General features: G+C 70.0%; 53 protein-coding genes and 4 pseudogenes. 42 read left to right on the forward strand and 15 right to left on the reverse strand.

All coding sequences use genetic code 11. The features are described from left to right. Positions 1 to 162 precede the first annotated feature (162 nt). The gene (locus ACSHXN_RS46465) at positions 163 to 1050 is read right to left on the reverse strand and encodes an NAD(P)H-binding protein (RefSeq protein ID WP_356114636.1); all 888 of its coding nucleotides are present in this window, start codon (positions 1048 to 1050) and stop codon (positions 163 to 165) included. 46 nt (positions 1051 to 1096) lie between these two features. Here ACSHXN_RS46465 and ACSHXN_RS46470 point away from each other — a divergent pair. The 7 genes and pseudogenes from ACSHXN_RS46470 to ACSHXN_RS46500 all read left to right on the forward strand — a co-directional run. Beyond that, positions 1097 to 1204, forward strand: a pseudogene (locus ACSHXN_RS46470) (dihydrofolate reductase family protein); the annotation flags it as partial. A gap of 433 nt (positions 1205 to 1637) precedes the next feature. Further along, positions 1638 to 3770 (forward strand): ATP-binding SpoIIE family protein phosphatase, encoded by a 2133-nt coding sequence (locus ACSHXN_RS46475; RefSeq protein WP_438306989.1) that lies wholly within the window; start codon positions 1638 to 1640, stop codon positions 3768 to 3770. A gap of 261 nt (positions 3771 to 4031) precedes the next feature. Next, on the forward strand, positions 4032 to 5561 hold the full coding sequence (locus ACSHXN_RS46480; protein ID WP_438306990.1) for a glycosyltransferase: 1530 nt from the start codon (positions 4032 to 4034) through the stop codon (positions 5559 to 5561). Positions 5562 to 5843: 282 nt separating this feature from the next. Next, the gene (locus ACSHXN_RS46485) at positions 5844 to 6833 is read left to right on the forward strand and encodes a S66 peptidase family protein (RefSeq protein ID WP_355141053.1); all 990 of its coding nucleotides are present in this window, start codon (positions 5844 to 5846) and stop codon (positions 6831 to 6833) included. Positions 6834 to 6863: 30 nt separating this feature from the next. Continuing rightward, positions 6864 to 7238, forward strand: coding sequence for a hypothetical protein (locus tag ACSHXN_RS46490; protein WP_438306991.1), 375 nt, complete (start codon positions 6864 to 6866; stop codon positions 7236 to 7238). Positions 7239 to 7467: 229 nt separating this feature from the next. Next, a complete protein-coding gene (locus ACSHXN_RS46495) occupies positions 7468 to 7899 on the forward strand; it encodes a hypothetical protein (protein WP_355141057.1) in 432 nt (143 codons plus the stop codon). Further along, entirely contained in the window at positions 7886 to 10000 is a 2115-nt protein-coding gene (locus ACSHXN_RS46500) for a SpoIIE family protein phosphatase (RefSeq protein ID WP_438306404.1), read from the forward strand. Before ACSHXN_RS46495 ends, ACSHXN_RS46500 begins: the two co-directional genes overlap by 14 nt. 361 nt (positions 10001 to 10361) lie before the next feature. Here the strand turns inward: ACSHXN_RS46500 and ACSHXN_RS46505 are convergent, their stop codons facing one another. Then, positions 10362 to 10796: an Rrf2 family transcriptional regulator gene (locus tag ACSHXN_RS46505; protein WP_383359723.1), complete on the reverse strand. Its 435-nt coding sequence runs from the start codon at positions 10794 to 10796 to the stop codon at positions 10362 to 10364. Between the two features lie 128 nt (positions 10797 to 10924). Between ACSHXN_RS46505 and ACSHXN_RS46510 the strand changes: the two genes are divergently transcribed. After that, a complete protein-coding gene (locus ACSHXN_RS46510) occupies positions 10925 to 11674 on the forward strand; it encodes an SDR family NAD(P)-dependent oxidoreductase (RefSeq protein ID WP_355141063.1) in 750 nt (249 codons plus the stop codon). Positions 11675 to 11900: 226 nt separating this feature from the next. Here ACSHXN_RS46510 and ACSHXN_RS46515 read toward each other — a convergent pair whose 3' ends face one another. From ACSHXN_RS46515 to ACSHXN_RS46525, 3 genes are all read right to left on the reverse strand, one after another. Continuing rightward, entirely contained in the window at positions 11901 to 13592 is a 1692-nt protein-coding gene (locus ACSHXN_RS46515; protein ID WP_438306403.1) for an ABC-F family ATP-binding cassette domain-containing protein, read from the reverse strand. Between the two features lie 80 nt (positions 13593 to 13672). After that, on the reverse strand, positions 13673 to 15307 hold the full coding sequence (locus ACSHXN_RS46520) for an ABC-F family ATP-binding cassette domain-containing protein (protein WP_438306402.1): 1635 nt from the start codon (positions 15305 to 15307) through the stop codon (positions 13673 to 13675). A gap of 420 nt (positions 15308 to 15727) precedes the next feature. Next, on the reverse strand, positions 15728 to 16675 hold the full coding sequence (locus ACSHXN_RS46525; RefSeq protein WP_438306401.1) for an oxidoreductase: 948 nt from the start codon (positions 16673 to 16675) through the stop codon (positions 15728 to 15730). Between the two features lie 104 nt (positions 16676 to 16779). On the opposite strand from ACSHXN_RS46525, the gene ACSHXN_RS46530 reads away from it, so the two are divergent. From ACSHXN_RS46530 to ACSHXN_RS46560, 7 genes are all read left to right on the forward strand, one after another. Further along, positions 16780 to 17391, forward strand: a complete 612-nt coding sequence (locus ACSHXN_RS46530) for a TetR/AcrR family transcriptional regulator (protein ID WP_356114646.1) — start codon at positions 16780 to 16782, stop codon at positions 17389 to 17391. Positions 17392 to 17416: 25 nt separating this feature from the next. Next, entirely contained in the window at positions 17417 to 17818 is a 402-nt protein-coding gene (locus tag ACSHXN_RS46535) for a PPOX class F420-dependent oxidoreductase (RefSeq protein ID WP_438306400.1), read from the forward strand. Between the two features lie 1012 nt (positions 17819 to 18830). Then, positions 18831 to 19541: a hypothetical protein gene (locus tag ACSHXN_RS46540; RefSeq protein WP_438306399.1), complete on the forward strand. Its 711-nt coding sequence runs from the start codon at positions 18831 to 18833 to the stop codon at positions 19539 to 19541. A 406-nt stretch (positions 19542 to 19947) separates the two neighbouring features. After that, positions 19948 to 20994, forward strand: coding sequence for an NAD-dependent epimerase/dehydratase family protein (locus ACSHXN_RS46545; protein WP_438306398.1), 1047 nt, complete (start codon positions 19948 to 19950; stop codon positions 20992 to 20994). 420 nt (positions 20995 to 21414) lie between these two features. Beyond that, the gene (locus ACSHXN_RS46550; RefSeq protein WP_355141079.1) at positions 21415 to 21711 is read left to right on the forward strand and encodes a type II toxin -antitoxin system TacA 1-like antitoxin; all 297 of its coding nucleotides are present in this window, start codon (positions 21415 to 21417) and stop codon (positions 21709 to 21711) included. Beyond that, positions 21708 to 22091, forward strand: a complete 384-nt coding sequence (locus ACSHXN_RS46555; RefSeq protein ID WP_356295255.1) for a fic family toxin-antitoxin system, toxin component — start codon at positions 21708 to 21710, stop codon at positions 22089 to 22091. The genes ACSHXN_RS46550 and ACSHXN_RS46555 overlap by 4 nt, the downstream gene beginning before the upstream one ends. Positions 22092 to 22402: 311 nt before the next feature. Next, complete coding sequence (locus tag ACSHXN_RS46560; protein ID WP_438306397.1) at positions 22403 to 23668, forward strand: MFS transporter; 1266 nt, start codon at positions 22403 to 22405, stop codon at positions 23666 to 23668. 374 nt (positions 23669 to 24042) lie between these two features. On the opposite strand, the gene ACSHXN_RS46565 is transcribed toward ACSHXN_RS46560, so the two are convergent. Beyond that, complete coding sequence (locus ACSHXN_RS46565; RefSeq protein ID WP_355141085.1) at positions 24043 to 24264, reverse strand: hypothetical protein; 222 nt, start codon at positions 24262 to 24264, stop codon at positions 24043 to 24045. Between the two features lie 204 nt (positions 24265 to 24468). Here ACSHXN_RS46565 and ACSHXN_RS46570 point away from each other — a divergent pair, with 204 nt between their 5' ends. From ACSHXN_RS46570 to ACSHXN_RS46615, 10 genes and pseudogenes are all read left to right on the forward strand, one after another. Continuing rightward, complete coding sequence (locus tag ACSHXN_RS46570; RefSeq protein ID WP_356114650.1) at positions 24469 to 25485, forward strand: DNA-directed RNA polymerase subunit alpha; 1017 nt, start codon at positions 24469 to 24471, stop codon at positions 25483 to 25485. Between the two features lie 491 nt (positions 25486 to 25976). After that, a complete protein-coding gene (locus tag ACSHXN_RS46575; protein ID WP_438302311.1) occupies positions 25977 to 26474 on the forward strand; it encodes a hypothetical protein in 498 nt (165 codons plus the stop codon). Between the two features lie 699 nt (positions 26475 to 27173). Next, a complete protein-coding gene (locus ACSHXN_RS46580) occupies positions 27174 to 27743 on the forward strand; it encodes a PH domain-containing protein (protein ID WP_438302312.1) in 570 nt (189 codons plus the stop codon). Between the two features lie 180 nt (positions 27744 to 27923). Continuing rightward, positions 27924 to 28172 (forward strand): hypothetical protein, encoded by a 249-nt coding sequence (locus tag ACSHXN_RS46585; protein ID WP_356114653.1) that lies wholly within the window; start codon positions 27924 to 27926, stop codon positions 28170 to 28172. A gap of 212 nt (positions 28173 to 28384) precedes the next feature. Beyond that, the gene (locus tag ACSHXN_RS46590) at positions 28385 to 28930 is read left to right on the forward strand and encodes a GNAT family N-acetyltransferase (RefSeq protein WP_356295266.1); all 546 of its coding nucleotides are present in this window, start codon (positions 28385 to 28387) and stop codon (positions 28928 to 28930) included. A 203-nt stretch (positions 28931 to 29133) separates the two neighbouring features. Then, on the forward strand, positions 29134 to 29730 hold the full coding sequence (locus ACSHXN_RS46595) for an SMI1/KNR4 family protein (protein WP_356295269.1): 597 nt from the start codon (positions 29134 to 29136) through the stop codon (positions 29728 to 29730). Between the two features lie 342 nt (positions 29731 to 30072). Beyond that, positions 30073 to 30426, forward strand: coding sequence for an STAS domain-containing protein (locus ACSHXN_RS46600; RefSeq protein ID WP_355136627.1), 354 nt, complete (start codon positions 30073 to 30075; stop codon positions 30424 to 30426). Positions 30427 to 30522: 96 nt separating this feature from the next. Next, on the forward strand, positions 30523 to 32199 hold the full coding sequence (locus ACSHXN_RS46605) for a SpoIIE family protein phosphatase (protein ID WP_438302313.1): 1677 nt from the start codon (positions 30523 to 30525) through the stop codon (positions 32197 to 32199). A 161-nt stretch (positions 32200 to 32360) separates the two neighbouring features. Then, a complete protein-coding gene (locus ACSHXN_RS46610; RefSeq protein ID WP_438302314.1) occupies positions 32361 to 33560 on the forward strand; it encodes a PP2C family protein-serine/threonine phosphatase in 1200 nt (399 codons plus the stop codon). Positions 33561 to 33703: 143 nt separating this feature from the next. Next, positions 33704 to 34390, forward strand: a pseudogene (locus ACSHXN_RS46615) (GAF and ANTAR domain-containing protein). Positions 34391 to 34663: 273 nt separating this feature from the next. Here the strand turns inward: ACSHXN_RS46615 and ACSHXN_RS46620 are convergent. Together ACSHXN_RS46620 and ACSHXN_RS46625 are read right to left on the reverse strand one after the other, a co-directional pair. Next, entirely contained in the window at positions 34664 to 34837 is a 174-nt protein-coding gene (locus tag ACSHXN_RS46620) for a hypothetical protein (RefSeq protein WP_438302315.1), read from the reverse strand. Positions 34838 to 35325: 488 nt separating this feature from the next. Then, positions 35326 to 35763, reverse strand: a complete 438-nt coding sequence (locus ACSHXN_RS46625) for a hypothetical protein (RefSeq protein WP_438302316.1) — start codon at positions 35761 to 35763, stop codon at positions 35326 to 35328. Between the two features lie 354 nt (positions 35764 to 36117). Here ACSHXN_RS46625 and ACSHXN_RS46630 point away from each other — a divergent pair, with 354 nt between their 5' ends. From ACSHXN_RS46630 to ACSHXN_RS46685, 12 genes and pseudogenes are all read left to right on the forward strand, one after another. Continuing rightward, positions 36118 to 38085 carry a SpoIIE family protein phosphatase gene (locus ACSHXN_RS46630; RefSeq protein WP_438302317.1) on the forward strand — a complete coding sequence of 656 codons (1968 nt, stop codon included), beginning with the start codon at positions 36118 to 36120 and terminating at the stop codon, positions 38083 to 38085. A 100-nt stretch (positions 38086 to 38185) separates the two neighbouring features. Beyond that, a pseudogene (locus ACSHXN_RS46635) lies at positions 38186 to 38380 on the forward strand (hypothetical protein); the annotation flags it as partial. A gap of 395 nt (positions 38381 to 38775) precedes the next feature. Beyond that, positions 38776 to 39297, forward strand: a complete 522-nt coding sequence (locus ACSHXN_RS46640) for a hypothetical protein (protein ID WP_438302318.1) — start codon at positions 38776 to 38778, stop codon at positions 39295 to 39297. A 94-nt stretch (positions 39298 to 39391) separates the two neighbouring features. Next, positions 39392 to 40570, forward strand: coding sequence for an FAD-dependent oxidoreductase (locus ACSHXN_RS46645; protein WP_438302319.1), 1179 nt, complete (start codon positions 39392 to 39394; stop codon positions 40568 to 40570). 331 nt (positions 40571 to 40901) lie between these two features. Further along, a complete protein-coding gene (locus ACSHXN_RS46650) occupies positions 40902 to 41207 on the forward strand; it encodes a DUF6896 domain-containing protein (protein WP_438306405.1) in 306 nt (101 codons plus the stop codon). 48 nt (positions 41208 to 41255) lie between these two features. Beyond that, the gene (locus ACSHXN_RS46655) at positions 41256 to 41918 is read left to right on the forward strand and encodes a hypothetical protein (protein WP_355136649.1); all 663 of its coding nucleotides are present in this window, start codon (positions 41256 to 41258) and stop codon (positions 41916 to 41918) included. A 179-nt stretch (positions 41919 to 42097) separates the two neighbouring features. Then, complete coding sequence (locus ACSHXN_RS46660; RefSeq protein WP_438302320.1) at positions 42098 to 42643, forward strand: hypothetical protein; 546 nt, start codon at positions 42098 to 42100, stop codon at positions 42641 to 42643. A gap of 395 nt (positions 42644 to 43038) precedes the next feature. Beyond that, on the forward strand, positions 43039 to 44145 hold the full coding sequence (locus tag ACSHXN_RS46665; protein WP_438302321.1) for a hypothetical protein: 1107 nt from the start codon (positions 43039 to 43041) through the stop codon (positions 44143 to 44145). A gap of 205 nt (positions 44146 to 44350) precedes the next feature. Further along, the gene (locus ACSHXN_RS46670; protein ID WP_356114958.1) at positions 44351 to 44968 is read left to right on the forward strand and encodes a hypothetical protein; all 618 of its coding nucleotides are present in this window, start codon (positions 44351 to 44353) and stop codon (positions 44966 to 44968) included. 137 nt (positions 44969 to 45105) lie between these two features. After that, positions 45106 to 45510 (forward strand): hypothetical protein, encoded by a 405-nt coding sequence (locus ACSHXN_RS46675; RefSeq protein WP_438302322.1) that lies wholly within the window; start codon positions 45106 to 45108, stop codon positions 45508 to 45510. A gap of 154 nt (positions 45511 to 45664) precedes the next feature. Next, on the forward strand, positions 45665 to 46426 hold the full coding sequence (locus ACSHXN_RS46680) for a hypothetical protein (RefSeq protein ID WP_438302323.1): 762 nt from the start codon (positions 45665 to 45667) through the stop codon (positions 46424 to 46426). 243 nt (positions 46427 to 46669) lie between these two features. Beyond that, a pseudogene (locus ACSHXN_RS46685) lies at positions 46670 to 47383 on the forward strand (ISL3 family transposase); the annotation flags it as partial. A gap of 8 nt (positions 47384 to 47391) precedes the next feature. Here the strand turns inward: ACSHXN_RS46685 and ACSHXN_RS46690 are convergent. Beyond that, positions 47392 to 47856, reverse strand: coding sequence for an SUKH-3 domain-containing protein (locus ACSHXN_RS46690; protein WP_438302325.1), 465 nt, complete (start codon positions 47854 to 47856; stop codon positions 47392 to 47394). A 271-nt stretch (positions 47857 to 48127) separates the two neighbouring features. Between ACSHXN_RS46690 and ACSHXN_RS46695 the strand changes: the two genes are divergently transcribed. From ACSHXN_RS46695 to ACSHXN_RS46710, 4 genes are all read left to right on the forward strand, one after another. Then, on the forward strand, positions 48128 to 48910 hold the full coding sequence (locus ACSHXN_RS46695; RefSeq protein WP_438302326.1) for a DUF1963 domain-containing protein: 783 nt from the start codon (positions 48128 to 48130) through the stop codon (positions 48908 to 48910). 394 nt (positions 48911 to 49304) lie between these two features. Beyond that, positions 49305 to 49700, forward strand: a complete 396-nt coding sequence (locus ACSHXN_RS46700) for an HIT family protein (protein ID WP_355136659.1) — start codon at positions 49305 to 49307, stop codon at positions 49698 to 49700. A 619-nt stretch (positions 49701 to 50319) separates the two neighbouring features. Then, positions 50320 to 50988 (forward strand): histidine phosphatase family protein, encoded by a 669-nt coding sequence (locus ACSHXN_RS46705; RefSeq protein ID WP_355136661.1) that lies wholly within the window; start codon positions 50320 to 50322, stop codon positions 50986 to 50988. Positions 50989 to 51172: 184 nt separating this feature from the next. Then, entirely contained in the window at positions 51173 to 51505 is a 333-nt protein-coding gene (locus ACSHXN_RS46710) for a YciI family protein (RefSeq protein ID WP_355136663.1), read from the forward strand. Between the two features lie 207 nt (positions 51506 to 51712). Here the strand turns inward: ACSHXN_RS46710 and ACSHXN_RS46715 are convergent, their stop codons facing one another. From ACSHXN_RS46715 to ACSHXN_RS46725, 3 genes are all read right to left on the reverse strand, one after another. Then, complete coding sequence (locus ACSHXN_RS46715) at positions 51713 to 52327, reverse strand: RraA family protein (protein ID WP_355136665.1); 615 nt, start codon at positions 52325 to 52327, stop codon at positions 51713 to 51715. Between the two features lie 220 nt (positions 52328 to 52547). Beyond that, on the reverse strand, positions 52548 to 53471 hold the full coding sequence (locus ACSHXN_RS46720; protein WP_438302327.1) for an RNA polymerase sigma-70 factor: 924 nt from the start codon (positions 53469 to 53471) through the stop codon (positions 52548 to 52550). Positions 53472 to 53644: 173 nt separating this feature from the next. Then, positions 53645 to 54118: a carboxymuconolactone decarboxylase family protein gene (locus ACSHXN_RS46725; RefSeq protein WP_438302328.1), complete on the reverse strand. Its 474-nt coding sequence runs from the start codon at positions 54116 to 54118 to the stop codon at positions 53645 to 53647. 270 nt (positions 54119 to 54388) lie between these two features. Here ACSHXN_RS46725 and ACSHXN_RS46730 point away from each other — a divergent pair, with 270 nt between their 5' ends. After that, the gene (locus ACSHXN_RS46730) at positions 54389 to 55015 is read left to right on the forward strand and encodes a DUF6518 family protein (protein WP_438302329.1); all 627 of its coding nucleotides are present in this window, start codon (positions 54389 to 54391) and stop codon (positions 55013 to 55015) included. Between the two features lie 83 nt (positions 55016 to 55098). Here the strand turns inward: ACSHXN_RS46730 and ACSHXN_RS46735 are convergent, their stop codons facing one another. The 3 genes from ACSHXN_RS46735 to ACSHXN_RS46745 all read right to left on the reverse strand — a co-directional run bounded on the left by ACSHXN_RS46735 (position 55099) and on the right by ACSHXN_RS46745 (position 57160). Further along, positions 55099 to 55464: a hypothetical protein gene (locus tag ACSHXN_RS46735; protein ID WP_355136673.1), complete on the reverse strand. Its 366-nt coding sequence runs from the start codon at positions 55462 to 55464 to the stop codon at positions 55099 to 55101. A 151-nt stretch (positions 55465 to 55615) separates the two neighbouring features. After that, positions 55616 to 56221: a hypothetical protein gene (locus ACSHXN_RS46740; RefSeq protein ID WP_438302330.1), complete on the reverse strand. Its 606-nt coding sequence runs from the start codon at positions 56219 to 56221 to the stop codon at positions 55616 to 55618. A gap of 189 nt (positions 56222 to 56410) precedes the next feature. After that, positions 56411 to 57160, reverse strand: a complete 750-nt coding sequence (locus ACSHXN_RS46745) for an alpha/beta fold hydrolase (RefSeq protein ID WP_438302331.1) — start codon at positions 57158 to 57160, stop codon at positions 56411 to 56413. Positions 57161 to 57408: the final 248 nt, after the last annotated feature.

A 57408-nucleotide genomic window follows, 5' to 3' on the forward strand; every position in this document is an offset into this window, starting at 1 on the left:
GGTCCCGGCTGCCGATCCGGGAACCGGTGGTCCCATGTCAAGCCGTGTTCATGGTCCTTTGCGCGGAGGTGCCCGCTCGGCTGTTTCTTGATCCAGGGGTCCTGCGACATGCCAGGACGACCGGTGCGACGACAAGGGGTCGGTCGTCGCGTCCGCCGGAGTTCAGGAGGTGCCACGCGCGGTGTTCGGTGAGGGCCACCAGGCCGCGTCGGAGATCGGGGTCGCCGGTGAGCCGGTGAGCCGGGTGACGACGTCGGTGACCGAGGAGATCTCGCCCTTCTCGATCGCTTGGTACCACGAGATCCAGGTCTCGATCTGTTCCCCGCTCATGCCCTGCCGCCATCGCCGCGCGAAGGCTTCCTCAAGGCTCTCCGGTTCGAAGCGGTAGGGCCGGCCGGTGGCCGCGGCAATCCGGGTGACCGCTTCGTGGAGGGTCAGGGCCTCGGGCCCGGTGATCTCCAGGGTCGCGCCGTCGTGCTCGGACCGGGGGCCCTCGTCGAGGCTGACGGCGGTGATCACGTCCGCGATGTCCTCGTGAGTGGTGAAGGCGGCCCGGCCGGTGCTCGCGGGGCCACTGACGACGAATTCCTCGTCGGCCAGGGCGGCCGGTGTCGATGCGTAAAAGCCCGCCCGGAGCACCGTGTGGCGGATACCGGCTCCGGCCAGGAACTGTTCGGTCAGCCACTGATCGCGGGCGTTCAGGTAGGTGGCGGTGGGCGAGGCGCCGACGAGGGACACATACAGGACCCGGTCCACACCGACCGCGATCGCGGCCTCGACCGCGGTGGCGTGTTCCTCCAGCCGGCGTCCCGTGCGATGTCCGGAGACCAGGATGAGCGTCGATGCACCCTCCAGCGCCTCACGCATCGCGGAAGCGTCGCCGTAGCCGGCGGGACCGCGCCGCTGAGCGCCCGGCAGGTCGGGCATCCGGTCAGGGCTGCGTCCGACGAGGAGTTGGGGGACGCCGTGGTCGGCGAGTCGAGCCGCGATCCGGCTGCCCAGTGCCCCGGTCACTCCGGTGACCGCCACCGTGAAATGCTTGTCAGACATGGATTTCCCTTGATCTGGGGCCGCTGTCGACCACGGCACCCGTGATTCCTGTCCTGTGGTCGCCGGCGCCGGGATCCCCGCCTTCGACGGCGCCTTCGACGCCACGGTCTTCGACATGGCCGAGCGCACCGCCTTTCCCGACGGCTCACCCTGAGCCGCCTGACTCGATGCTGACCTCCCACGATCACGGTCCATCGGCCAGCTGCCCGGCGGGCGGACGCATAGCCGTTCGCGGATCATGGTGGGATGCCGCAACCACTGTGGCGAACTCCCCCGCCCCGCGGGCTTGCCCCGCCGGGACACGCCCTTCGGGTGCCGGCCGGTGCTGCCCAGACGCGTGCCCCGCCCGCATCACGACCGGCTCTCCGCCCCGGCCCACAGTGCCCGACGCCCGCGCTGTGGAAGCGCTGCACCGAGACGGCGTAAATTTCCCGTATCAGCTGATAAACCAGAATCTTTGGCTGTATTCGGTTGCCGGTCGCCGACAAGCGCTTCGCCGGTCGCCGGTAGTAGCCCCGCGTGGATGCCACTGCCCCGCCCGTTTTCCGGTCGTCTCGCCGTACGGCAGGCGGCCCGAGGAGGACGTCATGCACCGCACCCCGCTGGCCCCTCACCGGGCCGGGACCGCCGCCCCGCCCGATCGTGCCGCCTTCATCACCCTGCTGCTCGCCGTGGTGGTGGTCGCGGGTGCGCGGCTGGTCCTGGCCGCCGCGGGCATGCAGGTCATGGGGATGGCCGAGTACTCCACGCTGATCCCGATCGTGGCCGCCGCTCTGCTGCCGCTGCGGGAGACCCTGACCGTGGGCCTGACCAACCTGGTCGTCGGCATCGTCGCCTACGGCATCCTGCTGCCGTCCATGTCCCACGCCAGCCGGATCACCGTCATCACCGCGCTGGTCGCCTCGATCCTGGTCAGCCTGGCCGTCTGCCGCACCCGTATCGCCGCGGAGGGGCGCCTGAAAGGCCTGATGATCGCCCGGGATCGGCTCACGCTGCTCAGCGAGGCCAGCACCCGGGTCGGCGGCACCCTGGACGTGGCCCGCACCGCGGAGGAGCTTGCCGAGGTCGCCGTGCGCCGCTTCGCGGACCATGCCGCGGTCGACCTCTTCGATCCCGTCCTCAAGGGCGAGGAGCCCGCCCCGGGGCCGCACGCGGGCCCGGTCACCCTGCGCCGCGCCGCCCGGCGGTCGGTGCCGGCCGCGCTCGCCGCAGCCGCACCGCCCGGCCACAGCGTCGTCACCTACTGCCAGGGTTCGGTGCCCGCCCTGAGCCTGCTGCGGGGCGTCCCCGTGCACGGACAGTTCACCGGCACCGCCGACGGCCAGGACTACTGGCCCGCCGATTTGGACGGCACCGACCCGCAGGCGCCGCACTCCGCGTTGGCGGTCCCGCTGCGCGCCCGCGGCGTGACCCTCGGTGCGGCCCTGTTCACCCGCTCCCGGCGCCGGGACCCCTTCGACGCCGCCGACGTGCTGCTCGCGCAGGAGATCGCGGCGCGCGCCGCGGTGTGCGTGGACAACGCCCGCCGCTACACCCACGAGCGCGCCACCTCGGTGGCACTGCAGCGCAGCCTGCTGCCCCAGGTGGTCCCGCCACAGCCGGCCGTGCAGGCGGTCGCCCGCTATCTGCCCGCCGATATCGGGGTGGGCGTGGGGGGCGACTGGTACGACGTGATCCCGCTGTCCGGGGCCCGGGCCGCCCTGGTCGTGGGCGACGTGGTCGGGCACGGCATCCGCGCCTCGGCGGCGATGGGGCGGCTGCGCGCCGCGGTGCGCACCCTCGCCGACATCGATCTGCCGCCCGACGAGCTGCTCACCCACCTCGACGACATCGTCATCCGGCTGCAGAGCGAGACCGCCCCCACCCCGGCGGGCGCGGACGAGGACGAGGCCGCCGATACGGATGTCGGCGAGTTCGTCGCGACCTGCCTGTACATGGTCTACGACCCGATCTCGCGGCGGTGCACCGCCGCCCGGGCCGGCCACCCCCCGCCGGTCGTGGTGCGCCCCGGCATGTGCGCCCGCTTCCTCGACGTCCCGGCCGGTCCCCCGCTGGGCGTGGGCGGCCTGCCCTTCGAGACCGCCGAGGTCCACCTGCCCGAGGGCAGCCTGCTCGCCCTGTACACCGACGGCCTCGTCGAATCCCCCCGCTTCTGTCTGGACGAACGCCTCGATTACCTGCTCGAAGTCCTGTCCGAGCCGAAGCCCACGTTGCAGGACACCTGCGACCACGTGCTGGACATGCTGGTCGTCGACCGCACCCGCGACGACATCGCCCTCGTCGTCGCCCGCACCCGGGCCCTGGACGACGGGCACACCGTCGCCTGGGAGCTGCTGGAGGACCTCGCCGAGGTCGCCCGCGCCCGCGACCTCGCCTCGCTGCAGTTGGCCCACTGGGGGCTGCCGGAGGCCGCGTTCCTCGCGGAACTCGTGGTCAGTGAACTGGTCACCAACGCCATCCGCTACGGCGGCAGCCCCGTGCAGCTGCGCCTGATCCGGCACGACACCCTGATCTGCGAAGTGTCCGACGGCGCCCACACCGCCCCTCACCTGCGCCGGGCCCGCACCTTCGACGAGGGCGGACGCGGACTGTTCATCGTGGCGCAGCTCGCCGAGCGCTGGGGCACCCGCCAGCAGCCGGAGGGGAAGACCATCTGGGCCGAACTCGCCCTCCCACCGGCCACCGTCCCCACCCCCGCACCCGCGCTCGCCACCCTGTAAACCGGGCCGAGCACCCTCACCCGCCGGGCGGGAGGTGAGGGCCGGACGGGCGCGGGCCGCCACCCTCACAAGGCGGAATGATGCGCCTTTTTCCATAGGTCGCCTATACCACCACTGTGGGTCATATCACCCCGCTATGCCCTATCTGTTGTTTCGTGTCGCGTATTTAACTGTCCGCGAATGCGTGGGGGGAAGCCGGGCGCATTCGGTGCGGCGGCACTGCCGCCACGCCCGCCCGACCGAGACGAAAGCCGTGCCTACGTGCCCAAGCTCTCCTTCCGGAAAACCCGCGGCCTGCACCGGGCCGACCGACCGACCTCCTGGACCTCCAGGCTGCCGCGCCTGTCCCTGCTCGCCTTCGTCGTCACCGGCTCGGCGGCCGCCTACGTCATCAGCGGCACCCTCCACCTGTACGGCATGGCCGCCATCGGGCTGCTCTCCGTGAAGCTGCTGCTGTCCCTGACCTACCGGCCCTACCAGGCCGGTAGGGCCGGCGCCCAGCAGGGCGCTTCCCCGGACCGGCTCGACCTGGTCGCGATCATCCCCACCTACAACGAGGACCCCAGCACCCTGCGGCGCAGCCTGCGCAGCATCCTGGCGCAGTCCCGCCCGGTGTCCCTGGTGCACGTGGTCGACGACGCGAGCGGCGACCTGTCCGCCGTCCGGGCCGCCGAGGAGATGGCCGAGCAGTTCGCCAGGGCCGGGATCGGCCTGCGCATCCACCGCCAGATAGAGAACAAGGGCAAGCGCGAAGCCCTCGCGGTCGGCTTCAGGGCCAGTCCCGACGCCGACGCCTACCTGTGCGTGGACAGCGACACCGTGCTGGACCCCCAGGCGGTCGCGGAACTGATCAAGCCGCTGTCCAACCAGCGCGTCAAGGCCGTCACCGGTCTCGTCCTCGCTCTCAACCAGCGCAAGAACCTGCTGACCCGGCTGATAGACCTGCGCTACGGCAACGCCTTCCTCTTCGAGCGCGCCGCCTATTCACGGCTCGGTTCGGTGCTGTGCTGCTGCGGCTCCCTGGTCGTCTACCGCGCGGACGTCGTCCACGCCAACCTGGACGACTTCCTCACCCAGAAGTTCCTGGGCCGCCCGGCCGTCTTCGGTGACGACCGCCGCCTGACGAACTACAGCCTGATGCGCGGGCAGGTCCTCTTCCAGTCCACCGCCGTCGCCTACACCGCCGTCCCCGAACGCCTCGGGCACTTCCTGCGCCAGCAGGTGCGGTGGAACAAGTCCTTCTTCCGCGAGTCCCAGTGGGCGCTGCGCAACCTGCCGCGCCTGCGCCCCGGCTGGTACCTGACGTTCCTGGAGGTCGCGACCTGGCTGGTGTTCACCGGCGCCGCGCTCACCTCACTGGCCGTCAAGCCCGCCACCGACCCCGGCAACATCCCCGCGCACCTGGCCGGCTACCTCGTCTTCACCGCGGTCATGGGATACGCGCGCAGCGTGCGCTACCTCGACGTGCCCCGGCCGGGCGTCACCTTCGTCGGCCGGCTGGGGATCTACTCCCTGGCCCCCCTGTACGGGCTGCTGCACCTGGTGCTGCTGCTGCCGATCCGCATCTACGCCATGCTCACCATGACCCGCGGCAAGTGGGGCACCCGCGAGACCGGTGTGGAAGTCGCGGACGACGCCGCCGCCACCGCCGGCCTCTACCGGGCCCTGCAGGACGCCTCCGCCCCGCAGCCGGCCCCGGTGCTCTCCTCGTTCCCACACCAGGCGGCCCTGGACACCCGGGCATCCGCCCCCTACGTGAGCGACTCCTCGGCCACCACGATCAGCGGCTGAGCGGTCGGCTTCGGAAATCCTCCGAGGGTGGCATCGGGGCCCGATTCCCCATCAGTCGGTTGGTGGTCCGGGGCGGCGAAGTGGGGTGGGCGAGCGCAGTCGAAGGAGTCCTCGGGGTGCCGACGAACCCGTCGGCACCCGCCCTTCCCGGGATGTCCGCGTGGAGGCGGCCGGTGGGCCCGACCGGGCTTCCGGGGCTTGACCTGATCACGTCGGTTTGTCGGAATATCGGCGGCATGGGCCCTGTTGTTCGCCACTGTTGATCAACAAGGAGGAGCCCCCATGCCTGAGATCCTTCGGCCCCGTGCCCTGAGTTCCGGCGACCTCGTGGTCGTTGCCGCGCCCTCGGGCCAGCTTGCGCCGGGTGAGGAACCACTGCTCGCTCGCGGTGTGGCGATACTCGAGCGGATGGGTTTCCGCGTGCGGGTCAGCCCGATGGTCGACCCGGCGCGCCAGCGCTGGTGGGCGTCGGGCACCCCGGCGGAGCAGGCCGAGGAACTCAATGGTTTGCTCCGGGACCCGGAGGTGCGGGCCGTCGTCGCGCATACCGGTGGACAGGCGACCATCGGCTATCTCGATCTGATCGATCTGGACGCGATCCGGGCCGACCCGAAACCGATCATCGGCTACAGCGACATCTCGCTGCTGCACATGGCGTTGCACGCCAAGACCGGCCTCGTCGGCTTCCACGCCGACATCGCCACCCACGGTTTCGGCAGCGATTGGTACACGCTGGGCGACGCCGCCCGTCGCTCCGAGCTCGTCGACCTCTACACCCGTGTGCTCACCAAGGCCGAGGCGCCCGGCGTGCTGCCGGCGGGAGGGGCTTGGGAAACCTGGCGGCCGGGCCGCGCCCAGGGGCCGCTGTTCGGCGGTTTGCTGAACCGCCTGGTCCTGCTGCAGGCGACACCGTTCGCACCGGCCGCCGAACGGTTCGAGGGCGCCGTGCTGTTCTGGGAGGAACTGCAGCGGCCGGTCTCGCGGATCTGGATGGACCTGCACACCTTGCGGCTGTCCGGTGTGCTGGACCGGATCGCGGGCATGGTGGTCGGCATCCCGACCGAGGTCACCCCCCACGATGACGGCGCAGACCCGGCAGGTCTACGCGACGTGGTGCTCGATGTCCTGGGGCAGCGCGACATCCCGGTCCTCGCCCAGGTCGACTTCGGCCACACCTCGCCGAACCTGCCGCTGCCTATCGGCGTCCGCGCAGACGTGGACGCGGACAACCGGACGCTGTCCCTGCTGGAGTCGGCGGTCGCGGAAAGCTGAGTTCTGCCGGGCAACGTGGTCGCGGCACCCGTGGTGGCAAGCAAGCCGCGGCCAGTACCCGCGGCGACCGGCACGGGTGTCGAAGTGGGGCCCGGCGTGCGGCTGTTCGCCACCCCCGGGCACACCCCGGGACAGGTCGCCGTCGAACTCTCCGGCACCGACCGGTCCGCCGTCATCACCGGCGACTGCCTCCACCACCCGGTCCAGGTCGCCCACCCCTACATCACCAGCAGCGTGGACACCGACGCCGACCATGCCGTACGCAGCCGCCGCGCCCTGCTGGCCGCGCTGTGCGGCACCGGCGTCCTCGTCCTGGGCACCCACTTCCCGACGCCGACCGTCGGCACCGTCGTGTCCGAGGGCGGCACCTACCGCCTCGTGCCCGCCCCCGGCCACACCACCTGACTTGCCAGGACACGTCACCGACGCCGCCGGGCAAGTGGCGGGATCCGTGAAGCCGCCCACCAAACAAGAAGGCGTACCGCTTCGGCGTACGCCGGCCTCCATGCGCTCACCCCGTGCGGCGGGGCGGGCCAACCAGGCCCCTGGAGCCGACTCGGTGCCGGAGAACGGGTGATGACGGTGTCCACCAGGTGCGGGTGCCGTCACCCCACGACGGGCGTATTGTCCGTTTATGGGTGACGTGCAGTGTGCCTGGTGCGGTGTATCGCTGCCCGGGGTGGCACGGCCCGGGCGCCGGTACTGCGGGCCGGCGCACCGGCAGGCGGCCTGGCGGGCGCGGCGCCGGTGGCAGAGCGGCGCACAGGCCCGGGAGGCGATGGCCGCGGCGGGTGCGGATCTGCTGCTGCAGGTGCAGCTCGCGGCGGAGCGGGCGGGCCAGGACGATCCGGCGGGCTGCTGCAGTGCCGCGGTGGCCCGGGTCCCGGAGCTGTCGGAGCAGTTGGTGCGGCTGGCCGTGGCGGCGGACCGGCGGGCCGGGGCGAGCTGGGCCCAGATCGGAGCGCATCTGGGCCTCAGTGCCGAGGCGGCCCGGGGACGTTTCGCGCGCCGGGCCCGCCCGTCCCCCTGGGTGCGGCAGGGGGGTGAGCGCGGTGCGCCGGCATGAGCAGGGGCGTGTGACGGCGCCGGGGCGGCTGGCCGGGCTGTTCCGCCGTCTGGTGCAGGACACCGACACGGCGGTCGGCATGCTGTATGTGCTGTCGCCGCAGGACCAACTCATGCATCTGGCGATCCTGTCCGGGCTTCCCCGCGGGCTTGCCGCTCCGTGGGTGCGGATGGAGGTGAGCGATGCGGTGCCGGTGGCCGAGGCCATACGCGAGCGGCGCCTCATCTGGCTGAGCAGCCCCAAGGAGATGGCCCGGCGCTATCCGCGGATCGGTCTCATCGCCCCCTACGAGGTCCTGGTGGTGGCCGCGCCACTGGAGTGGGACGACGCGGTGCACGGCGGGGTCTGCCTGCTGTGGCCGGCATGGCATCCCCCGCAGCTGAGCGACCGCGAGACAAAGGCGCTGGAGGTGTTTCGCCGGCGGGCGGGACACCTGCTGGGACAGGCCGCCGGGCGCGGCCGTCCACTGCTGCCCCAACCTGAGCCCCTGGTGCTGTCCGCGCGACGTCCCCGCCAGCCGGGCCGGGCCGAGGCCCTGGCCGCCTACGACTTCGCCGAGCGGCTGCCCGTGGGCTGCTGCTCCCTGGACCTGGAGGGAAGGGTCACTTTCCTCAACACCACCGCGGCCGAACTCCTCGGTGTCGGCGCCGCCGATCTGCTGGGCTCGCGCCCCTGGGAGCGGCTGCTGTGGCTGGAGGATCCCGCCCTGGAGGACCAGTACCGGGCGGCGGTGATGAGCAAGCAGTCCACCGCCTTCACCGTGCTCAAACCCCCGGACCAGTGGCTGTCGTTCCAGCTGTGCCCCGCGGCCGACGGCATCAGCGTCAACATCACCCCGCTCCCGCGCGAACAGGCCGCTGCCGAGGCCGAACCGTGCCGCACCGCTCCGGCAGGCCCGCTCGGGGCGTCGGCGCTGTATCACCTCATGTATCTGGCGGCGACGTTGACCCAGGCGGTGAGCGTCCAGGACGTGGTCGACCAGGTCGCCGACCAGCTCATCCCCGCTTTCGAAGCCCAAGGGCTCGTCCTCATGTCGGCCGGGGACGGACGGCTGTGCATCCTCGGCTCACGCGGCTACGACACCGCGTTCCTGGAACGCTTCGAGGGCGATCCCCTGGCCTCCGCCACCCCACCCGCACAGGCCATCCGCACCCAGTCCCCTGCCTTCTTCACCAGCTTCACCGACTTCCAGCGCGCCTACCCCGAGGCACCCCGCTACAAGGACCGCGACGCCTGGGCGTTTTTGCCGCTGATCACCTCCGGTCGCGCCGTCGGTCTTCTCGTCCTGTCCTACGACCGGCCCCGCCCCTTCCCCGTCGCGGAGCGCACCGTGCTCGCCTCCCTGGCCGGACTGATCGCCCAAGCCCTGGACCGGGCCCGCCTCTACGACGCCCAGCACCACCTCGCCCGCACCCTGCAGACCGGCCTGCTGCCGCAGGAACTGCCCGACATCCCCGGCCTCAAGGTCGCCGCCCGCTACCTGCCTGCCGGGCACGGCATGGACATCGGCGGCGACTTCTACGAACTCATCCGCTGCACCCCCACCACCGCGGCCGCCGTCATCGGCGACGTCCAGGGCCACAACGTGCAGGCCGCCGCCCTCATGGGCCAGGTCCGCACCGCCGTCCACGCCCACGCCGCCACCGGCATCTCCCCCAGCGACGTCCTGGCCCGCACCAACCGCCTGCTGACCGACCTCAATCCGGGGCTGTTCACCAGCTGCCTCTACGCCCACATCGACCTGGACCGCCGCCGGGCCCGCCTGGCCACCGCCGGACACCCCCCACCCTTGATCCGGCATCCCGACGGCCGCACCGAAACCCTCCCCATGGCCCCCGGCCTCCTGCTGGGCATCACCCCGGACACCGACTACCCCACCACCACCGTCCCCCTTCCCCCCGGCACCCTCCTCGTCCTCTACACCGACGGCCTGGTCGAAAACCCCGGCGCCGACATCGACGACACCACCACCGACCTCGCACACCACCTCACCCGAGCCGGCCACCACGACGTCGACACACTCGCCGACACACTCCTCGAGCACGGCACCCACGCCGTCCCCTGCACCGACGACATCGCCCTCCTGCTCATCCAGACCTAAAGGGCAGCAAACGGTTCGGCGCGGGCGTGTATCGAAAGTTGATCTTCGATGTGAGCAAAGTCCGTTGCGGGGGGCGCCCGGCGGACGCCTTTCCCACACTGGTGACGTACCGGCGACGGGGGGCACCGACATGGCGACGTGCACAGAACCGGCGCAGGCACCGCTACCGGAGCGGCGGCCGGAGCTGGGCGCGATCCGGATGCCGGTCGTGATCGGGCTGGTCTTGTTCCACTCGGCGCTCGTATGTTCCCGGGCCGCGAGTTCGGCCGACACCGCGCGGGTGCCGTGGGCTGGTCGCCAGGCTATTCACCGGCCTGGGCACGGATGGGGATCTTGATGATGTCAGGGCGTAACGGGAAGGCTAGTGGGGTGCCGCGAGTACGTCCCGGAGTACGTTCTCGAGCGTGACGCTGGCCAGCTCGTCCCTCAGGGTCCTCTCGATGCCCTCGTAGATGCCCTGCATCGCCGGCTGGATGCCGTAACCCACCACGCATCCCTGGTCCGGGGTGGTGCGGTGCATCGCGAACAGCGGGCCGGGTTCCACTGCCTCGTACACGTCGAGCAGGGTCATCGACCCCAGCTCGCGCGCCAGCGACCAGCCCGCGCCCACGCCCCGCCGGGACTCCACGAGCCCGGCCCTGCGCAGCTCGCCGAGCAGCCGCCTGATCACCACAGGATTGGTGTTCGCGCTGGACGCGATCTGCTCGGAGGTGGCGACCTCATGGCCCTGGCGCTGGTAGAGACCGATCCAGGCCAGCGCATGGGCGGCAATGGTCAACCTGCTGTTGGCACTCATGCACCCCTCCTCTCGGTCGCAACGCTCCATGTTACGACAGCTCAGTCGTAACAGCGAAGGTTGCAACATCCTGTCGTAACAATTAACGTTTCGACTATCGGGGAGAGTCAATCAACGAGGTGAGAAGAATGAGCAAGCCACTCACGGGCAAGGTCGCCCTGGTCACCGGGGGGTCGCGCGGACTGGGAGCCGCGACCGTACGACTGCTGGCCGAGCAGGGCGCCGACGTCGCCTTCACCTATGTCAGCTCCGAGAAGCAGGCGCAGGCTGTCGTCGACGAGGTGCACGGCAAGGGAGCGAAGGCCGTCGCCTTCAAGTCCGACCAGGCGGACACGAGTGGGGCGCCGGCGCTGATCGACGACGTGGTCGCGCACTTCGGCGGCCTGGACATCCTCGTCAACAACGCGGCGATCTCCGTGGCTGGCACGGTGGACGACCCGGACGCCGATACCGCCGCACTGGATCGGATGCACGCCACCAACTACCTCGGCGTGATCGCCGTCATCCGGGCCGCCTCCCGAGTGCTGCGCTCGGGCGGCCGCATCATCACGGTGAGTTCGGGACTGGGCTCCCGGGTCGGTGTCCCGGGAGTTGCCGACTACTCGGCGACCAAGTCAGGGATCGAGAGGTACACCATGGGGGTCGCACGGGACCTCGGGCCCCGGAACATCACGGCCAACGTCGTGGAGGCCGGACTGATGGAGGACGGCATGGAAGCGCCGGACCCCGAGACCCTCAAGGCCCTGGTCAGCTCGCTGTCGCTGCAACGCATGGGTCACCCCGAAGAAATCGCTGCGGCGATCGCCTTTCTGGCGAGCCCCGCCGCGTCGTACGTCACCGGCGCCGTGCTGGACGCCCACGGCGGTTACAACGCCTGAACCGGAACCCCTGCCGCACGCCCCGAGGGACATCGCGCCTTGGGAGCGCGCATCGCCAACGACCCGCGCGTGCGCGGACGGCTCCACGTGCGCGAAAGAGGGGGCGCGACCGGTCCTCCGCCAGTCGACCGGCGGAGGACAGGCAGCAAGCACCACCATCGGGCAGTCCAAAGGCCGATGACTGCGCCGTTTTCCAACGGCAGCCGTCTGCCCCTGCCTTCGGCAGTCACTGCGTGCGGGGGTCCGTGATCGGTGTCAGCGGGTTTTGATGTCGCCCGTGCGCCGGTCGGGCCCAGCGGGCAGGGTCCAGTCGGATCTCCCGGCCCTGCCACCGTCGGCGCAGCCAGCGGTCGTGGCTGGCGAGGACGATGGCGCCTGGTCCGGTGCCGAGCGCCTCCTGCAGTTCGTCACACAGGCGCGGCGAGAGGTGGTTCGTGGGCTCGTCGAGCAGCAGCAGGTGGGGCGGGCGGGCCACCAGGAGGGCCAGCGCCAGCCGGCGGCGCTGCCCCACCGACAGCTCCCCGACCTCTCTGTCCAGGTCGGCCCCGTGCATCAGGCCCAGTGAGCCCAGTGGCACTTTCGCCGCCCGTGCCGGACCCACTGCTGCTTCATAGGTGTCGCGGACGGTGCGTGCGGGCCGGTCGAAGACGGTGTCCTGGGTGAGCAGCCCCACCGTCACGTGGCGCCGCCTGCGCATCTCGCCCTGGGCGGGGAGCCGTCCGGCGAGGACGGCGAGCAGCGTCGACTTGCCGGCCCCGTTGTCGCCGGTGACCAGCAGCCGGTCGGTCGCCGCCACTTCCAGGCCGTCCAGTGTCAGCCGGCCCGGCACCCGTATGTCCCGCAGGACCACCAGCGGCCGTGTGCTGTCCTCGGCTCGCCTGGCCAGGTCCCCGGCGGTGAATCGCAAGGGGGGCGGGGGCTCGGTGACCTGGGTGCGCTGCAGTTCCTCCAGCCGTCGGGTGGCGTTGCGCACCCGGCGGGAGATGGAGTTCTGCACCCGGCCGGCCCGGTGGCCGTAGCCCATTTTCTCGTTGTCCACACGGCCCCGGTCCGGGGCGACGCGGTGCGCGGTCACGGCCGCCGACTGGCGCAGTTCTTCCAGTTCCTCCTGCTCCTGGGCGTACCGCCGCTCCCAGCGCCGGCGCTCTGCGTGCTTGGTGGACAGGTAGGCGCTGTAGTTGCCGCCGTAGCGGACGGGTCCGTCCGGTGCCGGGTCGAGGTCGATCAGGTCGGTGCTGACGGCGTCGAGGAACGCCCGGTCGTGGCTGGCGAATACAACGGTGCCGGGCAGGGACCGGATGTGTTCCTCGAGGAAGGCGGCGGCGGTGTCGTCGAGGTGGTTGGTCGGCTCGTCCAGGAGCAGCGCGGGGGGCCGCCGGACCAGCAGCGCGGCCAGGGCGAGTCGGCCGCGCTGCCCGCCGGAGAGCGAGCGAAGGCTCCGGTCGTGGCTCAGGGCGCCCAGGCCGAGGCCGTCCAGGACCAGTGCGGCGCGGCGGTCGGCGTCCCAGGACTGCCGGTCCTGGGCCCCTTCCAGACGTCTGCCGTAGGTGTCGAGGAGTTCCTGGTGGCCGGGGTGGTCCTCGGGGACGCGGGCCAACTCCTCACCGAGCCGGTCCAGTTCGGCGAGGTCCTCACGGGCCTCGCGCAACGCCTCCTCCAGTACGGCGGCAAGCGTCGAGTCCGCGTCGAACGGCATCTCCTGGTGGAGGAAGCCGAGGTCTCGGGGGCGGGTGACGCTGCCCGCGTCGGGTTCGTCGACGCCGGCGAGCAGCCGCAGCAGGGTGGACTTGCCGACGCCGTTCTCCCCGATCAGGCCGATGCGGTGGCCGGGTGAGGCGGTGAGGCAGACGCCGTCGAGGACGCGGCGCCCGCCCAGAGTGCGGACGAGGTCATGGGCGAGCAGAGCGGGTCGGGGCACGGGATACCGTCCTGGCGTGATCGGTGGTCGGCCCGCCGGGCGCATCGCCTCGGACGCGGGCCATGTCACACGTCGGCGGCTCACACCGCCGGTGCCCCCGTCTCCTTCAGCACCCCGTCGGCCAGCCGCAGCCGGCGGCTGATCCCGATCTCGGCGAGGAACCGCTCGTCGTGGCTGACCACCATGAAGGCGCCCCGGTAGGAGTTGAGCGCGCTCTCCAGCTGGCCCGCGCTGACCAGGTCGAGGTTGTTGGTGGGCTCATCAAGCAGCAGCAGATGCGGGGCCGGCTCCGCGCACAGCACACAGGCCAGGGTGGCGCGCAGCCGCTCTCCGCCGGAGAGCACACCGACGGGCAGGTGGGCCCGCGCGCCCCGGAAGAGGAACCGGGCGAGCAGGTTCATCCGCTCCGCCTCGGGCCGCTCGGGTGCGAACGCGGCGAAGTTCTGTGCCACGGTGCGGTCCAGGTCCAGCAGGTCCAGGCGCTGCGACAGGTAGGCGATCCGGCCGTCGTTGCGCGTGATCTGCCCGCCCTCGGGGGCGAGAGCGCCGGTGACCAGCCGCATCAACGTGGTCTTGCCGGCGCCGTTGGGCCCGGTCAGGGCGATGCGCTCGGGGCCCCGGATACTCAACTCGACGCCGCCCGCCGCGAACACGTCCTTGTCGCCGAGGCGGACCTGCATGCCCCGGCCGAGGAACAGGTTGCGGCCGGCGGGCACCTGGGTACCGGGCAGCTCCAGCGTGAGCCGCTGCTCCTCGCGCAGGGCCCGCCCGGCCTCCTCCAGGCGGGCCTTGGCATCGCTGACCCGCGCGGCGTGCATCGTGCCGGACCTGCCCGCGGCCTCCTGCGCGCCGCGCTTCATGGTGCCGGCGAAGATCTTCGGCAGACCGGCGTTCTTCAGGTTCTTCGCGGCATTGCTCGCCCGGCGCTCGGCGCGCTCACGGGCCTGCTGCAACTCCCGCTTCTCCCGCTTCAGTTCCTGCTCGGCGGTGCGGACGTTCTTCTCGGCGACCTCCTGCTCGGCGCGCACAGCCTCCTCGTACTCGGTGAAGTCGCCCCCGTACAGGCGTAGTTCGTCGCTGCCGAGTTCGGCGATGCGTTCCATGCGGTCCAGCAGCGCACGGTCGTGGCTGACCAGGAGCAGACAGCCGTTGAAATCCGACAGCACGTCGTAGAGCTTGTGCCGGGCCTTGAGGTCGAGGTTGTTGGTCGGCTCGTCGAGCAGAAGGACGTCCGGACGCGTGAGCAACTGGGCGGCGAGGCCGAGGGAGACCACCTGGCCGCCGCTGAGCGTGCTCAGGCTGCGGTCCAAGGTGAGTTCGGCCAGGCCCAGACGGTCGAGCTGGGCGCGGGTGCGCTCCTCGATGTCCCAGTCGTCACCGATGGCGGCGAAGTGCTTCTCGTCGACGTCCCCCGACTCCACGGCGTCCAGAGCACGGATCACCGCGGCGACGCCGAGGACTTCGGCCACGGTGAGGTCGCCGGTCAGGGGCAGGGCCTGCGGGAGGTAACCGAGCGCACCGTTCACCGACACCGAGCCGGCGGCGGGCTTCAACTCACCGGCGATCAGCTTGAGCAAGGTGCTTTTGCCGGAGCCGTTGGGCGCGACCAGGCCCGTACGGCCGGGGGGCAGGGAGAAGGACAGGTCGTGGAAGACGGGGGTGTCGTCGGGCCAGGCGAAGGAAACGTTCGAGCAGACGACGGCGGCGTCGGACATGAAAATGACCTCGAAGGTACTGAGGGCAGGGCTAGACCTCTGCCCTGGGCAGACGTGGAAGAAGGAGGTGCGACGAAACGGACCACCTCGGCAGCAGCGCTTCCGAGCGCCGGCCGGTGGCCGTCAGATCCGGATCTCACCCGGAGATGTCGTCTTCACCCACCACGTCTGTGACTCCTCGCTGTACGTCCAGGTCGCCCACCAGCATAGCGACCCGTTCTCCTCTCCCTTCTCCTCTCTCCCCGTCGCCCCTTTCCGTTCTCCCCGTCGCCCCTTTCGGTCGCCCCTTTCCGTGATCGCGACCGGCGGTCCTGCTGCCGGCGCACCTGAACCGCTGGTGACGGAATCGCTCACCGCTGCGGCGCAGCGGATGGAGAGTGCACGCCTGAGGCAAAGCCGGTCCGCGCACCGGGCGCACTCCTACACCGGGAAGCGCACCCCGGTCAGCTCCTGCGAGATCTGCCACAGCCGATGCTGCGCCGCCTCGTCACAGGACTGCGCGTTCGACGTCACCGCCTTCGGGTGCCCCTTGCTCTGAAGGAAGCCGCCGGGGCCGTAGTACTGCCCGCCTTCGACCGCCGGGTCACTCGCCGCACGCAGGATCGGCCACGCACCGCGGTCGGGGCTCTGGATCAGCAGCGGCCGTACCAGGCCGGCGAACAGGGCCCGCCCCAGACGGCTGCGGTCGGCGGTGGTGCGCCGGGACCCCCCGGTGTCGGCGCCGCCGGGATGGGCGGCCACCGCGATGGTGGCAGCGCGTTGCGCGAGCCGCCGCTGCAAGGCGTAGGTGAACATCACATTGGCCCGCTTGGAGTGCGCGTAGGCCGCGGTGGGGTTGTAGGGGCGCGTGGTCCAGTTGACGTCGCCCAGGTCCATGGGGCCGCCCTGGCGGTGGCCCATGCTGCTGACGGTCACGATCCGGGATCCCGGCACCTCGAGCATCCGCTCGAGCAGGAGCCCGGTGAGGGCGAAGTGCCCGAGATGGTTGGTGCCGAAGTGCAGCTCGAATCCGTCGGCCGTGCGCCGGAGCTGCTTGGCGTACATGATCCCGGCGTTGTTGATCAGCAAGTCGATGCGCAGGCCCGCGGCGCCGAGGGCCTCGGCCGCGGCGCGTACGGACCGCAGGGAAGACAGGTCAAGGCTCTGCACGGTGATCCGGGCCCCGGGAACGGCCGCGGCCAACCGCTCCTTGGCCTGTGCGCCCCTCGCGGTGTCCCGCACCGCCAGCACGACGTGTGCGCCCTGCCGGGCCAGCACCAGCGCGGTCTCGAAGCCGATGCCGGTGTTGGCCCCTGTGATCACAGCGGTCCGGCCGCTCTGGTCGGGGACCTGCTGGGCGGTCCATTGCTCATGGGCGGATCGGGACATGGCTCCTCCGGACGGGCCGATCGGACGCGGGACAGGGCAGGGCATCGCACCACCCCATGGTGAATGACATTCACCTCGTGGTGAATAGTGTTAACCTAAGGGGCGTGACAGTCAAACGACGCCCCAGCGGGCAGCATCACGGCGATCTGCGCAACGCCCTCGAGCAAGCCGCCCTCACGCTCGTGCAGGAGCGCGGGCCGCACGGTTTCACGCTCGCCGAGGCGTGCCGCCGGGCAGGGGTCAGCGTGTCGGCTCCGTACAAGCACTTCGCCGACCGCGAGGCCCTGCTGGCGTCGCTGGCCCTGAAGGGCTACGAGGAGCAGTACCGCCGCTACCGGGCCGCGGTCGCCGGCAGCGCGGACGTGGCCGAGCAGATGGCCGCCTTCGCCGCCGCGTATGTGACGTTCGCGGCCGAGGAACGCGCCCTGTTCGACATCACCTTCCTGGCGGGACTCGACAAGAGCCGCCATCCCGAACTCGCCGCAGCGGGCAAAAACCTCTTCGACATGCTGGTCCCCATCGCCGGACGGGTCACCCCCGACCAGGACACGGCACTCGATCTGCTCACGCGCATCGCGGCCGCGGCACACGGCCTGGCCCTCTTCCTGCAGCAGGGCATGCTCCCCGCCGGCCGCGACCACCTGACGCACGCCACGGACCAGGCGGCCCACTGCGCCCGCGCCCTCGTGGCCCAGCAGACACACACCGCCCACTGACCCCCGAGCCGCCAAGGAGACCGCCGTGCACGCCTCGTACGCCGGCTACGACCACACCGTCGAGCGCATCGCCCACGGCAGATACATGAGCCTGACCACGTTCCGCAGGGACGGACGCCCGGTCGCCACCCCGGTCGGCTGCCTCGTCTCGGGCGGGACGCTCTACGTCCTGACACCGCCGGACACCGGCAAGGTCAAGCGGATCCGCAACAACAGCCGGGTCACCATCGCCCCGTGCACCATGCACGGGACCGTCCCGCCCCATGCGCCGGTCGCGCAGGCGAGTGCCCGGCTGCTCGACGAGGAACAGACCCGACACGTTCAGGATCTGATGGCGCGCCGATTCGCCGTCTTCCGCCTCATACGCCTGGCCGACCGGCTCCTGCGCCGGCGACGCCCGCTCCTGGCCATCGCCGTGACCGCATGACGGTCAGCGCGATGAGGGGGCGCCGGGCCGGATCCGCAGCGCCGTCTCCGCGCCGACATCCGCGCCGGGGCTTCACACCCACACGCCACCTTCCCTGACCACGCCGCCCACACCGTCCCGTCCCCTGTACCGACGGCATCGCATTCCTGCTTGTCCGCACCTGGGCAGTTTCATTTGGGTCAGCCGGTCGTTGTGCGGGTGTGCCGTTGACTCACGCGCCATGGGCGCGGATCGAGCCGCTCCTTTCGAACCGGACACCCGAGCGCGTGGCCGCCGGTGAGTTCAGCGGGAGGCGTTCAACGCGGTCAGCCTTCACGCTCCCACCTGCAAGGCAACGGATTCAACCTGCCGCAGGAGGACGGCTACGGGCGGGAGCGACCCCCACCGGTTGCGAATCCGCCCGGCCCGGCCGCGACCCCCGCTTGCGCCCGCACCGGACAGAGCCCCTGCCGCACACTCCCCCTGCCGGGCGCGGCCGTGGACCACACACCGCCGCACACCCGCCGGGCATGCCAACTCCCGCCGAACGCTGTTGTCATATGCCGTGCCGTGGACTGCCGTACCACTCAAGGGGCACATGTGCGCCCCGATTCACTCCCGTGCCAACAGGGACGCCCGCGCCCGTCCGTGCGGGCATCTCCCCGCCGCGGGCGCCGGGTCAACGGGCCGCCCGGCGGCCACTGATGTTCCGCACATATGGCACCACCAGCGACAACACCGGCTAAAGTGCGGTGGCAGCACCCTGACGCATGCGTGCCTATCCGACTCTCACCAACGCACCGGACGCCGGTCGCGTGCCCGGCCCTGAAGCTCAACTCGAGCCACAGGTGTCACTCAAGTGAAACAACAGGCTCTACTCACCCGTACTATCTCTCATCCGGGCTGTTCGCAGCAGTTACTATCGCTGACCTTTGGGCAGCAGCCCCGAAACGCACAAGCGCAGGGCTCACGTTTGCGCCCGCGCTCCACAGGACCGGCTCATGTGGCCGGCACAACGGAAAGGCCCGACACCATGTCGCAGAGCACCACTGCCGCCGCCGGACTGTCATCGCAGTACGCCGCACAGGTCACCAGCGACCTCGAGCGCAACGTCAAGGAGCAGGAGCGCATCAGCACGGACATCGCCGCGCTGCAGCAGGAGTTGGCCTCCCTGCAGACCGACCACTCCGTGCTGGTCAACGTGCAGCAGGCGCTGGGCATCACGTCGGCCCCCGTCCAGCCCGCGGTTACGCCGGAGGCCACCACCGTGCCCGCCCCCCGTGAGAAGGCCTCCGCCGAGCCCGGCACCGGCAAGCGGGCACGGGCGAAGAAGACCGACGCCCCGGACACCGACAAGAAGCCGGCCGCCCAGAAGCCCGCGGCCAAGGCTGCACCCAAGGCTGCGGCCAAGTCCGCTGCCAAGGCTGCGACCAAGACCGGGTCCAAGACTGCGGGCAAGGTGGAGACCGCGAAGGCGGCCCTGCCCACCCTGGTCGAGCTCATCCGCCGGCACCTGACCGAGCAGAGCGAACCGCGCTCCGCCGCCGAGGTGACCACCGCACTCGACCAGGCCCACCCCGAGCGCGGCATCAAGACCACCGTCGTGCGCACCACCCTGGAGAACCTCGTGGCCCGCACCCAGGCCCACCGCACCAAGCAGGGCAGCTCCGTCTACTACACCGCCCCCACCGAGCAGGACACCGCACCCAAGGCGGACGAGGCGCAGGCCGAAGCGTCGAAGTAACCCTCGCACCGGGCGGCATGCTGCCGCTTCGGCGGCAGCCTGCCCGACCGCACCCACCACTGGGACGCTGCGTATCGGACGTCGTGGACGCTGTGCATCGCACGCCGGCCGGCAGGTGTCCGGGCGTGAGCGTCGTGGAGCGTCCGGTGCCCGGCAGCCTGCACAAACCGTTTCGGGCGGATGGTCCCGGCGCCGCCGATGCACCCGCACGGCGGCGGCCTGCGCCGGCATGAAGACCGTCAGATGCCGACCTCCCGCTGCACCGTCCAAGACACCGACACCGGCCGACGACATCGCTCCCAGCACGGGCCGGCGGACCACAAGCGCTTACGCGGCACGCGCAATCCGTTCGCCGGCCGCGCACGGCCGTTCCACCGGTACGGCGGCAGAGCCGAGACTCGTGGCCATGAAGCTTCTCGTGATCGGTGGATCGGTGTTCGTCGTGCGGGCCTTCGCAGCGGAGGGACTGCGCCGCGGCTGGGAGGTGACCGTCTTCAACCGGGGCCAAACCCAGGCCGACCTGCCCGGCGTCCGCGCCCTGCGCGGGGACCGGACCGACGAGGCGGATCTCGCCGCGCTGGCCGCGGCCGGGCCCTACGACGCAGTGGTCGACGTCTGCGGGTATGTGCCTCGCGAGGTGGCGAAGTCGGCTGCCGCGCTGGCCGAGCACGCCGGCGCCTACCTGTTCGTCTCCACCATCAACGTCTATCCCGGCTTCCCCGCCCTGCCGACCGACGAGTCCTCCCCCCGCCACGGTGGCACCGCCGATGCCGGGCCGGAGGGCGGCGACTACGGCTGGCTGAAGGACGGCTGCGAGAAGGCGGTCCGGCGGGCCTTCCCCGGAAGGGTCGTGGTGCTCCAACCAGGCCTGATCGTCGGGCCGCATGACCGTGCCCGGCGCACCACGGCCTGGCTGCGCCGCGCGGCACGCGGCGGGCCGATGGCCGTCCCTGGTACGCCGGACCGGCCGCTGCGGGTCATCGACGTGCGCGACCTCGCCGCCTTCGGCCTCGGCCTGCTGACCGGCGCACCGAAGGACGATGCCGAGGACTACCTGGTGCCCGGTGCACCGGACAACGGAAACTGGGGCGACTACCTGGATGCCTGCGTCGCCGCCACCGCAGGCCGGGCCGAGCTCGTCTACATCGATGACCAGCTCTTCGTCGACCACGAGGTCGAGCCGTGGACGGAGCTTCCGCTCTGGTTGCCGCCGGACCCGCAATTCGCGGCCGCCTGGACGACTTCGTGCGCGAAGGCTCTGGCCGCCGGCCTGCACTGCCGCCCGATCGCGGACTCGATACGCGACACGGCCGCCTGGCTGTTCGCGCCCGGCGGTGAACAGGAAGCCTTCGAGGATTACCGGCACTTCGGCGCGTGGACGCCGTTCCTGTCGGCCGAGAAGGAGCAGGCGATTCTCGCCGCCCACGCAGCCAAGCAGCCTCAGACCGAATAAGCGCCCCTACGGCTGCGCTTGTTCGGGCCCGCGGTGCCGCACCGGGAACGCCCATCGAGACAAGGCGCAAGCGCCGCCGTGCTGCCCCACCGCCTCCGACCCCGCGTGGCCAGATGCCGCCACATCACCACCCGAGCGACACCGCGACGATCAAGACCACCCTCGTGCGCACCACCTCGCAGAACCTCGTGGCCCGCACCCAGGCCCACCGCACCGAGCAGGGCAGCTCCGTCCACTACACCGCCCCACCGAGCAGGACACCACACGCCAGACGGACGAGGCACAGACCGAAGAGTCGCAGGAACCAGCGCGCCGGTCGGACGCTCGCGCTCACCGCGATCTTGTTCGTGGCCACCTCCGGGTGCACAGGGCGGCTGAACCTTACGAGACAGTCGCGGTACCACTGGTACCATTAGTGCCATGTCGGATGCCAAGGCCATGAACCTGCGCTTCCCCGACCCTGAGAAGCGGGCGACTATTGCCGCGGCCGCGAAGCAGGAGGGGGTCAGCATGCAGGAGTACATCCTCTCCGCCGCCTACGCGCGGGCGACCGCCGTCGAGCAGCGGTTCCTGGAAGGGTTCAAGGAGTCGAAGGCCCGCAGCGGCGCGGCCTTCGCCGCTGAACCCAGCAGCATGGATCCCAGCGAGGAACAGCGGGCAGCCGAACAGCAGGCACGGCAGGAGATCGAGAGCCACGGGCAAGGGCACGCCGCGTGACCGACCCCGGCCCCCACCCGCTCGACGTCGCGTTCCTGCTGCACGCCGCCGAACTCCTGGACGGTGACCCCCAGGTCGACGACTACGGCCCGCTCTACGCCGCGGTCGCCCGGGTCAACGCACGGGCCATGGAACGCGACATCTACGGGTCCCCGTACCTCAAGGCAGCCGCGCTGCTGCAGACCCTGGCGAAGCTGCCGTGTCTGGAGCACTCGGGCGAGGCCTTCGCCTGGCACGCCACAGAGGCCTATCTGATCCTCAACGAGCACCGGATCGCGTATCCGCCCAAGGCAGCCGTCGTACTCGTACGGGACGCCGCTTCCGGGGCCCTCGGAGTGGCACGGATCGCCCAGCAGTTGCGCGCCTGGGCCGCCAACTGACCGCCCTCGAAGGGGCACGATCACCGGGAAACACACTTCCGGATTGCTGTCGCCCGCCCGGGCCACCGGCCTGCTGCTCCTCGACATCATCGAAGGACCCGGCCCATGCCGTGATGGACACCGCCCGCTCCGGCGGCGAGAATAACCGTCCACCACACATCAAGACTTCTGCCCGGTGATGGAGTCGGTGCGGGGCGCGTGTCCCCTCTCCGCACCAGCACTGGACGGTTCCAGGCGGCGACACGGGTCGGTACATTCGGGCACCGACGACCCGGGCGGGCCGTCCCGCCGGGCAGCGAAAGGGACTCGCCGTGCCCACGGCGAACTACCGCCCGCTGCTGCGGACCCCGGGCGCCGCAGCCTTCTTCCTGCCCGCATCGCTCGGACGCGTCGGCGTCGCGATGACCGGCCTCAGCCTCGTCTGGCTCGTGCACAGCCGCACCGGCAGCTTCCTCGCGGCCGGCCTGGTCAGCGCGGCGTTCGCGGTCGCCGAAGCGCTCGGGGCGCCGCAACTGGCCCGGCTCGCGGACCGGTTCGGGCAGAGCCGCATCCTGCCGCCCGCACTGCTCGCCCACGCCCTTGCAGTCGCTGTCCTCGCCTGTCTGGTCGCCGCCGGTGCCTGCGACGTGCTGCTGGCCCTGGGCGGTGCACTGGCCGGGGCCGGCGTCCCCCAGCTCGGCGCGATGTCCGCCACGCGCTGGGCGGCACTGCTGCGTCCCGGCCGGGCGGCGGAACTGCCCACCGCGTTCGCGCTGGAGTCCGTCAGCAACGCGGTCGCCTACCTCGTGGGCCCTGCGCTGGTCAGCGCACTGGCCGCGGCCGGACATCCCATGGCCGGCACGGTGCTGGCCGTCTCCTTGTCGGTGGCCGGCGGCCTGCTCCTCGCCGCCCAGCGCGGCAGCGCGCCCGCACCGGCCGCCCGCAGCGCCCCGCACAGCAGGAGCCGGTCGCTGCTGCGCGGCGACGTCTTCGTACTGATGGGCCTCAATCTCGCCATCGGGGTCTACTTCGGTGCCCTGCAGGTGTCGGTGACCGCGTTCGTGGTGGAGCACCGCGCACCGGGCGCCGCCGCCCCGATCTTCGCCGTCTCCAATTGCAGCGGCCTGCTGGCCGGATGGCTGTACGGGCTGCGCCGGTGGCGTGCCGCGCCGCCGGTGCAACTGCTGCTCACCACCGGCGCCTTGATGCTCGGCACCTGTCTGCTGCTCACGGCCGGCTCACCGTTCGGGCTCGGATGGGTCGCGGTGCTGACCGGCGCCACGATCCCGCCCCTTCTGGCGCTCTTGTCCCAGCTCACCGAGTCGACCGTCCATCCGTCGGTCCTGACCCAGGCGTTCTCCTGGCTCGGCTCCGCCAGTGCGGCGGGCTCGGCCGCCGCGGCGGCCGTCTCCGGCTGGGCGATCGACGCCCTCGGGTCACGCGGCGGCTTCGCGGTCACCGCCGCGGCGGCCACCGCGATGACCCTCCAAAGCCTCGCCGGCCTGCGCCTGCTGCACCCGCCGACGGGCCGGTCGACACGAACGCAGCCGACACCGCAGGCCCGATGGCGGTCACGAACACGGAACTCGAGCCGGTGACCGGCCTTAACGCCCCGCCCGGTCAAGACGCCCGACGGCTTCTGAGCCTGAAGAGGCCGCGCCCTCACCGCAGTACCGCGGAAACGGCCCGCGACCAGCCGCCGCGCCCACAGGGCAGCTCAAGCCGCCTCGGGCCGCCCGGCGTGCAGGCCCGCGGCGGGCCCGTGCACGTCCTCGAACAAGAAGGTCTCGTCCTCTTCGTAGTCCGGGGCCTGGAAGGGGTTCGTTGCCGCGGGCGGCGGCGCCGCGGTGGAGCAGCGCGGTTGCTCTTCCAGGGCGGAAAACAGCGACGTCAGGTCGATGAGCGGTCTCTCTTTCGGTACAGGCCCGCCAAAACAGGGGGGCCTGGCGTGCCGTGACCGGGCACAGCGGTCCTACAGCTTGGTCATCTTGGCGTACGGGCTCACGATCCGCACATGCTCCGAACCGAAATTCACGAGCACCGCGGTTCCGTCCTCGATGCCGATCACCCGGCCGAGACCGTACACGTCGTGGGTGACCTGGTCGCCCACGGCGAAGTACTTCGGAGCCGGTGCGACCGGGGCCTTGAAGGGGCTGGTAGGCAAATGACGCTTAGGGGCAGCAGGCTTTGTCATCGCCCCTAGTATGCACCCGTGCGAAGTACCCGTGTTGACGCCGGAGGCGGCAACAGCCGCTGATCGGGCCCCACTGCGGCAGAAGCCGGGGCCGACGGACGGGCGAGTCGGGCGGTTCAGCCGCACCAAAGGCCGAACCCCCCGTACCCTTCATGGTGTCTACGGCGTCACATAGCGGGCGCCAAACCCTGGAGGCAATACCCCGTGCTGATTGCTCAGCGTCCCTCGTTGACCGAAGAAGTCGTCGACGAATTCCGCTCCCGGTTCGTGATCGAGCCGCTGGAGCCGGGCTTCGGCTACACCCTCGGCAACTCCCTGCGCCGTACCCTGCTGTCGTCGATCCCCGGTGCCGCTGTCACCAGCGTCCGCATCGACGGCGTCCTGCACGAGTTCACCACCGTGCCCGGCGTCAAGCAGGACGTCACCGATCTGATCCTCAACATCAAGCAGCTGGTCGTCTCCTCGGAGCACGACGAGCCGGTCGTGATGTACCTGCGCAAGCAGGGCCCGGGTCTGGTCACCGCCGCCGACATCGCGCCCCCGGCCGGTGTCGAGGTGCACAACCCCGACCTCGTCCTCGCCACGCTCAACGGCAAGGGCAAGCTGGAGATGGAGCTGACCGTGGAGCGCGGTCGCGGCTATGTCTCCGCCGTGCAGAACAAGCAGGTGGGCCAGGAGATCGGCCGTATCCCGGTCGACTCCATCTACAGCCCCGTGCTGAAGGTCACCTACAAGGTCGAGGCGACCCGTGTCGAGCAGCGCACCGACTTCGACAAGCTGATCGTCGACGTCGAGACCAAGCAGGCCATGCGGCCGCGCGACGCGATGGCGTCGGCCGGCAAGACCCTGGTCGAGCTGTTCGGTCTGGCGCGTGAGCTGAACATCGAGGCCGAGGGCATCGACATGGGTCCGTCCCCGACGGACGCCGCGCTCGCCGCCGATCTGGCGCTTCCGATCGAGGAGCTGGAGCTCACGGTCCGCTCCTACAACTGCCTCAAGCGCGAGGGCGTCCACTCCGTGGGTGAGCTCGTGGCGCGTTCCGAGGCGGACCTGCTGGACATCCGCAACTTCGGTGCGAAGTCCATCGACGAGGTCAAGGCGAAGCTGGTCGGCCTGGGCCTGGCCCTGAAGGACAGCCCGCCCGGATTCGACCCGATCGCCGCCGCCTTCGACGCGGACCAGGACGCGAGCACAGGGTTCGTGGAGACCGAGCAGTACTGACCTACGGGCGTCGGGTCGCGGAAAGCCGGCAGCACCGGCCGACCGCACCCGGCCCCCCAAGGGCCGACCGGCAAAAGGGCAGACGCCCGAGTCCTTGGAGCCTGATCAGGACGGCGAGGGCGTCCGCCCTCCCTCTCCCCCACCGGGCGGCTGATAACGCGTCGTGATCCGCTGTGCCCATGTGCGCCTCAAAGTACGTAGCGATGCATATGGGCCGATCATGCAACTGGGCCCGCGCGGAGGATCGGCTCGCTACCTCGCGCGGTGAGCAGAGTGAGACTTGTCCATCGGCTCCAAGTGCGAGTATGTCTTCCCCCGTGACTCAGCGCAGACTTCGCCAACTCCGGTTACCCGCACGCCTGACAGCAGCAATAGTGCTGGCGCCACTTGCTCTGACAGCGTGCGGGAGCCATGGCGGCACACAAGCCGATACCCCCGCCGCACGCCGGTCGACGGCCCTGCCACCGTCGACGGCTGCGGACCCGTCGGCGGTGGCCGCACCCCACCGGACAGGGCAAGTCGACGAGCCCTCACCCCGATCGACGGACGCCGACGACGCGTTCGCCGCTGCAGGGCGTGAGGCCGACGAACAACGCGCCGCCGCAGCCGCCGACGGAGACCCGGTCGCCCCCAAGGACACCCACATCCCGGCCCCCGACGAGTACGGCTTCGGGAAGCCGGCCGCCACCGCGCAACACGGTGAAGTCGTCGCCTACACGCCGCGCCGGGAGTCCGGCGGCCTGATCGTCCCCCTCACCATCCACAACGCAAGTGACGACCGCGTCACCTACCGCGTCAAGATCACGGCAGTCGGGGGAAACCAGGACTCCCCTGTCACGGTCACGAGCCGAGCAGACAACGTCTTCCCCAAAACCACGTGGCCGACCGAGGTCGATATCACGGCAGCAGGCGCCGACACCAGCCCCGCCGACCTGCGGATCAGTCTGGAAGTGGTACGGGACGCCTACCCCTTCGGCGACTCCCACTGACTTCCCCGCCCGGTCCACCCCGCCCCGTCCTGTTCACCGGCCCGGTGCCGCAAGCAACGTTCGCCTCCCGGAACGCCGACTGATGGTCGGCCAGAGGCGTACACCCGTCGCCGGCAAGGACCTGTGACGGGCCGTACCCGCACAGGGTGCCGGGGTGTTCAATCGGCTTGAGGTCACTGCGTTGCCGCCGGGCCCCCGATGGGCTGCCCGGTTGCAGGTCCGGATCGACGGCGAGGAAGGGTGGCACAGGCGGTCGGAGAGGGCGGCCGCGGCCCGTTTGCGCAGGAGGTGCTGCCCGCCGACGGCCGCGGTCCCCTCTGGGCGACCGGCGAGGGGCGACGTGTGGTGCTGGGCGAGCCGGAGTGCACGGGTGGATGCTGTGGCTACCTGTCCGTGTTCGTACAGCGTCGTGGCCAGATCGTGGAGTGGTCCGACTGGGAAGGGCCCTTCGACCAGGTGCGGCCCCCGCGTTCCATTTCGGCGCTGATCAGTACGACGCCGAACGGACCCGCGTACTGGCAGATCGGCGGCGGCAGGTCTGGAGGGAGCGATCGAAGCGCGTCGCACGGCCCCCCCTGCGCGCCGCCGAGGTTCCCCGAACAGGGGGCACGGCGGCCCGGCGGGATCATGTAACGGATTCGCTGCAGCCCAAAGACCGCTGGGGTTTCGGGTCGGATCCGAGGCGTAGCGTGCGCGCTCGTGGATGAATTGATCTTCAGAGTGAAGGACCGGCACCGCCCGCCCTGGCGGCAACTTGTGCCCCTGTACCTCATGTGCGTCCTTCCAGGGGTCTTCTTCTTCCGCGTCGTCGACACGGTGACCGCCTCCTGCGTGTGCGGCGCGTTCCTCGTGCTCTGGGGTGTGAGCTTCTTCCTCGTGCGCCGCAGTGGGACCGCGGTCGGGGCCGAGGGCATCACCATCAGCTGGGGTGTGGGACGTGGTCGTACCCACCCCTGGGATCAGATCCGGTGGGTCGACGTACGCGAGACCCGGACCAATTCGGGGACGGTACGCACGGCCCGGATCACCCTCGCAGGCGGGCGGCGCCGCTCACTGCCGGCCCTCAGCCACGGCAATCTGTATCCCCTCCCCGACTTCGACACCGATGTCCGGCGAGTCATCAACTGGTGGGAGCTGAGCACCGATCCGGCGATGCGGATCCAGCCGCCGAGGCGGACGCGGGACCGGCTGACGCCGCACGCGCTCGGCGTCATCCTCGGGCTCGTCATCACGGCCGTCATCGTGATCGTCGTCCTGGCGCAGAACTAGGCGGTTTCGTTCGGATCGTGAAGAATTGGCTGTCTGTAGGCCAGGCCGATCGGGGCGAGGTGTGAACGAGCAGGGGGTCGGATGGCGCTGGTCATCGAGCTTCGGCGCGGGGTCTCGGCTTCGCGGACTAAACGAAAGGCAGGGCCGCACCTCACGACGGGCACGCTGGAACGGATAGTCGTGGATGACGAGTTCTGGACGGCCCTCGAGAGACTGGGACGGCACCGGCTCCCCACCCTGGCCGACGTCGATCCCTACGGGGACACCACGCTGCACGGTGAGGCAGTGGAGCGGATGGTGCGGGAGTTGGAAGGTTCACATCGTGCTCGGCTGAGGGGTGCCGAGCACGAGGCCATCGCGACGCTGCTGGCCTGGGCCTTGCGCTGCCGCGCGGACAGAGACCTGCGGATTGCGTTCTCGGGCGATTAGCCCGCCACTCTCTGATCCTCTGATCGCTGGTCCGGGTGGGTTGTTGACTGACGGGCAGTGGGCGCGGATTGAGCCGCTGCTCCAGGACTGCACCTGGAAACGGGGTGGCCGCTGAGTGATTGTCAATCCTGTGGATCATTGTCTGCGCCAGCGATGTTCGGGTGGGTGCCCCGCGTGTCGACGAGCGCGGTTCGTTTGTGACACTCGTCCTCATGACCAGCAGCAACGCCCTTGGCTTCATACAGATCGTCGACCCGGACGAGATCACTGACGAGCTGAAGCAGACCCTCGTGGACTGCTGGATCGAGGTGAGCAATGCGGGCGGGGCGGCCGGGTTCCCCTTTCCGCCGGTGGATGCCGCCGAGGTCACCGCCGCCCTTGACCGCATCATCGAGAACCTGGCTCCACCGACCAGCCGCCTTCTGATCGCCCTGGCCGATGGCACCGTCGCGGGCTGGCTGAACATCCGCCGCGATCCCCACCCGCCCGTCGCGCACTGGGGCACGATTCACCACGTGCAGACCCGGCTCGGCGTGCGGGGCCAGGGGATCGGCACGGCATTGATGCGCCGGGTCCGTGAGGTCGCCCGCGATGAGATGGGCCTGGAGCAACTGCACCTTGCCGCACGCGGTGGTGTCGGTCTCGAAGAGTTCTATGGCCGGCTCGGCTGGAAGGAGATCGGCCGGTGGCCCGGCGCTCTGCGGCTGGCCGCCGATGGCGATCGCGACGAGGTCCTCATGATGTTGTCGCCTTTGTGACACCAGCACCCTCGGGTGACATCGTGCTGCACGTCTTTCGGTCAGGCCGGCAGTCGAAGACAGCGGCAGCCAAACGGGAGCGATGATCGCTGCTCGCGCCGCTGGAGGAGGTCGAACGCAGGGGCCAGGAGCAGTAGAAGCGCAGCGGCTCCGTTCGTGACCTCCAGGACGTCGATCGGAGCGTGTTGTGACAGTCTGCTCGCGTGGACGACTTTGCTGGTACCCAGGCCCCGGGCTGTCGTTTGATCGACCCGGCCGAGTCGGTCGCGGAACTCGAACGGGTGCTGCCCGGCCTGGTGGCCCACCGTCTGCCGACACCGGTGCGTGTCGATTGGCCTCGTCTGGAGGGCCTGTTGGGGACGGCCCTGCCCGCCGACTACAAGCTCCTCTGCGAGCTGTACCCGACGTTCGAGCTGAGTGACTTCATGCGCGTTGGCGGCCCGGCGCCAGGCGCCGAGGCAGGATGGGTCCAAGACACCCACGAAGAGTTGGAAATCGTCGCCGAGTGGTGCGAGGACGCCGACTTGGCCGCCCCGATGCATCCTTACCCCGCGCCGGGCGGGCTGCTTCCCTGGGCCACCTCCAACCAGGGGGACTTCTTCTTGTGGACCACCCTCCCCGCCGGGCCGCAGGAATGGATGGTCACCGTCGCCTCGCGCAACGGTGCGTGGTGGCACTACACCGGTGGAGCGGTTCAGTTCCTGGCTGATCTGGTGAGCGGTGTCCTGGAGCACTGGGCACTGCCGGCAGTGCGACCTGAGATCACCTGGGTCCATCGACCGGGCGGCGGTGGCAGATGAGGACCGCAGCAATGCCGGAAGGAAATCAGGCGTAGCACCGCCGCAGTCGGCATCTCCCCCCCCCGACCGCACTGCCCTGATCCGCCTGATCGGCGTGGTGTAAACGGCCCCCGGGACGGCTCAGGAGAGCGCTCGGCTCGCCATCGTGCCTGCGCGGCGCGGCAGCCTCGATGAGGGCTTGGGTGCTGTCTTCGTGCCCACTCGGCACCGGTCGGCTGTGGTCGGTATTCCGCGGCAGTTGCACGGGACTGTTTATGACGGCGGGCTCTGGTTACAGGCTCGGACGGGGCTGCGGCCACCAGGGGCGAGATGCGGAATTTCCCCAGTGCGGAAGGAGCTCCCATGACTGCAGTGCCCAGCGTGCGACGCGCCGACGACTGCGGGGCGTGGGCAGTGGTGATCCTTACCGGTGAGGTGGACCTGGCCCTGGTACCGGCGCTACGGGAAATCGTCGACGCACTCATAGCCGACCGTCGCGCGCGCATGGTGCTGGACCTGCAACGCGTGTCGTTCATGGATTCGTCCGCTCTGGGCGTGCTGGTGTACGCCATGCGGCGGGCCGATGCGCTGGGCGGCGCGCTGCGGCTGGCGGGCCCGTGCGAGAAGGTGCGGCGCATGTTGGAGCTGACGGGGCTGGACACCGTGGTCGGGGTTTTCGCCGGCGTCCCGGCGGCGTGTGATCGCCCGGGTCTGTGAAGGCGGATGAGAGGGCTTGCTGGAACACAGCAGGATGCGGGCACAATGCACAGAGTGAAGAGCGGGCCGAGAGAAGACGACGCTATGGGCGTCGGCGTGGACGAAGCGTTGATGTCGGTGTTGTTCGCCGCGGCGGACGCCGGTCTGTATGCCGTCGACGACGAGGGCACGGTGATCGCCTGCAACCCGGGGGCCGAACGGCTGCTGGGCTACGAGCCGGGCACCCTGATCGGGGTCAACGCCCACCGCACTCTGCACCCCTCGAACGCAGAGTCGGCGGCCGTGCCCGTCCAGCGCCCGATCCTGCAGGACGTGGCGCTGGGCAAACGGATCAGTGGCGAGCGCGCCGTGCTGCTGCGCGCCGACGGCACGCCGCTTGCGGTGTGGTGGACCGCGGCTCCGCTGCCCACGGCGGAGGGAGGCGATCACGGTGCGGTGGTCGTGTTCCAGGACGCGACCGCCCAGCGTGCGCGGGAAGGACGCCGGGCCGAGCGGTACGCGCTCAGCGAGACGATGCGCGAGCAGGCCGAATACGATCTGGCGGAGACCACCTGGCTCGGTGAGCTGACGCTGGCCATGACCACCACCCTGGACGCGGACGAGGCGCTGCACCGCCTGGTGCGCCAGCTGGTGCCCCGCCTTGCCGACACCGCTCTGGTCAGCTTGGCCGACGGGCACACGCATCGCCTCGCGGCTGCCGCCCACCACACGCCCGACGTACTGCCCAGCAGTCCCTGCGACGAGCCGGCGCCGCAGCACCCCGCCCATCATGCGGCCGTCACCCGCGTCATCGAGGGAGCCGGTACCCAGCACCTGAGCGACCTCGCACCCGCAGCCGGCGGCGAACCCGATCTGCTCACGCTCGTGGAAGCTGAAGAGGCGCTCGTCCTTGCGCTGCGGCTGCACGCCACGACCTTCGGCGCGCTGACCCTGGCCCGCTCATCCGCCAGCCCTCCCTTCAACGAAGCCGACCGCGTCCTGGCGGACGAGGTGGCCCGCCGCATCAGCCTGGGCCTGGACAACGCCCGCCTGCACGCCGCCCAGGCCAACATCGCCGCAGCCCTGCAACGCGCCCTGCTCACCGACCTGCCCGACGTCGCGGGGATCGAACTGGCCGCCCACTACGAGCCGGCCCAGCACGCAGCCGAGGTCGGCGGCGACTGGTACGACGCCTTCCTCCTCGACGACGGCGATCTCGCCATGGTCATCGGCGACGTCACGGGCCACGACATCCAGGCCGCCTCCCGCATGAGCGAACTGCGCAACATGCTCCGCGCCTTGGCCGTCGACCGCCCCCACGACCTCCCCGGCCAGATCCTGCGCCGCCTGGACACCGCCCAGGCCCGCCTGACCCTCGCCGACTCCGCCACGGCGGTCTTCACCCGCCTGCACCGGACCACCAGCGGGGCCTGGCTGGCGTCGTGGTCCGTGGCAGGCCACCCCCCACCCCTGCTGGTCACCGCCGACGGAAACGCCCACTACCTCGCCGGGGCACACAGCATGCTCCTGGGCCTGCGCCCCACCATCGAGCGCCCCACCACCCACACGCGTCTGCCCGCCGGCGCCACACTCCTGCTCTACACCGACGGCCTGGTCGAATCCCGCACCCGTTCCCTCGACGACGGCATGACGCGCCTTCGCCAGCACGCCACCACCCACCGCCACCTGCCGCTGCGCCAACTGTGCACCACACTGGCCCGTACCCTGGGCGACCCCCGCGACGACATCACCCTCATCGCCGCCCGCACCCCCACCCGGCCACAGAACAGCTGACCTGCGCCGGAGCGCACTGAAACGCGCGCGGTTCAGCCGATACAGCAGCGAACGGGCACGGTTTGCTCGGTCCCTCACCGCCCACCTGCGCGCTGAGAAGGTGGGCGTGGTGATGCCTGCGGTGACTGCGGGAAGGAGACCGTAGAGCCCAGGGAGATGTCATGGCACGGGATCGGATGTGGCTGGCCGACGTTCTGGGCGCGGCAGAGAATGCCGCGCCGGTGGAGTCCCTCGACGTGGTGGCGCGCAGTCTGCGCGACCGGTTCGGTGCGCGGTACGCGTCGTTTCTGTTCGTCGACATCGCCGGCCGGAAGATGATCAGGTTCAGCAAGGACACCGACTCCCAGCGAGGACGCCGCGCTGATCAGGTTCCTCTGGCAGGCAGCGTCTACGACGAAGCCCTGCGCACCCAGAAACTCGTGCAGGCGCACGATGACGGACGCGGCCACCGGGTGCTCGCCCCGGTCACCAACCGCGGCGACGCCATCGGCGTGCTGGAACTGTTCCTGCCCCAGATCACGCAAGAGGTGCTGGACCAGATCGGGGAAGCGGCGCACGCGCTGGCGTACATCCTGGTCACCGACCGTCGCTTCACCGACCTCTACCACTGGGGCCAGCGCACCAGCCCGGTCACCCTGGCGGGCGAGATCCAGCGCCAACTCCTGCCTGCGGCCCCCTCCTGCGAAGCCTCGGAGTTCGCCCTCGCCGCCACCCTGGTCCCCGCCGACAACTGCGCCGGCGACACCTACGACTACACCCTCGACCACGACACCCTGCACCTGTCCATCACCGATGCCATGGGCCACGACATCGAGGCCGCCCTCATGGCCACCCTCCTGATCAGCGCCTCCCGCGGCGCCCGCCGCGCCGGAGCCGATCTGGCCGAGCAGGCCCGCCGGACCCACCAGGCCCTCCTCGACCACGGCCGCAGCACCTTCGCCACCGGCCAACTGCTGCGGATCGCCCTGGACGGGACCAGCGCACAACTCGTCAACGCCGGCCACCCCTGGCCGCTGCGCCTGCGCGACGGCAGGGTCGACGAACTGCACATCGCCGTCAGCCTGCCCTTCGGGATCGCATCGGCCGCCCCCTACCGCGTACAAGAACTCGATCTGCAGCCCGGCGACCGATTGGTGCTCTACACAGACGGCATGCAAGAACGAGGGGCAGAATCCCTCAACCTGCCCGAACTCATCCACGACACAGCCACCGACCATCCACGCGAGGTTGTACGCACCCTGACCTCCGCGGTCACCGATGCCTCGGACGGGCACCTCGCCGACGACGCGACCGTCCTCTGCCTGGACTGGCACGGCCCCCAGGCCAAGGGCCGCCACGCATGGGCCGGCGCCGGCATCTGATGGGGGCCCCGCCCGAGCCCAGCGTCACCTATCGCTTGCGCGCACTCGCCAGAGCGTGCAGGAGACCAAGGGCAGATAAGAAGGGCATGAGGCGGGCAGGCGTGCACAGACACCATGCCGGCACTGGCGAGAGGGAGGACGGTATGGACTGGCGAACGTTCGCGCAGCAGATGGCCTCCATGGCACGGGACCTGCTCTCCCAGAAGACGGTCGACGAGACCCTGGAGCGGATCACCCGCTCGGCCACCGAACTGGTGGAAGGCTGTGACGCGGCCGGCATCCTCGTCCTGCACGGAAAGCACGTACAGACCCTCGCTCCCACGGACGAACTCGCCCGCGCCAGCGACGAGCTCCAGGAGCGTCTCAGCCAGGGCCCCTGCTTCGACGCCGCCCGCACCCGCGAAAGCGAACGGATCTTCCGTATCTCCGACGTCACCCACAAACAGCAACGCTAGCCCGACTACGCTCCCGCGGCCCGTGAACTGGGCATCGGCAGCATGATGGGATTCCTGCTGTTCACCGATGACGAAGATTTCGGTGCGCTCAACCTCTACTCCCGTCGTCCGGGCGCATTCACCGAGGCCAGCGAGACGGCCGGCTGGCTGCTGGCCTCGCACGCCGCGGTCGCCTTCTCCAGCGCCCGAACCGCTGCCCAAATGCACCAGGCCGTTGCCACCCGCCACGTCATCGGCGAAGCCATGGGCATCCTCATGGGCGGCCACCAGCTCACCGAAGAGCAGGCCTTCGACGTGCTGCGCCGGTACTCCCAGGAAAAGAACATCAAACTCCGTGAGGTCGCGCGCCGCGTCTGCGAACAGGGCAGCCTGTAGATCCAGCGGCGGCGCGGCTGACGACCGCCTGCCAGGCCGGGTCCTGACGGCATGCGGATCACGCAGGTCGCGGCACGCCGGGGTCGGCTATGGATGTGCGCTGCTGTGGGCGTACGCCAACGAAACCTCCACGTGCCGTTCGTCGGTCCCATCTGATCGCGCAGCACGGACTGGCGCAGCGTGGCGAGCAGGCTTCCCGGCGGGTGCTGCGGCGCCTCATCTCAACATCATCTAGAGGGTTTCTCCCCATACGCTGCGCAGCGGGCGCGGCGCTCACCGGGCGAGGTGCCGGTGCGATCGCCGGGACCAACCCGCGCCCAGGAGTACGAAGTTAGCCACGAAGACCACAACCCCGATGATCAAAAGATAAAAGAGCCCATGCATCAGCGCGCCGACGAGCCCCAGGGCGACAGCCACGAGTACGAAAAACAGGAAGAGCGCCAACATCGCTGCTCACTTCCCTCGATACGGTCAACGCCGCGCGGAGCGGTGTCCGCGCTCGGCAACGGACTCGCAGTGAGCCTGTCGTAGCTCCGTGCAGCCTCCGGAGAACTACGTGACTTTCACTCTACTCCGAATGGGCTTGACCTGGTTTTTTGCTCGGTTGCCGCCCCCTCGGCCTGTGTTGATCAGCGGGAAAGCCGTTGCCGTGGCCATCGAGTATGAGCTTGCAGTCGCGGACAGCTCAAAGCGTCAGTCACTGGGCGGCCTGGCCGCCCAGTGGTACCGCGATCAATCCTCGCAGTCGTTCGTACAGTGGCACGTACTCAGGAGCATCGCCCTTGATGCTCGCACTGGTTGTTACCTTCAAACTGGCGCTCCTCGGCGGTCGCGCCGCTGTTGAGGTGAGGGTCAACCGGAGGGTCGGCCCGGTCCCGAAGACCGTGCGGAGCTTCGCCGGGTTCGGAGCTGATGTCGGACTGCCGACGTGTGCCTCAGGTGCGGGTGAATCGGCAGCCGACGCCGTCGTCGGGATCCCCGATCGTTTCGGCGAGCACCAGAGTGCCACCATGGCCGGCGGCGAAGTCGAGGCTGTGGTCCGTGGCGCCGATAGTGAGGTCGAGGGTCGGGGGGTCGCCCTTGTCGACTCCCGGGGAAATCATCCAGGTTCCGATGCCGGAGACGCGGCGGATGACCTCCGAGTGACGGGCGTCGTCATCGTCGGTCGGAAAGCCGGTAGCGCTCAGGCCGTGGTCGGAGCGGAGCATGAGCGTCGCGTGACAGATGTTCCTCCAGCCGCCCTTCCACATGCCGACGAGCTGCGCCTGCGTGACCGGCTTTCCGTAAGAGGGAAGGCCGCCCGACAGCCCTGCGCAGCCCGAGAGCAACAGGGCGCAGCCGAGGGCTGTGGCGAGCAGGAACGGCGGTCTCAAGCTTGCTTCCTTTTCTAAAGAGCAGGGCGGCCCTTCGCGTTCCAGGCCGCAGTCGCACGAAGTACGCCCTGCGGCTGGATCTTCGGCGGCCAACCATAGTGTTGTCGGGGTCGTACGTGATCTCGGCCCGCTCGGCACCGCCTTCCGCGCCTGTGCGCTCATGCCGTGCGCCGTGGCTGTCGAGCTTGACCTAGTCGGACCAGTGGGACCTCTGCAGCCGCCCCTCCACGGTGATCCCCCGGGTACGCAGCACCCGGCCGGCCCGGAACACCCGCCATCCTTCACCGAGACAGCGCCGCAAAATGCGCGAACATGAGTGAAGGGGCTGTTTTGGCATGTACCAGGGAGCCACAGATGGACGCCTCGGACGAACTTCTTCGAGGGGCTGCCCCGGCGGCTCTTTTGACGTTGGACGGTGCCATCCGCCGTCTCAACGCTGCGATGGCCATAGCGCTGGGCAGGCCCGCAAAGGACTGCCTGGGCCGTGACTTCGGCGGTCTGTGGCCCGCAGAGCAGCGGATATCGGCCGGAAGCCTCGTGGTGACCGCCACAAGGACGAAGACGGTCGCGATGCGCGTACTGGAGTTCCCCGGGCGGGGCGGAGCACCCGTTGCCTGCCTGCTCCAGGCGCAGCCGGTGAAGGATCCCTCCGGTGACGGACAGCTGGTCTGGGTGCACTCCCTGGATGCGCGAAACGACCTGGCCAGCCTGCTGATCCCGTTCCGGCTGGCCGCCGAGGCCGCCGATGTCGGCCTGTGGATGTATTCACCCCTGGAACGCCGGCTGGAGTGGCTCAGTGGCCTGGCCGCTCTGGTCGCGTTCTACCCGGACCCCACCGCGCCGCTCTCCAAAGTGATCGCGGCAGTGCACCCGGACGACCGGGAGTCCTTCCGGCAGCTCCTGCGCGCGACCCCCGCCCAGTCCCCGTGGGTGAAGCTGCGGTACCTCACCGCGCACGACGGCTGGCATCATCTGGCCGTTCAGACCCGTCGCATCCAGCTGGGCTATGACGGACCCGAACGGATCTTCGGGCTGGTCCGGGACGACACCAAGCAGGAGAAGCGCAGGAAGAAGGCGCAGACGGCACTGGCTGCCGAGCGACAGCGCGCCATGGAGGTCGCCGACTTCTCCTCTGCCCTGATCACCGCGGCCACCGAGCAGGAACTGCGGCAGGTCGTTCTGACCCGGCTGGCCGCGGCCTTCGGGGCCAGTGGTGCCCTGCTCGCTCTCGTCGTCGACGGCCGCCTGCACGTGTCCACCGACGCCGGGATATCCATGCGGGAAGCCCAGGCCCGGCACAGCCTGCCGCTGGACCATCCCAGCGCGATACCCGAGGCGATCCGCACCGGCGAGCCGCTGTTCATCGCAAACCGGCAGGACTACATCCGCCGCTGGCCGCACGGAGTCGGTTTCCCGTGTCTGGGCCCGCTCGGCTTCAACTACACCGTGTCCATCACCCCCCTCAGCGAGAGCGGCGATCAGCCACTGGGGGCGTGGATGCTGACCTACGCCAGCGGGCACCGGCCCTCGCTGGAGGAGCGGACCCTCATGGGCACGCTGGCCGACCTGGCAGGCCAGGCGCTGCGGCGCATCAGGTTGCAGCAGACACGGGTGGAACTGGCCGCGGCACTGCAGCAGACCATGCTGCCCACGCTGCCCGAGCACCTCCCGGGCCTGGACGTCGCCGCCCGCTACCGGCCGAGCCGGGACGGACTGGACATCGGCGGAGACTGGTACGACGCCTTCGTCCTGCCCGACGGCACGATCGCCCTGGAGATCGGCGACGTCCAGGGGCACGACGTGGACGCCGCCGCCTTCATGGGACAGGTCCGCCTGTCCATGCGCGCGATCGCCGCCCAGGAACCGGATCCGACAGCGGTGCTGCAGCGCACCAACGAGCTGCTCCTCACGCTGGCCCCCGCACGGTTCGCCAGCTGCACCATCCTGCACGTCGATCCGCACGACGGACGCGTCACCGGCACCAGCGCCGGTCATGTGCCGGTGCTCTGCGCGCACAAAGACGGCAGTTTCGAGGTCCATGAGCTGCCCGGCGGGCCGGTCCTGGGCGTGGTGACCGGCACCGAGTACCGCGAGGACACCTTCACCCTGGACAGGGACAGTGCGCTGGTCATGGTCACCGACGGCGTGGTCGAAGGACCGGACCTGACGCTGGAGGCCGGACTGGAACAAGCCGGAGCCATGGCCGGGAAGGCCGTCCACGACGGGCTGAACGCCGAGGAGACCGCCGACCGCATCCTCACCGCGGCGGCCGCGGTCGACCACCTCGACGACGTGGCCGTGCTGGTCATCCGACGCACGTGACGGCGCCCGCGCCCGTCCCGGCTCCGACGCCGGCCGCTGGCTGCTGGCACGAGACGCTGCGGTAAGGGTGGAAAGCGCCGCAGCCCTCACTGACCCGGGCGTCGCCCGACTCAAGCAGTGGCGTGGCATCGCCATGCGGGCGGACGAGCTCGCTGCCGCCTGCCCGGCAGCCTTGCACCTCGCAGCCGTCCTGATCTCCTCCCGGAGACAGGACGTAGGCGTGCGCCGGTCTACTGCAGGTCTGTGCTCGGTTGACGACGCCAGTCCCACCCGGGACAACGCTCCACCAGCGTGAGGAACTCGCTCGCCTGCAGGCTCTCGTCGTGGTGGGTGTCGACAAGACCGTCGAGACCCACGAAGAACCTCACAAAGGAGGGCCCGAGCCGCGTCCATGGACTGGCTCGGCAGCTCAAAGTACATCGTCGTCGACACCCCGGACCCACGTCGCCGCGGCAAAGAGGCCCTCTCCAGCCAGGAGATCGCCGCCCCGTGGCGCGTGGGATTGCCTGATCGGTGCACCGCGTTGTGGGTGAATGAGTGACAAATAGACGTAGGGTGCTCCATCATGGGCATGTTATGGCGGGCCTGGGGGGTATGCCTTATCTGCGTCGGCGTGGCCACACCGTTGCCGCGCTAGTCGCGGCTGCCGTCAGGGCGGGGGCGTTCTCGACCGCGTGCACCCTGCTGGCCATGCAGACTGACCATCTCCTCTTCGGCGGTATGCCGTCGTGGCCGATGCGCCTTCTTGTCGTGGCCGGGCTCTTCGCTTTCGCGCTGCCGCGTGCCACGGGTGCGGCGTCCGCGGGGCGCTGGCTGGCTGTCCTCGTGGCAGGTCAGGTGGTTGCCTGCTGCTGCTTCGAACTGCTGCGCGTCCTTGAGCCCGCCGGCGAGGGGCCGTGGGGTGCAGAGGTGCGCCGCCGCCCGTCGCTGGTGCTGCTGCAGATCCTGCTGACCCTCCTGGTGTCCTTCATGCTGCACCGCGCGGATGCCGGGTGCCGCCGGGTCCTGCGGGACCTGGAGGGCACTTTGCGCCGCCTGCCGCTGCCTCTCTGGCGCGAGCTGTACCTGCTCTTCACCTACGCCGTGCCCGAGGCACGGCAGCCCCGGGCGCCCGCCACCAGCACTCTGACGCGGACATCTCCACGCCTGCTCATCCTGTCCCGAGCAGTGGCCCGGCGTGGGCCTCCCTCCCCCACGCCGCTTTCCGCCTGATCGCTGCACCTGCGGTGAGCGGTTCCGGCACGCCGTCACACACCACCATTTGCGGCACCGCGCGCGACGCAGCCGGTGCCAGGGGGGATCCCTCGTGTCCAAAACCGTCGTTGTCATCGGGGCCGGCCCGTATGGCCTGTCCACCGCCGCACACCTACGCGCCAGGAGGCTGTCCGTGCGCGTCTTCGGCACGCCCATGGCGAGCTGGAGCCAGAACATGCCGCAGGGCATGCTCCTGAAGTCACCGCCCAGCGCCTCGCTGCTGTCCGCACCCGGGCCGGGCTTCACGCTGGAGGACTACTGCCGTCAGTCGAACGAAGCACACTTGTCCGGACACGACCGCGTGCCCATCGAGCTGTTCGTGCGCTACGGGCGCTGGTTCACCGAGCAGTTGGTGCCCGACGTGGAGGACGTGCGGGTGCTGGGGGTCGACCGGCAAGGCGACAACACTTTCCGCCTCAAGCTCGCCTCGGGTGAGGAGGTGCAGGCAGCTGCGGTTGTCATCGCGAGCGGCATGGACGGTATCGCTCACGTGCCCAGGCCCCTGGCTCCTCTGGTCGCCGAGGGCCTGGTCTCACATACCGCGCAGCATGCCGACCTTTCGGCGTTCACGGGCCGGCACGTGCTCGTGGTCGGCGCTGGGCAATCTGCCCAGGAAAGCGCTGCGCTCCTGCACGAAGCCGGGGCTCACGTGCAACTCATGGCGCGCACTGAACGGTTGGCCTTCGGGGCGGCCCCAACGCCGGGGCCGCACTGGCAGCCGGACACCCCGCTGGGCCGTTCCTGGGCCCTGTATGCCGTCGTGCACCAAGCGGCCCTCTTCCGCTACCTGCCCGCCACGACCCGGCTGGGCCTGGTGAAGAAAGTCCTGGGTCCGTTCGGCTCCTGGTGGCTCAAACCCCGCCTGGAGGCGGTGCCGCACCTGCTGGGGCAGCACATCACCGCCGCCCACAAGGAAGCCGGGCGCATCACCGTAACCACCCAGGACCTTCAGGGACGCACCCACACGCTGCGCACCGGGCACGTCCTGGCGGCGACCGGCTACCGCGTCCACCTCGACAAGCTGGACTTCCTGGCCCCCGAACTGCGCGCCGCGCTCGATCGCACCGGCGGGTTCCCTCGCCTGGACAAGGGACTCGGCTCGTCCGTGCCGGGCTTGTACTTCACCGGCATCCATGCAGCAGCGACATTCGGACCTTTGCTGCGCTTCACCTGCGGCACCGCGTTCGCCGCCCCACGGCTGTCCGACGCCCTCGCCCGGTCCCTCATGTAGGGGGCCACGACCGACCCTTCGGTGACGACACACGGGCCGGACCGGCCGCGGCACAGCGACCGGTCCGAGTCGTGCACCTACGGCCACGTGGCATGTGGCGCTGAGTAACGCGTGGGAATGCGGTCGCACCGCTGAGCCGCCATGACCGGCGGCGCAACCGCTCGGAGTAGGGGCCGTACCCGCCATCGGCAGGTACGGCCCGATGAACTCCCACCCCGTCAGTCAGTTGCACGCGTGTCACGGTCAACCAGGCGCGTGGTGCCTGCGGTTACCGAAGGTGCGGTGCGAAGCGATGGAGGTGGCGATCCCCTGGCTCAAGTAGTTGGCGGCCGTGCTCGGCCTGGCCCGTTCGCAGCGGATCAGTCGGAGCGATCCCATCGGCACCTACTTCTACAAGGTCCAGGGCGCAGGCTGCCGCTTCATCAGCGGCAACGACGCTGGGATGGATGTGGACTTCACGGCCGACGGGAGGGAAATCTTCGACCTCTGGCAGCTGCGCTGTTATGGGAAAAGTCTGCCGGAGCCTCTTGGCCTCACGGATCACGACCTGCGATCCGCAGTGACGTCGCTGCAATCCATGCTGACCGAGGTGCGGCCGGGGTGGTTCAGCGTGGCCAACGCCGAGGTTTCAGCATGAGCCAGTAATCGCAGTGCGGCGCGAGCAGGCGTGCCGCAGACTTCCTGGGTGATCGTTGTGCAGCCCGTCCTTGAGACTTACGTCTGCGAAGGCTTCGCCCTCTGGCCTGTCGCCGAGTCCGAGCCGTACGGCTTCCTGCCGCTCAGCGGCGCACTCGATGCTGCCGAGGTCGGCACCGCGGTGATGCGCATCGCCGACTGCAACAGCATCGCTCCCGAGAACGACGGTCGCCCAGCCCGCCCCACCGACCCACTCGAGGGCTTCCTGCACGGACTGCTCACCATGGACGCCCTCTTCGCACCTGGCGGCCTGCGGATTTTTGACACCGCAACCGGCACCACGCTGCTGCCGGGCTGCTGCAACGGGCTGGAGGAGAGGCGCGACTGGCTCGAGGTCGTCGACGGCAAGGGCTGGGCCTCGTTCGGTCACGACCCCTCTCCGCTCGCTGAACGGCACGGCGACATCGTCCGGTTGACCGTCGACGCCGAACATGACAACAGTGCGGTGATCGAAGTGCCCGTCACGGACCTACGTCACCTGCTCGCCGGCGCCGAGCGCGATCTGGTCGGCTTCCTCCAACGAGTCGCCGTCTGGGCTGCTGGGCGCCTGCCTGATCACGCCACCCCTGTCACCTCCGCCATGAGCCGGGCTCTCGACCTGCCCACACCAGTGAGCCCGATGCACGGCCGAGCCGTCTCGTGGGCGGTGTGACCTTCTGATCCGCACCTTTACAGAGATCAGTCAACGAGGGTCATTGAGGCCGTCGCAGGATCAGTCGAAGCGGCTGCCGGCCGCGGTCGTTTGCTGGAGTTGCTGCACTTCGTTGTTGTACAGCAACGGCTTTGTCTGCTGATGGGGTCCTGGGAGCTGGCTGGCGCTACAAGCTCCACATGCCCGTCGTGGGATCTCTGTCTCTCCGCATGGGGATGTTTGATGAAGAGGAGGTCGACGTCACCCAAGCACAGGTACGCCTGTGCTCACCTGTGGCAATGGAGCCGATATGGACCAGCGTTGTGGCAGTGGTCGGCACGTTGTTGGGCGCCGTTGCCACCTATCCGTTTCAGCGGCTTGCGGCCAAGCAGCAGAGGTTGCGCGACGAGCGGATCGCCGCGTACACCGCCTTCGCCGCTGCGGTGGAGGACTTCCGGCATGGGCAAGCCGAGCGCTTCTTCCGAAAGCAAGAGAACCCCGAGAGGGAGGCGTACAGGGTGGCGTACCACGAAGGCCACCGTCTGCGCACAGCCGCGCGGCAGGCGTTCTACCGCGTCAAGCTGGTGACGGAAGACCATGCCCTGGTGGCACGTGCAGGGGCAGCGCTGAATCAGACACGCGACATTTCAGGTGCTGAGAGCGAGGTAGAACGGCGGCGACTGAACGACGCGGCAGGGGAAGCCATCGAGGTCTTCGTCGACTATGCGTCAAAGCATGTCCAGTAGCCGACGTCGACGTACCACTCGCAGGCACCTTTCCGGAGTGGTGTCGGGAACCGAACTCGGGCTCTCAGCCTGGGAAGCTGCGACCATTTGTCGCGGGTTCGGGCTCTACCGGCCCCGGTTCCCGGCCCGGCAGGCCTGCGGCTGATCCTGTGTTCCTTGCAGAGGCACGGGGAACCCGGTCAGCAGATGTTCACCACTTCGGACGACGCCAGAACACACCGGGAATTCGAACACTGCGCAAGTCGCTTGCCGTAGAGGCGGCGGCCGGCACTTGCCCGCACTGCGTTTGATGCTCCACGACGGCGGCAGGTGCCGTTCCCGCAACGGGTGAGAAAACATGTTGGCCGGGGGCCGGCGAGCTGCGACGATGCGTCTGTTTCCCAGGCGGAGGACAGTTGTTCGTTTTCGTGTGTGCGGGATGCGGCGCCGAGTTGACCACCCCGCTGTCCCAGGTCTCACTGCCGGTCCACGCCCGTCAGAACTACGGGAACGGAGCCCAGCTTCCGGTGCTCATGGAGCCCGGGACGTTTGCCGTGGACCCGGACCCCTGGGGAGGGCCGTGGCGGCTGTGGGATGAGATCGATCCGGGCGAGGCGGAGGCACGCGGCATCTACGCGCCGGTCTACGCCCTGTCCGACAGCACGCCCGGGGCGAGTGTCATTGCGCCCGGTGATATCCGTGGAACCCGGCTGATTCCCGAGAAGCGCGGCGGTGCCTGCTGCGGCCTCGACGGAGCCGACGGACCCAACATGGTCTGCGAGGCATGCGACCTCCCCGTGGCGACCAGGGTCGACGACTGCTCCCTCTGGCAGGCAGTACGGCTCAGCTCGGACACCGTGCACCGCGTCCCCGTTGACGGGATCCATGCTGCGCCCCTCTCCTGGGCGGAGCTGGCACAGAAGGGGGAGAAAACGCCTCCCTTCGAGCCGATTGCCCCGTGGGGAGGACGGTCGGGGTCGAACCACTCCTGGTCGTGGAGCCCGCGGTGGGAGGCGGCAGCCGGCCATGCGCTCGCCCACCTGCTGGTTGCCTCCCAAGGGCAGCCGGTCAAGGTCCCGGGCGGTCTGACCACGGACGTGTTCCAACGCGCGCTCGACGCCCTGCTGCCGGCAGGCCCCCCGAAGCGGCGCGCCGTCCTGGCTGGACCGGGACAGCCCTCCCCGGACGCAGACGTCGACATCCTCCTCGTACCGGTCCATCCTCAAACAGGACGGACCTGGACCCCCGCCGGCCCGACTGCGTCGGCATACCCGGTACCCCTGCCGCTGGGGGTGTGGCTCTGGCTGGTCTCTCCCCAGCCGTACTTGCCGGTCCCCGCGTCAGGCCGCATACCCCACGACGTACTCCGCGACGACCCGCTCCCGCCGCTCCCCAACTACCTGTTCCGGGCCGACCGGAAAACGTTCCAGCACACCTTGGTCCGGCTACCGGCCGTGCGCAGCCCATGGCTGCGCACGGTCCTCGAGAACCTCACGCAGGGCACCTCGACCCACCTCTTCTAGCCGTCGCGCGATCGAACAGCGCCAGACTCTCGCGCCTGCCGAAGTGGGCCGGCATCTGCTGTCCAATCTCGGGTTCTGGCTCAACTTCCGTGATCGGTTGACAATCCGTCACGGCTACTGGATGGGCGGGGAGCGTGGTGATTGCCGGTGGCGGGTGCCATGATCGGCTGCGCCTGGCTGGAAAGTGCAGAGATGGGGAGGGTGAGTGGAGAGGTTCACCGTCGAGCCGCTTCGGGTGGCTGACCTCATGGAGCATGTGCGGCGCTGCCCACAGATGTACTTTCTGGTTGAGCAGGGCAGCCCCGAGCTTCCCACCGAAGTCCTGCGGGCGGTGGCCTGGGACGCGCTGCACCGTCGCGACGGCAGGCATGGACAGATCAGTGTCGAGATCGGATCTGATCTCAGCTTCACCGTGGAGAGCGATCAGCGCCCCAGTGCCGATGAACGGGAGAGGCTTCTTCCTGAATTCTTCGGTTCCCTGCTCGACATATTCGACATGCAGCGTTGGGCTCCCTCCGCAGCTGCCGCACTCAGCGCCCGCACGGTCATCGAGGTGTGGCTGGATGGCCGCGGCTATCGACAGGAGCTGGCCGGGATGGATCCTGCCAGTCCACGGGAAGAGTTCATAGCGCCGAAACCCTTCGGGACACGGACCACGTTCCACCTCGAACCCTCATTCTGCGGCCCGGGCGAGGCCATCGCCTGGGCACTGCGACCCGAAGAACTGCATCGAGAAGGAGGAACGTGCAAAGAACATTCCTCACCCACGACGTTCCCGATTCATGATCTCCGTTCGAAGACTGAGAAGTCAGTCACCGAGTAGGACCCGTTTTCGCAGGAGTCTGGTGAGTCGATGCGGGCCCTGGAGCGCAAGTACGGGGGTGACCTACCGGACGGACTGCGAGGCGGTGGCGTCCGCGCGGGCCTTGCCGCTCAGCAGGGCTGGGCGATACTCGACCGGTGACATGGTTCGAGCAGGCACGGGCAGCAGAGCAGTCCGGTGACTGGGACACCGCCATCGCCCTGGTGAGCACCCACGCCGAGTGCTATTCCACCGACCACTACGCCCACAGCAACCATCTGTGGCACATGGCCCTGCTCGCCCACGCGGAACGGCTCACAGAGCTCACGGACCTGGCCTGCACGGACGTCCATGCACGTCGACGGCTCAACCGAGCGCTTCGCGACCGCGGTATGGAAGCCATGCTCCACGAGCGCGCAGAGGACGACGACCGCGACGCTCTCTACACCCTCATCCGATTGCTCTGCGAGACAGACCGGACCGAGCAGGCAGGCGAAATGGTGACGCGGACGTGCTGTCAAAACTGGGGTTCTGACTCGCTTTCCGTGACGGGTGCACACTGAGTTGTGGACGGTCACGTAATTCCCCAGGCTGCCATCCCGTCGTTCCGGAGGGGTGTCCGGGGCCAGCGTCCCTGAAGGCGGCCCGAACTACCGCCCTGAGCGGAGGCCACGCGAATTCACATGAGTTGCGAGCCAGCTCCGCGATCATTGGCGGATGACTACGAGACCGGACCTTCTCAGTCTGAGCATCGCGTGCCCCCAACCCGACGAAGGCGGCGTGGAGGTTCGCCCGATCGTCAATGGCCGGGATCTTCTGGCCGAGGTGGTCCCCGGTGGCGTGGGAGGCTCCCGGTACCTGGGAGTAAGTCCCAGGGATCTGCTGGGCCAGGACGGGCCGTTGCATGCCACGGCGACGCCCCACGACGTTCGTCTCGCTTGGTCCGGGTGCGGCGTGGAGGAGTGCTGTGGCGCGCTGTACATGACGGTCACGCGTAACGGGGATCATGTTGTCTGGGCGGGCTGGCGCGACCTGGCCAATCAGGACTTCGATCTGCCGGAGCTTCGGTTCACCGCAGGTCAGTACGAGGCCGAAGTCCTGCGAGCCGGAGAGGACCGCAGTTGGGAGTGGCCGGCAGGAGCGGTTGCGCGGCTGCTTGAGGCGGGGCTGAGGGGACGCGGGGACTGGCTCGTCAGGTGGGACTGCGAGTTGGAAGGCGTCTGGGCCTCCCGAAAGGAACCCGATCGAATCCACGTCGTCCTGTGGCATCCCCGTAACCGGGCCGATGCAGATCTGCCCTGGCTCCAGTTCGGGATGACCCTCCCGGTCTCTGCGGACGCCCCATCGGTCCAAGCCGAGCGCCTTGAAGCGCGGCTGACCGCAGGCGATCCCCGTGCCACCGCCGAGGTCTGGGGAGGTTCGCATGATGCCGAGCAACTGGGCTACCCGTGGCCGCCGGTCGACCCGCTGTTCATGTGAACGGCAGGGAGAGGCGTGGTTGGGCCTTCCCCTGTCGTTGGGCATCCACTCGCAACCGCCATCCCCGTGGGGAAGCGTGACCGTCCGGGTGGGGAATTACGTGACGCTGATCATGTAGATCGTGGGGAAAGCGTGACCGCTGACATGAGTGACGGCTGACGCGCGGATCGGCCTCCGAGAGTTGCCCGAAAATGGTCAGTGCCGATCTTGGTTTGGCTGACAGTGCGCGTCGTGGAAAAGACACCCTCTGGCTCGCCGTGGCCCACCGGCCACCGGTTCGCCGACCGGACTCGGGCCAGCCATGCGGCCGTCCATGCTCTGCACGCTACCGGCCATAGCCGCCGCGCGATCCAGCGCCAACTCGGCATGACCTACCGCACCGTCAAAATCCTCGCCGATGCCACCGTGCCCGAGGAACTCTTCCGCGGCCAATGGCAGGGGCGCCCCTCCGTCCTCGACGAGTACAAACCCTACTTGGACGACCGCTGGAACCAAGGCTGCACCAACGCCTGGAAGGCGTGGGAGGAGATCGTGCCGCTCGGCTACGCCGGTAGCTACCAGCGAGTTCGCGCCTACTTCCGCACCAAGCGCCTCTGGGCAGATCCGGTCACTGCACCGCCACCTTCACCTCGCACGGTCGCCGGCTGGATCCTCCGCCACCCGACACCCTCACAGAGGCCGAACAGCTCCGTCTCAAGGCCGTCATGGTCAACTGCCCCGAGATGGAAGCACTCACTGGACATGTCCGGTCCTTCGCCTAGATCCTCACCGAGCGGGAAGGCCAGCGGCTGCCCAAGTGGCTCGACGCCGTCCGCGCTGTCATCGCCCGGTCTCACCCTCCCTTGGAACTCAGGCGTCGTAGAGGGGCACGTCAACCGGATCAAGGTGCTCAAACGGCAGATGTTCGGCCGAGCCGGATTTCAACTCCTCCGAAAGCGAGTTCTGCTCTACAGGTGAGCGACGTGTCAGAACGCCTGGCCCGCCAGCTCGTCCCCATCGATCCGGCGAGGAGCCACGCCGAGAACCAAGTTCTCCATCGCCTGAGGCATCGGTCCGAAGCTGGCAACCCACGTCTCAACGAGATAGATCACGCCCACCTCATCGATGGCCAGGAAGAACCGGCCGTGATCTAGCTCGCCGAGCGGGAAAAGACGATGCCCGATCGACTCGCCCCACTCCGCAAATCGGTCATCCTCCCCCCAGGCCAGCTCGGGGTCCAGTTCGAACGGCGTGCGTGCACAGCTGATCCCTGGTCCGCTGACGTTCACAGTCAAACCACCGAACTCTTGCAGGAAGACTTCCGCTGCGTCATGCATGGCGAGGCCGGCTGCTTCGAACATGGATCGCCAGTGGTCCGTACCTACCTTCCGCCCAGGCGTCCATCCCGACGCCTCCAGCACCTCACCTGTCTCTGGTGACCAACTACTCATCCTGGGACCCCGGCTCCTCGACTACGAGCGAGCAACGATCATCTCAGCGGCCGACGTCAACAGTGTGTGACCGCCTTACGGAAAGCGAGCCAGAACCCAATCTCGTGAACAGAGCCAGACGGAGCGGCAGCGGGGCCCGGCGGGAACCCGACAGCAACCGACACAGGCGCTTCCCCGTCCCCAACCCGCCCGTTGCTGCATGAGGTTGTCGGTGGCACGTATTAGCGTGCCCGCAGCGTCCGGTCGGTCTTTGCACACCCCAGGAGTCACGATGCCCGCAGACACACCCGAACCGCCCGCGCACGATCTGCGCGCCCTGATTCCGGAGTACGCGGCCCTTGGCCGGGAAACCACCCTCCTCAACCCGGAGCCCGGCGATCCCGGCATGAAGGAGAGCTCGCTGGGAGGTGCGCTGCTGTGGCCGGCAGATGAGCCGTGGCCGTACTGCGCGAACGATGAGCACTGGACGTCCGTCTACCCCGACAACACCCAGGTTTCCCCGGGCGCGGTGCCGATGGTGCCGATCCTTCAGCTGTTCGCTCGGGATGTGCCGGGGTTGGAGTTCCCGGAGGGCAAGGATCTGCTGCAGCTGGTGTGGTGCGCGCTGATACATGAGCAGGACCCCGGGCCGGTGGTGCCGCGACTGTACTGGCGCAACGAAGCGGAGGTCGTGGCCGGCGGGCTGCTGTCCGAGATCCCCGAGGTGAGCGAGGGAGAGTACGACGAGGACCACATGCCCGAGCGGTCCGCGTTGTCTCCGACGATCGCGCAGGACTATCCGAGTTGGCATGACCTGTCCGAGGACACGTTGACTCTCTGGGGATCGCGTGTCGCATTGCCGGACGAGGACTGCAACGTCGTCGGGACGAAGGTGGGCGGTTGGCCGGCCTGGACGCAGACCGGTAACTGGCCGGACTGCGAGAGCGGACACCGTATGGAGCACCTCTTGACCATCACCGGCGACATGCAACTGGGCGACTGCGGCGGCGTCTACTTCTTCCGCTGCCGCCAGTGCCCCGGTCTCCCGTGGGACTGGCGCTACGACTGCTACTGACGGTCGGGGGCGGTGCAGCGCGTCGGGTCGGTGGCCTGCCCGCGCCGGCCCGGGCGTGGTCACTGCAGGACGCCCACGTGCAGCCTCGGGATGAGGCCGACCACACCTGCCGGCATCGAGAACGGTCAACCGGGCGCGTGGTGACTGCGGTTGCCGACGACGCGGCGCAGACGTCATCCAACTGCTGAGTCCGGTGGCGGCGGTAGGGCGGATCGTCGTTCCGGGCCGCGGTGCAGAGCGTTTCGGCGATCAAGTGGCCGGCTGCCCGTCAGGCAGTCGTGGCGCGCGACCGCGTACCCGTCGTGCAGGTAGGGGACGTGCCCGGTCCGCGCCGTGTTGCCGGGGCCCGGCGGCCCGGTGACGGCTGCGGCCCGGCGCACGCCACAATGGCCTCATGCCCACGCTCTTCACCAGGATCATCAACGGTGAGCTGCCCGGCCGGTTCGTCTGGACCGACGACCGGGCGGTCGCCTTCCTCACCATCGCGCCGCTGACCATGGGGCACACCCTTGTGGTCCCGCGGGAAGAAGTCGACGACTGGACCGGCCTCGAGCCCGACCTGATGGGCCATCTCATGACCGTCGGGGCCAGGATCGGTGCTGCCCAGCGGCGTGCCTTCGACGCCCCGCGGGCCGGTCTTGTGGTGGCCGGCTTCGAAGTCCCGCACTGCCATCTGCACGTCTTCCCGGCGTGGGGACTGGAAGACTTCGACTTCCGCCGCGCGAACAGCGATGTGCCGGCCGCGGAACTCGACGAAGCCCGGGCGCGCATCGCCGCCGCCCTGGACTGAGCCGGTTCTGCCGGACCGGCCGTGCGCACCGCGGTACCGGGCGGGCGCCGGGCCTGCCCGGAACCGCGGTGCGCGCGAGGGGGTGCCGGGCTTTGCGTTCACGCCCTCACCGCCGGTCGGCCATGTCCGACCGCCGGTGACGAGGAGGCCCGACCTGGCGGGAGAAAAAGGATCACCCGGGCGAGTTCGTCGGCCTCACCGATGCGATGGGTGAGGGCTCTTCCCGCCGTGCGGGTGGCGGTCGGAGCCGTCCTGCGCCGTGGTGATGCGGGTCCGTGGACTCCCGGTGCCTGCCACCGTAGGCGGGGTGCCCGCCCACGCCCGGCGTCCTTGAGCGACGACGCCGGTCGCTCGCACCGCACCGTGCCGGTGCCGCGCCCACTCCCCCGGCAGGGTTCCGGCCCGGGCTTCGCCTGCCTCGAGGGCCGACAGCAGCCGGCCGTGTGCCGCGCGGTATCCCGTACGGGCCGCGTGCCGCGGGCGTGCCGGTGGCGGCAGGCCGACGAGGGTGCGAACGCGGGGCGGCGGGGCGGGTGTGCGGGCCCCGCCGGGGTGGGCAGGTCCGCGCAATGGCACAGTGAGGGGACCGCACCCAGCCTCCCGGGAGACAGGCCCCCGCATGCGTTTGCTCCTCATCCGCCATGGCCAGACCCCTTCCAACGTCAAGCACCTCCTGGACACCGCCGTGCCGGGGCCCGGGCTGACCCGCCTGGGCGAGGAGCAGGCGGCCGCGCTGCCCGCGGCGCTGGCGGCGCAGGACATCGGCGCCCTGTACGCGTCCACGCTGGTGCGCACCCAGCTCACCGCGGCGCCGCTGGCGGCCGACCGGGGTCTTGAGGTGCAGGTGCGCGAGGGTATTCGGGAGTTGTCCGCCGGTGACCTGGAGATGCGCGGCGACCACCAGGCCGTCGAGACGTACCTGAGCACCGCCTTCGCCTGGTCCGCGGGCGACACCGAGCGGCGGATGCCGGGCGGGGAGAGCGGGGTGGAGGCCCTGAAGCGTTTCGATGCCGTCGTCGCGGAGGCCGCCGCCTGCGCGGCACACACCATCGCCATGGTCAGTCACGGCGCCGTCATCCGTATGTGGGCGGCGGCCCGGGCGGAGAACATCGACGTCGAGTTCGCCTCCACCCACGAGCTGCGCAACACCGGTGTCGTCATCCTGTCCGGCGCCCCGGACCGCGGCTGGCGGGTCGTGTCCTGGCAAGGTCTTCCCCTCGGCCCCGACGACCGTGCCCCCGAGGCCAGCGGGCCCGCGGGGGAAGCCGTCGACGCCACCGACGGCTGACCCGGCCGGGCTGCGGATGCCTCGCGGGGCGTGCCGGTTGCGCCCGAAGAGGGCAGCAGGTGCTCGCGAGCGGGCGGCTGCGCCGCCGGTGTACTGATCTTCCGGCACAACGATGAGTTCGGGCACGGCCGAGGGTCAAAACCGGTGAGCATTGCCTGCGAACGAGCGAGTGGAGGGGCCTGTTGTGGCGAAATTCGTGACCATCGGATACGGGGACCAGGAAGGCTACGACCGCACCGACGCGGCGGTGCGGGACGAGGCGCATGCGCATGACGCCCGCCTGCTGGAGGCCGGGACCGTTGTGGGCATCGCCGGCGCACCCGTACAGGTGCGCAACCACGACGGCGCCGGCATAAGCGTGGAGCGCGGCTCCTTCTTGTCCTCGGCCCTGCCGGTGGCCGGGTTCGCGATCATCGAAGCGGCAACGCTGGAGGAGGCCGTCCGGCTCGTGTCGAAGACCCCGTGCGCTGTTGCCCAGGGCGTGGTCGAGGTCTGGCCGCTGCAGGAAGCGCCGTAGGACCGTGAAGTGCGGGCCACGGTGTCTGCCGTGACGGCTGCACACCCACTTGGACTGTGCCCCCCTCCCTCGCGTGCGGCGGCCGATACCGGCTGGGCGCCGGCGCCGGCGCGCCCACGCCGACCGGGGCACGCCGCGGTCGACGCTCCCGGACCGGCCGGGCGGCCGCCCGGCGCGCGCACCGGCGCGCGGTCGCGCGCTGTTCGCTCAGCCGGTGAACCCGGCCTCGTCCAGCGCCTTGTCGATGCGGGCCCGGTGCTCCTGCTCCCAGTCGTCGAGGCCCTGCTCGGCCTCCTTCGCCAGCCGTGCGCGCGCCGCCGCGAGGACCTCCTGCGCGCGGGCGGCGGGCACCACCACGACGCCCTCCTCGTCGGCGATCACGATGTCTCCCCCGCGCACCAGCACCCCGCCCGCGCGGGCCGGTTCACCGAGGCTGCCGAGCCCCCGCTTCGCGCCGGGGATGGGGATGACACCGCGCGCGAACACCGGGAAGCGGGCCTCGCGTACTTCGCCCAGGTCGCGGATGAGGCCGTCGGCCACGACAGCGGCCACGCCCCGGCGCTGGGCAATGGCGCACACATTGCCTCCGGCCAGCGCGTAGTTGAGGTCGCCGGACTCCACCACGATCACCGAGCCGGGCTCGGCGCGGTAGATCGCCGCGTGCAGCATCAGGTTGTCGCCCGGCGCGCACCGCACCGGGTACGCCGGCCCGGCCACGTGCGGTGCGCCCCACAGCGGGCGGATGCCGATGTCCATCACCTGCTCACGACCCACGAGGTCCGCGACGGCCGTGGTGGGAATGTCCTCGAAAGCGCTGCCCATGATGTCCTCCCCGATACGGTCCGGCCCGGCAACGCGCCGCGCCGCCCGCCGCCATCCTCCTCCCGGGCAGGGCAGGAGGACGCCGGTGCCGCCCGGTGACGGTGATCACTTTCCTGGACCGGTCGGGGTTCGGCCCCTCAACGTCGCCGCACGGCTGGGCGGCTGTTCACTGAGCGGTGTCATGGGGTGTCAGCGCGAGCATGTCCGGGCCGATTTCGGGTCAGTTCGTCTGCCGGCGGGCCTGCTTCACCTCGCGGGCGACGGTGAAGGCGTCGGCGACCGGCCCCAGGTGGCCGAGCTTGTCGGGGTTGATCACCGAGCGGATGGTCTGGATCCGCCCGTCGAGTACGTCCAGGGCCAGGGTGTGGAGCACTCTGCCGTCGCGGTCGCGGAAGATCGCGCCGGGCTGGCCGTTGACCTCGGCCTGCGTGAACGTCACGTCGATGCGGGCCATCAGGGGGAAGACGGAGGCGAGCAGCCGGGCCACGTTCCCGGCGCCGAGGACGGCCTTCGCCAGCTGCGGGGCCTTGCCGCCGCCGTCACCGACCATCGACACGTCCGCGGCGAGGAGATTCTGCAACCCGTGCACGTCGCCTTCGCGCAGGGCGTCGAAGAACCGTGCCGCCAGCTCCTGCCGCTCCTGGCGGTCCGCCTCGAACCGTGGCCGTCCGTCCTGCATGTGGCGCCGCCCCCGCACCAGCAGCTGCCGGCACGCCGCTTGCGAACGCCCCACCGCCGCGGCGATCTCGTCGAAGCCGAAAGCGAACACCTCCCGCAGTACGAACACCGACCGCTCCAGCGGGCTGAGCCGTTCCAGGAGCAGCAGCGCCGCCATCGACACCGAATCGGCCAGCTCGGCCGCTCGTGCCGGGTCCTCGTAGGGATCGCTCAGCAGCGGCTCCGGAAACCACGGTCCGACGTACTGTTCCCGCCGCACCCGCGCGGAGCGCAGCACATCGATCGCGACACGGGTCACGGTGGTGGACAAGAACGCTTTGAGGGACGCGGGCCGGGTCGGCGAGGCGTCGAAGCGGAGCCAGGTCTCCTGCACCGCGTCCTCCGCCTCGCTCACACTGCCCAGAATCCGGTAGGCGATCGAGAACAGCAGCGGCCGCAGCTCCTCGAACTCCTCGACCTTGCTCACAGACTCTGCTCCCTCATGTCCTTGCGCCCGATCGTGTCCTTACGCCCGGTCGGCTTCGGGCCGGCCGGAGACGGTCTGCGAAGATCATCCGGTTCGTCGGCGGAACCGGGCAACACCCCCTGGCTCCCGGCCGTGGCCTCAGTCCGCTCCACGGCCCGGAACCTGACGGCTGTTCAGTGGAACTGTCCGGGCTCGTAGTCGCCGGCCGGCTGCCGGGCGATGATGTTCAGCCGGTTCGCCGTGTTCATGAAGGAGACCAGGACCACCAGGGCGACGAGCTGCTCTTCGTCGTAGTGCGTGGCCGCACGCGCCCAGAGCGCGTCGCTGACTCCGCCGGCGCCGTCCGCGACCCGGGTCGCCTGTTCGGCCAGTTCCAGGGCGGCCCGTTCGGCCTCGGTGAAGACCGTCGCCTCCCGCCATGCCGCCACCAGATGCAGTCGCACCGCGCTCTCGCCGGCGGCCGTGGCGTCCTTGGTGTGCATGTCGATGCAGACGGCGCAGCCGTTGATCTGGCTGACGCGCAAGGCCACCAGTTCCTGTGTCGCGGCCGGCAGCGGCGACTCCTTGAGCGCCTTGCCTGCGGACATCAGGTGCTTGAGGGCCTTCCCCGCCGTCGGGCTGGCGAAGTAGTTCACTCGTGCGTCCATCACGTGCTCCTCGGGAATCGTCGGTGGCTGCACCCGAGACGAGGCAGCCCCGCTCCCTGTGACACGGTGGCGCGGCACCCTGAGTCGAAGACATGAACGCAAGGCCTGCCGGGGCCGTTGTGTCCCCCGGTCAAACAGACCGCAGTGAGACTCGACGCTGCGGTGCCGACCACGGCCGCCGCCCCCGGGGCATCTATACCCCACATGTATAGCCCGCATGTATAGTCGCCGTGTATAGCTGCTGTGTATAGATGCGTAAGGATCTTCGAGATGGTGGGCGCTTCCCTTCCTGTGGCAAGAGTCAGCCGATGGTGGCTGTCCGCGGCAGTAGCCGGTATCGCCCTTGGTGTCCTCACCAACCTCGCTCAGGGCTGGCTCCCCGGCTCGTTCAACCAGATCGCGAATTCCGGGGCACTGTGGAGTGTTCCTGCCTTCGCCGCCGGCGCGGTGGTCGCAGAGAAGACGGCCGTACGTGCGTCGGCGCTCGTCGGCCTGTGCACCACGATCGGTCTGGTCGTCGGCTACTACGGCTACGCCGAGCTGGGCCGGTCCGGCATGGGCAGCCTGGCCTGGCCCCTGGTGTGGTTGGTGATGGCCGTCGTCAGCGGTCCTCTGTTCGGCGTCGCGGGGGCGTGGTGGCGACGGGGACACACCACGCTCCGACGCGTGGTCGGACTGGCCGCGCTCGCCGGAGTGTTCGGCATGGAGGCCATCCTGGCGGCCTGGGCGCTGCACTACGAGGGTCAGGCGTGGGGCTGCGCTGCGCTGCTCGTCCTCGTGCCGTTGACGATGGCCCGCAGGCACAAGGAACGCGCGCTCACCCTGCTGACCGCCCTGGTCTTCTCGCCGATCGCCTACGGTGTGGTCGAACTTCCCCTCCAGCACCTCTCGCCGTGATACCCGAAGGAAGCGGAAAACGGCCGCGGGGCTGCGGGGCGACCGAAGGGCCCATCCGCCCTGGAGTCCCCGCGGCCGTCCGGTCAGGCGCGGTCGGTCAGCTCCTCGGCGAACACCTGTGACAGCGGCTGCGGTCCCACGTACTGCTGGCAGTTGCACTGGCCGGCCTCGTAGCGCAGGGGCTTTTTGTTCTCGTCCCACGCCGTGGGCACCTCGACGCGTTCGTGGCACCGGCCCTGCTTGTCGTGCTTGGCCAGATGGTGCGTGCACCCGCACACCGGCTCCGGCGGCTGGTGCGCCGCCTCGACGGCCAGGCGTTCCTGCCGGGCCGCCTCCATCAACTGCATCTTGCGTTCATGCCGGTTGCGCAGGGCGGTGCGGATGTTGTCGGCCACCCACGCGAAGCCGCCCGTCCAGAAGATGATGAGGACCCACCAGAACCAGTCCACCCGCTGCTCCTTCCCCCGTGTCCTGCTGCGGCTTCAGGATAGAGGGCCGGTCGAGGAAAGCCCCGGGCGCCGACCGGGACACCGGAGCGGACCTCGGCCCGAGCCGATGGCGTGAGGGGCAACAGGTGCGGCCCGCCCGGCGGAAGAGGGCTCAGGGCGTGCGGGGGCGAAGCAGCCGTGCGCGCCGGCGCCGCCGGATGTCGTCCTCGGCATCACCGGCCGGCGGCGCGGGCGCAGGCCGGCCCGGCCCGGCTCGCAGCCCGGCGCCGTAACGGTCCCTATGCCGGTGGATCTCGTCCGGCTGCGGACCGGCCGGCCACCCGATCAGCAGGTAGTCCTCGACGGGTTCGTGGGCGTCGCCGTCCGAGGCGGTGTCACGGCCCCGCGCATGTACCCGAACGCGATAGGTGCCCGGTCCCTGCGGCGTCAGCAGGGGCAGTCGGGGGGTGTCGCTCATGACGCTCGTGACGCGCAGCGCGCCGGTGGCGGTCTCCACACTGTGGTCGGCGATCTCCTCCCATGCGCCCCTCTCCACGCGGGTGGGGGGACGCACCCGCACCCGCACCCGGACGTGGACCCAGCCCGTGCTGATGCCGGTGCAGATCACGGCCATGCCCGGCTGTGAGAAGACCAATCCGTTGGACGGGCCGAAACCTGCCGGGGCGCGCCGGTGGGAGTCGGTCAACTCGAACGTGTGGAAGTCCACGCGCACCAGGCTGAAGGCCGTGACCGGTACCGGCTGCGCCATGCGGGCCATGCCCGGAGGTTACGCCGGGTGCAGGACAGGGCCCACGCCCGGCCGGCCGGTAGCGGCCGGCACCCGCCCGAGCGCTGTACGCCGCCCAGGGCACCCGCCCGAGCGCTGCACCGCCCGGCACGCCTGCCGGCCCACGGCGGGCCCGCCCGCGCGGCGCCGGCCGGGCGGGCGGGCGGGCCGGGCGGGGTGTCAGTGGGCGAGGGACTGGGCGGCCTGCTCGATCAGGCGGGCGACCGCGTCGGGCCGGGAGACCGCGACCGCGTGGGAGGCCTTCACCTCGACGGTGTGGGCGTGGGCGCGCTCGGCCATGAACTGCTGGGCGGCCGGCGGGATGTTGTAGTCCTCGGTGGCGATCAGGCTGAAGGAGGGGATGGTCTTCCAGGCGGCCGCACTCGCCTTCTCCTCCAGGGCCGATGCGGCGACCGGGCGCTGGGTGGCGGCCATCAGGGCGGTGACCGGCTCGGGCACGTCGGCGGCGAACTGGTCGTGGAACTTTGCGGGTTCGATGTACAGGTCGGTGCCGGTGCCGCCGGGAAGCGGGAAGGGGACGGGGGTGAGGGCGGCGCCCAGGGTGCTGCCGGGGAACTTGCCGGACAGCTCCAGCGCGCTCTCACCCTCGTCGGGAGTGAAGGCGGCGATGTAGACGAGCGCCTTGACCTGCGTGTTGCCGACCGCGGCTTCGCTGATCACGGCGCCGCCGTAGGAGTGGCCGGCGAGTACCACCGGCCCCTGCACACCCTCCAGCACGCTCGCGACATAGGCGGCGTCGTCGGCCAGGCCGCGCAGCGGGTTGGCGGCGGCGATGACCGGATATCCCGCGCGCTGCAGGCGCTCGATGACCCCGTTCCAGCTGGAGGAGTCCGCGAACGCGCCGTGCACCAGCACGATCGTCGGGAGGGACGGGGTGCCGGCCGAGTGGTTCACGGGCTTGAGGTTCATGACGGGACACTCTCCTTCTCATCAAAGCGCGCCATGGACGGCGCAGTTGTGGCACTGCCTCTCCCCTGGCCTGCCGGCCCGGGGCGACACCGAGAAACCTAGTACACGTTTACATTGTGCGCAATCTAATCGCGTGAGAGTCCTGGGAGGGGTGCGGGCCGGGGGGCGGACGTGGCGCGACCGGCACCGGCCGCAGCGGCGGCCGGTGCCGGTCGAACCGGTGCAGCAAGTCTGTACCGCCACATGGG

The sequence above is a fragment of the Streptomyces sp. HUAS TT11 genome, from assembly GCF_051553595.1.
Taxonomy (GTDB): domain Bacteria; phylum Actinomycetota; class Actinomycetes; order Streptomycetales; family Streptomycetaceae; genus Streptomyces.

Coding starts and splice junctions, on each gene's coding strand:
- ACSHXN_RS46640 (WP_438302318.1), top strand. CDS start 38,776: ATGCAGACTGACCATCTCCTCTTCGGCGGTATGCCGTCGTGGCCGATG.
- ACSHXN_RS46600 (WP_355136627.1), top strand. CDS start 30,073: ATGACTGCAGTGCCCAGCGTGCGACGCGCCGACGACTGCGGGGCGTGG.
- ACSHXN_RS46620 (WP_438302315.1), bottom strand. CDS start 34,837: ATGTTGGCGCTCTTCCTGTTTTTCGTACTCGTGGCTGTCGCCCTGGGG.
- ACSHXN_RS46740 (WP_438302330.1), bottom strand. CDS start 56,221: ATGGCCCGCATGGCGCAGCCGGTACCGGTCACGGCCTTCAGCCTGGTG.
- ACSHXN_RS46660 (WP_438302320.1), top strand. CDS start 42,098: ATGCCCGTCGTGGGATCTCTGTCTCTCCGCATGGGGATGTTTGATGAA.
- ACSHXN_RS46730 (WP_438302329.1), top strand. CDS start 54,389: ATGGTGGGCGCTTCCCTTCCTGTGGCAAGAGTCAGCCGATGGTGGCTG.
- ACSHXN_RS46545 (WP_438306398.1), top strand. CDS start 19,948: ATGAAGCTTCTCGTGATCGGTGGATCGGTGTTCGTCGTGCGGGCCTTC.
- ACSHXN_RS46550 (WP_355141079.1), top strand. CDS start 21,415: ATGTCGGATGCCAAGGCCATGAACCTGCGCTTCCCCGACCCTGAGAAG.
- ACSHXN_RS46475 (WP_438306989.1), top strand. CDS start 1,638: ATGCACCGCACCCCGCTGGCCCCTCACCGGGCCGGGACCGCCGCCCCG.
- ACSHXN_RS46695 (WP_438302326.1), top strand. CDS start 48,128: ATGCCCGCAGACACACCCGAACCGCCCGCGCACGATCTGCGCGCCCTG.
- ACSHXN_RS46630 (WP_438302317.1), top strand. CDS start 36,118: ATGGACGCCTCGGACGAACTTCTTCGAGGGGCTGCCCCGGCGGCTCTT.
- ACSHXN_RS46610 (WP_438302314.1), top strand. CDS start 32,361: ATGGCACGGGATCGGATGTGGCTGGCCGACGTTCTGGGCGCGGCAGAG.
- ACSHXN_RS46505 (WP_383359723.1), bottom strand. CDS start 10,796: ATGAGTGCCAACAGCAGGTTGACCATTGCCGCCCATGCGCTGGCCTGG.
- ACSHXN_RS46680 (WP_438302323.1), top strand. CDS start 45,665: ATGACTACGAGACCGGACCTTCTCAGTCTGAGCATCGCGTGCCCCCAA.
- ACSHXN_RS46700 (WP_355136659.1), top strand. CDS start 49,305: ATGCCCACGCTCTTCACCAGGATCATCAACGGTGAGCTGCCCGGCCGG.
- ACSHXN_RS46745 (WP_438302331.1), bottom strand. CDS start 57,160: ATGAACCTCAAGCCCGTGAACCACTCGGCCGGCACCCCGTCCCTCCCG.
- ACSHXN_RS46525 (WP_438306401.1), bottom strand. CDS start 16,675: ATGTCCCGATCCGCCCATGAGCAATGGACCGCCCAGCAGGTCCCCGAC.
- ACSHXN_RS46520 (WP_438306402.1), bottom strand. CDS start 15,307: ATGTCCGACGCCGCCGTCGTCTGCTCGAACGTTTCCTTCGCCTGGCCC.
- ACSHXN_RS46465 (WP_356114636.1), bottom strand. CDS start 1,050: ATGTCTGACAAGCATTTCACGGTGGCGGTCACCGGAGTGACCGGGGCA.
- ACSHXN_RS46540 (WP_438306399.1), top strand. CDS start 18,831: ATGTCGCAGAGCACCACTGCCGCCGCCGGACTGTCATCGCAGTACGCC.
- ACSHXN_RS46725 (WP_438302328.1), bottom strand. CDS start 54,118: ATGGACGCACGAGTGAACTACTTCGCCAGCCCGACGGCGGGGAAGGCC.
- ACSHXN_RS46715 (WP_355136665.1), bottom strand. CDS start 52,327: ATGGGCAGCGCTTTCGAGGACATTCCCACCACGGCCGTCGCGGACCTC.
- ACSHXN_RS46565 (WP_355141085.1), bottom strand. CDS start 24,264: ATGACAAAGCCTGCTGCCCCTAAGCGTCATTTGCCTACCAGCCCCTTC.
- ACSHXN_RS46510 (WP_355141063.1), top strand. CDS start 10,925: ATGAGCAAGCCACTCACGGGCAAGGTCGCCCTGGTCACCGGGGGGTCG.
- ACSHXN_RS46690 (WP_438302325.1), bottom strand. CDS start 47,856: ATGAGTAGTTGGTCACCAGAGACAGGTGAGGTGCTGGAGGCGTCGGGA.
- ACSHXN_RS46485 (WP_355141053.1), top strand. CDS start 5,844: ATGCCTGAGATCCTTCGGCCCCGTGCCCTGAGTTCCGGCGACCTCGTG.
- ACSHXN_RS46590 (WP_356295266.1), top strand. CDS start 28,385: ATGACCAGCAGCAACGCCCTTGGCTTCATACAGATCGTCGACCCGGAC.
- ACSHXN_RS46705 (WP_355136661.1), top strand. CDS start 50,320: ATGCGTTTGCTCCTCATCCGCCATGGCCAGACCCCTTCCAACGTCAAG.
- ACSHXN_RS46495 (WP_355141057.1), top strand. CDS start 7,468: ATGGGTGACGTGCAGTGTGCCTGGTGCGGTGTATCGCTGCCCGGGGTG.